A 56680-nucleotide genomic window follows, 5' to 3' on the forward strand; every position below is an offset into this window, starting at 1 on the left:
CGCAGCAGGGTCAGCAGCAGATCCCCCAGCAGCAGGGCTTTCCCCAGCAGCAGCCGATGCAGCAGCAGCCGCCGCAGGCCCTCCGCAACCCGGGCATGCCGATGCGCCCGCAGCCGCCCGCCCAGGCGCAGCCGCCCGCGCGGCCGGCCGGGCCCGGCCCGGACGGGATCGACTGGGAGGCCGAGGCCGCCGCGCTGGACGGCCCCCGGGCCGAGCCGGAGCCGGAGGCCTGGCACGAGGACGAGCAGGACGAGGAGTACGGCGAGCACACCGAGGCCGACGAGTACGCCGACCACGAGGCCGAAGCCGAGCAGGAGTCGTTCTTCGGCGCGGGGGAGCAGGACACCTCGCGTGAGGCCGAGCGCAAGCGCAAGGAGAAGGGCAAGGCCTCGGGCCGCCGCAACAGCGGCGCCTGCCTGGTCGTCGCCCTGGCGCTGGTGGGCGGCGTGGCCGGTGCGGGGTGGTGGGGCTACGGCTTCTACCAGTCGCACTTCGGTCCGCCCCCGGACTACAAGGGCTCCGGCACCGGGTCGGTCTCGGTCGAGATCAAGGCGGGTTCGGGCGAGCAGATGGGCGCCACGCTCCAGGCCTCGGACGTGGTCAAGAGCGTCAAGGCCTTCGTGGCCGCGTTCACCAACAACTCCAAGGCCGGCTCCATCCAGCCCGGCTCCTACACGCTGCACCACCAGATGTCGGCCGAGGCCGCCGTCCAGGAGCTGGTCGACTCCAACGGCGGCAACGCCCTGGTGATCCCCGAGGGCAAGAAGGCCGTCGACATCTACACGATGATCGACAACAAGCTGAAGCTCCAGAAGGGTGCCACGGCGGCCGCCGCCGCGTCCCAGATCAGCACCCTCGGCCTCCCCGACTACGCCCAGGGCAACCTGGAGGGCTTCCTCTTCCCCGCGCGCTACTCGGTCACCGACGGCATGAAGCCCGAGGCGATGCTCAAGCAGATGGTCGCGATGGCCGTGCAGCACTACCAGCAGCTGAACCTGGACGACGGCGCGAAGAAGATCGGGCTGACCAACGGCTACCAGGTCATCATCGAGGCCAGCATCCTCCAGGCCGAGGGCAACAACGACACCGACTTCGGCAAGATCGCCCGGGTCCTCTCCAACCGCCTCAACACCCAGGCGACCCAGGGCAAGCTGCAGCTGGACACCACGCTCCAGTACAAGCTCGGCCGCACCAACTTCACCAAGGCGGAGAAGGACGGCGACAAGAGCCCGTACAACACGTACTACAGCAAGGGCCTGCCGCCGACCCCGATCTCCAACCCGGGTGACGCGGCGATCCAGGCCGTGCTGAACCCGACGCCGGGTGACTGGGTCTACTTCGTGGCGGTCTCGCCGACGGACACCCGCTTCGAGAAGACCTTCGACGACTTCAAGACCGACGTGAAGGCCTACTGCACCGCGCACAACCAGGGCTTCGACCCGTCCGGTATGTGCAAGTAGTCACCCTGGAGGGGAGCACCGTGACATCGCAGCACCGGGCCGCCGTTCTCGGCTCGCCGATCGCGCACTCGCTCTCCCCGGCCCTGCACCGGGCCGGGTACGCGGCGCTCGGCCTGGCGGACGAGTGGCGGTACGACCGCTTCGAGGTGGACGAGGCGGCGTTGCCCGCCTTCGTCGAGGGGATCGACCCGGCCGAGTGGGCCGGGCTGTCGCTGACCATGCCGCTGAAGCGGGCGATCCTGCCGCTGCTGGACGAGGTCAGCGCGACGGCGCTCTCGGTGGACGCGGTCAACACGGTGGTGATCGGGCCGGACGGGAGCCGCCGGGGCGACAACACCGACGTCCCGGGACTGGTCAACGCGCTGCGCGAGCGCGGCATCGAGCGGGTGGAGACCGCCGCGGTCCTGGGCGCGGGGGCCACCGCCTCCTCCGCGCTGGCGGCGCTGGCCCAGATCTGCACCGGCGAGGTGACGGCGTATGTCCGGAGTCCCGAACGGGCGGCCGAGATGCGGGTGCTCGGCGAGCGGCTGGGGCTCACGCTCCGCACGGCGGACTGGGAGCGGGCCGCGGACGCGCTGGCGGCCCCGCTGACCATCTCCACCACCCCGGCGGGCGCCACCGACGGCTTCGCGGCGGCCGTACCGGGTGAGCCGGGTGCGCTGTTCGACGTGCTGTACCACCCGTGGCCGACCAAGCTCGTCGCCGCCTGCGCCGAGCGCGGAGCGACCGTGCTGGGCGGGTTGGACCTGCTGGTCCATCAGGCGGTGCTCCAGTTCGAGCAGTTCACCGGGGTGGCCGCCGGGCCGCTGGCGGCCATGCGGGCGGCCGGCGAGGCCGCACTCGCCGGGGGCTGAGCGCTTCCGCCGACGGGACGGCGTGCGGCGCGCCCCGCGCCGCGTTCGCGCCGGGGTGCCGGGCAGGTGGGCTGCCCGCCACCGCGGATGCCGGGGGCCGGGTCACCGACGGCCCCGCGCTGTCAGCCGGCGGTGAGACTTACGAAGCGGGTGGGCTCCCCGGGGTCCGTGCTGTCCTCCGTGAGCGGGTGGTGGGGGTAGAGCGGTGAGCGGCCCTGGTAGGCGAGGATGTCGGGGTTCTGGACCTCGCCGTCGCGCACCTCGATGGCCCGGCGGACGGTCTCGTCGGTGTCCCAGGCCCGCGGGTCGGCGATGATCGGCAGGTAGTGCAGGCTGGGGCGGCTCTGCTCCCAGGTGGCGGAGTCCCAGAGCAGCGCCGGGCTGTGGTCGACCGCGTAGTAGCGGACGTGGTCGCCGACCGTGACGAGGGGCTCGTCGAACGAGGTGGGGCGGGCCCAGCTGAAGCCCATGGCCACGTCGCAGGAGATGTCGACGACGAGGGTGCCGGAGGGGAAGCGGGGCAGGTCCTCCTCCGTGAGGTAGACCTGCGGGGCGTTGATGTCCTGCATCACGCAGTTGACGACGATGTCGTGCTCGGCGAGGAAGTCGACCAGCGGGACGGTGCGGCCCTCGACGGTCACCGTGCTCGCGGCCGGATCGGCTTGGTCGTAGTGGAGTTGGGCCATCCGCGCGGTGTCGCTGGGCGGGGTGACGGCGGAGCTCGGGCGCTGGGTGAGGATGCTGAGGCTGCCGACGCCGTGGGCCTGGAGGGCGAGCGCGGCGCCCTGCCCGGTGGAGCCGAAGCCGAGCACGACCGCCTTCTCCAGCGGCCTGCCCCACACCCCGGTCCGTCCGACGGACTGCAGTGCGTGCTGGACGGAGCAGTAGCCGGCGAGTTCGCAGACGCCGTGGAACACGAAGCGGTCGAAGTCGCCGCCCTCGGGCCGGTCGCGCATGGCCTCCATGGAAATGACGGTCAGTTTGTGGTCGATCGCCAGCTGCGTCGTCTCCATGTTCTGGGCGAAGTGCGGTGCTGCCCAAAGGATTTGACCGTCCCTCAGTTCAGCCAGATCGCGGGGAGTGGCCTTGAACATGATGACGAGGTCGCAGTCGGCGATGATGTCGCGGCGGGGGAGTATGCCGGCGACCAGGGGGGCGAGCTGGTCGTCGGAGTAGCCGAACCACTGGCCGTAGCCGGTCTCCAGGAACATGCGGCCGCGGATGTCGGCGTCGAGGAGGGGGAGATGGGCCGGATGGAGGGGGGCGCGCCTCTCGTTCTTCTTATGCGTGGAGGCGAGCACACCGATGCTGAGGTTATTCATCTGCAGGGCCCCTTCGTATGATTGACTAACCATCAAATCCTACGAGTTATGTTGGTGGGGGCACCGGTGAATGACACAACTTCCGAGATCGTGCGCGATCTGACCTCGCGGGGATACGCGCTGGCGCAGGGTCCTCTCACCCCGGAGGAAGCTGCTGACCTGGTCGGACGTCTGGGAACAATCGTCCCGCAGACCACCGGGGCGTTGGCGTACGACGTCATGGCCCACCCGGGTTTCGAGAAGGTGCGCGACACCCGCAGTGCCCACACGCTGCGGCCGCACACCGAGGCGCCCGGGCAGAACCCGCCGCCGCGCTACCTGGCCCTGCACTGCCGTGTCCAGGCCACCTGCGGTGGCGGCCTGACCATGCTCGCCGACGCGCGGGACTTCGTCGCGGGCCTGAGCAGCAGCGACGAGCGGCTGGTGCGCGAGGCCGAGCTGTACTGGCCGTCCTACGTGGAGGATTCCGACGTCGAAGGGCTCTGGAAGCCCCTGGTCGAGCAGACGGAACACGGCACGGTCAACCGCCTGAGTTGCACGCTCCTGCGCACCGGCGGCTATTCCGAGGGCCTCGACGAACTGGCGGGCCCGCAGAACCCGCCGCTCGGCGCCGAGGGTGTCGCGCTCGCCCAGCAGGCCCTGGACTTCTTCCGGGATAACCAGGTATCGGTGCTCATTCCCGAGGGCGCGCTACTGATCTGGGACAACCACCGAATGTTCCACGCGCGTTCATCTTTCACCGACACCCGGCGGCGCCTCACCCGGTACTGGATCGCAGACTGACCTTCGCGCTCGCAGTGACCGGTGGACGCCGGTCCGCCACGCCGGCGCAATCAGGAAAGGCAAGACACTGCACGCCTATCGCCGAGTTCTGGGCATCCCCGGATTGCGGTCGATGCTACTGCTGGGGTCGTTGATCAAGATCCCGTTGGTGGCCGTCCCACTCGTGCTCACCCTGCATCTGACGACCACCCGGCACCTCGGTTACGCACAGGCCGGGTTGGTCATCGCCCTGTGGACCGCCGGCGCCGCCGTGGGCTCCCCCTTCCAGGGGCGCCGGATCGACCGGCACGGGCTGCGGCCGGTGCTGATCGTCGCCGCCGTCGGCCAGGCCCTGTTCTGGGGGTTCGCGGCAGGGCTGCCGTACCCCGCCCTGCTGGTGGCCGCCCCGCTGTCGGGCCTGGTCCTCGTCCAGGGGTCGACGATCTCCCGTCTGGCCATCACCGGCCTGGTGCCCGAAGAGAGCCGGCACACCGCCTTCGCCGTGGACTCCCTGCTGACCACCGTCTCGTACCTGACCGGCCCGTCACTGGCCGTCCTGCTGGCGACGCAGACGTCAACCGCTCTCGCCGTCCGGGGACTCGGGCTGCTGCTGGTCGTCAACTTCCTCGTCGTGACCGTCCGGAACCCCCGCGTACGGCCCCGTGCCGAGGACCGGCCGTCGGACGCCCCGCTGCCCTCGCTGCGCCAGTGGCTCAACCGGGGGCTGATCGCGACCTGCGCCTGTGCGCTGGCCGCCGGGATGTTCGCCTCCGGTACGGAGCTCGGGATCGTCGGAGCGCTCCGGCAGCACGGCCAGACGGCGTGGATCGGACCCGTCCTGGTGGGTGTCGCCCTGGGCTCGATGGCCGGCGGTCTCGTCTACGGGAGCCTGTCGCGCCGTCCCCCGGCCGCGCTGACCGTCGCCGCGCTCGGCGCCGTGACGATCCCCGTCGGCCTCGCGGGCGGTGTGCCCTGGCTGGCCCTGGCGATGCTGCCCGCCGCCCTGCTGAACGCCCCGGCCTTCGCGTCCACCGCGACCGCCGCCAGCACCTTCGCCGTGAGCGGGGCCCGGGCCTCGGCGCTGAGTCTGTACTCCACCGCGACGGCCGCCGGCGCCGCGCTCGGCGGGCCGGTCGTCGGCACGGCCCTCGACCACGGGGGCACGTCCTGGGGCTTCGCCGCGGTCGGCCTCTTCATCCTGCTCGTCTCCCTGTCGGCCGTGCCCGCGATGCGCCCGCGCGCGGTGGCCGTACCCGCCCTGTCCGACACCTCCGCCCATCTTGCGAAAGAGAGCCTGTGATGTCCGCCGTGCCACACGTCGTCCTCGTCGATCCCTACATACCGGCCGTGCAGCTCGCCGAACACTTCCGGCAGGCCGGGGCGGCGCTGATCAGGGTGCAGAGCACCAGGGAGGTGCCGCAGGTCTACCAGGCGTCGTACGTCCAGGAGGGCTACGCGGACACCATCGTCCACGAGGACCTCGCCACCACCGTCGAGCGCCTCGCCGCGTACGCCCCGGTGGCCGTCGTGGCCGGTGGCGAGCTCGGTGTCCCGCTCGCCGACGCGCTCAGCTCGGCACTCGGACTCGCCGGCAACGGCGTGGAGTTGAGCGAGGCCCGGCGCGACAAGTACGTGATGATCGAGACGATCAAGCAGGCCGGTGTGCCCGGGGCCCGCCAGCTCCGGGTCACCGACGAGGACGAACTGGCGGCGTGGCACCGCTCCCTGGGCGGCCGCGTCGTGGTGAAGCCGCTCCGGAGCTCGGGCAACGACCACGTCTTCTTCTGCGACACGCCCGAGGAGTCCGTCGCCGCCTATCTGAAGACGGCGGGGACGGTCAACGTGTTCTCCGAGCGCAACGCCGGGGTGGTGGCGCAGGAGTACCTCTACGGCACCGAGTACATGGTCAACACGGTGAGCCGGGACGGCCACCACCGGATCTGCGAGATCTGGCGGACCACGCGGCTCGCCGTCAACGGCGTGTCGGACCTCGTGGACGGCATCTACCTGATGGCCCGGCGCGGCGAGGTCCAGGACCAACTGGCCGAGTACACCGAGCGGGTGCTCGACGCGCTCGGCATCCAGCACGGCCCGGCGCACCTCGAAGTGAAGCTGACCAACGACGGACCGAGGCTCGTCGAGGTCGGTGCACGCCTGTCCGGCGGCAGGCTGCCCGTGCACGCGAAGCTCGCCATCGGCGAGACCCAGCTCGACTGGACGGTACGGGCCTACCTCGACCCCGAAGGCTTCCACCGGCTGGCCGACGAGGACTACCGGCGGGCGCGGCACGTCGGCCACATCGCCCTGGTCTCGCCGGTCGAAGGGGTGCTGCGGGGGTACCGCGACCTGGACGCGATCCGGGGGCTGGACAGCTTCCACGACCTCCAGACCTACCTCCGGCCAGGCGACCGGATCACCCGCACGGTCGACGACATGTCGTACACCGGGTCCGTGCTCCTGGTGCACGAGACGGAGGAGGCGGTCCTGCGCGACGCCAACACCATGCGGTTCCTGGACGGCGCCGGCTTCTACGACCTCGACCCGGAGAGCGCCGGGGCCTGACCGGCGGGGCCGACCCGACCCCCGCGACCTGGACGGGACGCGGGGCGGGTTCGGTCCTGGCAGGATGGCGGCATGGAACGTGTGCTCGGAGTCGGCGGATATTTCATGCGGGCCACCGACCCAGTGGCCCTGGGAGCCTGGTACCGCGACTGCCTGGGCCTGGACGCCGACGAGAACGGCCTGTGGCGTCCGGAGGCCGGGGTGACGGTGTTCGCGGCCTTCGAGTCCGAGACCGACTACTTCGGCTCCCGCGCGCAGCAGACGATGCTCAACTTCCGTGTCCGCGACCTGGACGCGATGCTCGCGCAGCTACGCGCCAAGGGCGCGGACGTGGCCGGGGAGACCCAGGACATGGCGGGCGTCGGCCGGTTCGGCTGGGTCACGGATCCCGAGGGCAACCGGGTCGAGCTGTGGCAGCCCAGCTGACGGAGTCTCCACGCGGGCGGTCACGGGCCGGTGGCCGGCGGCCCGTGTCGTCGTCCCGGTCCACCCTGCGACCGGGACAACCAACTCATCGGGAGTAAGACATGGGCCTCATCCACATCGAGCTGTTCGCGACCCTCGACCTCGTCGGGCAGTCGCCCGGCGGCCCCGGCGAGGACCCGGCGGGGTTCCCGTTCGGCGGCTGGCAGGCGCCCCTGCTGGACGAGGTCACGGGGGCGCAGGTCGGCGCCGCGTACGAGGGCACGGACGCCCTCCTGCTCGGCCGGCGGACGTACGACATCTTCGCCGCCTACTGGCCGCACCAGGAGGGCAACGACTTCGCCGCGCTCTTCAACAGGGTCCCGAAGTACGTGGCCTCCCGGGGCAGGCCCGACCTCTCGTGGGCCGGGTCCACGCAGCTCGGCCCGGACCTGGCCCACGCGGTGCGCGAGATCCGTGACCGGCACGAGCACGTGAAGGTCGTCGGGAGCCTGAACCTGGTGCAGACCCTGCTGCGCGAGAAGCTCTTCGACCGCCTCGACCTCTGGGTGCACCCGATCGTGCTCGGCGTCGGGAAGAAGGTGTTCGACGGCGGCGCGGTGCCCACCAACCTCACCCTCCTCGAACCGCCGGTGGCCGGTCCCAAGGGCACCGTGTACCTGCGCTACGGGTTCGCCGACGGCACGCCCGGGACGGGCGACATGAGCGCACCCGACCACGGTGCCGGGCGCGAGGACTGAAGCCGGCCACACCCGCCGGCCTGTCCGTCCGACCACGGTCCGAGCCACGGGCGGAGCTACCAGCCGCACGCCACCGGCCCGATCGGCCGCAGCCCCACCTGCCCGGCGAGCCATTCGGCCCGCGCCACGTCACCTTCCCGGAAGTGGATGAAGACGGTGTGGTCCGGGGCCGGGACCTCGCGGTAGACGTCCCGACAGTTGACGGCGATCTGGACACCTGCGTCCTTGTTACGGCTCTCCAGGCCGAGTTCCGGTACGGCCGGCCAGCTGAAGAAGTCCCAGTCGATCGAACCGGGCCCGGAGCCGGCCACGCCGAAGAACACCTCCTCGATCGACCCGACCGGTCGGCCGCCGAGGTGCAGCCCCACAGGGAGCAGCGCCGCCACCCGTGGGTCCGCCGCCGCGATCAAGTGCCGGATCTCGTCGTCGGACTCGGGCCGGTACGGGTTGTCAGGACCGACCCTGGCGTCCGGGAAGGCGGCGGCCATGCGCTGCGCCTCTGCCGCGGTGAGCGCCTGCGCCTGGGCGCTGACCTGGAACTCGTCCATGGGGACGGCAAGGCTCAGCAGCCGCTGGACCGCCTGGTAGGCGTTCAGCAGATCAGGGGTCCGCAGAACCGGCAGGACGTTCGAAGTGCTCATGCCGGGGGAGTCTGGCAGATGCCGCGTCGCCCACTCACGCGAGTTTCCACCACCCCTCCGCGTCCCCGGCCCGTGGCAGTGACGTCACATGATCCGCCGGATGCCTCAGGCGGCGAGGGCGCCGTTGACCAGCAGGGCGGCTGATCCCTGGACGGCGTACCAGGCCAGGGCTTCGCTGATGCGCCGGACGTGGTGGTCGTCGCAGACCGTCGAGAGGTGTTCCGGGGCGGTCCAGTCGAAGCCGAGCAGGCCCGGACCGGGGCGGGCCGTCGCTGCCCGGGCGGTTGTCAGTCGCAGGGCGAAGACGAAGGTGTAGCCCTCGTGGCCGCCGGTGGACCGGTTGGCGGGGGAGTAGTCCACGGCGGCGAGGTCCGCGCCGGTGAACGGCAGGGTGACCCCGAGCTGCGCGCGGACCAGGCGGCGGACGGTGCGGTGTGCGGGTTCGTCCGGTGCGGCGTGACCGCCGGGCAGTCGGTGGCGCGGGTGGTCGGCTCGGTCGAGCAGGAGCACCCGTTCGTCGTCCGGGTGGATCAGTACGGCCTGGCCCGCGACCCTCCGGCGCGGCGGGCTCTCGAAGTGCGTTTGCTCCTTGGTCACTTGACGGACTCCGGTCGACGGGTTCGGTGAGTGGGTCGTCCCTGCCGCCGTGTGTTCCGGATGCGCCGCAGGGCGGCACGACGCATGAACGGTTCGGAGGCGGAGATGCAGACCATGATCAGCGGGCAGGAGGTGAACATGAACACTGCGGCCCGGGTGGAGAAACTCGCGCCGTCATCGAGCGGCAGCGTGGCCAGCAGGCCCGCACCCACACTGACGGCGAGGGTGACCGCCGTGGCGATCAACAGGTCGACCGAGTAACCGGGTTGGGGCTTCACCGCTCCACCTCGCTGATCTGCGGGTCGAGCCCGGCGCCACTCGTTGCCGCCAGCAGGGTCCGGCACCGAGCGCACGAACAGCCTTCGTACGCCTGTGGGACAACCCTGGTCAGCCGCCGGGAGGCCTTCGGGTCGTAGTCGTCCAGTGGCGACCAATCTGGCGGCAGGCCAACGGCGTTGGAGGTCCGACGCGTCGCCCCGGGCGGGGGAAGGTCCTGCTTGGCAGGTGTGTTCCGAGCGCTCATCGCGCCCCCTTTCGTCGCTTTCTGCTACCTAGCATCGGCGCACAGGCATACTCTCGCCAGGGCAGGCATCTTGACGAAGCGGACGATCCGTTGACAGTTCTGGCCGACTGCCTGTCAGGAAGGAGCGCCGCGATGGCCGGTCGAAAGAATGAGCTGGACCCGAGTGATTCACCCGGCAGTCTGTTCGGTGGCATGCTCCGCATGTTCCGGGAGTCGAGGAACCTGTCCCAGCAGCAACTGGCGGCCGAAGTGCCGTGTGACGACAGCTTCATCAGCCGGGTGGAGAGCGGTACTCGCGCCCCGAAGGACGGGTTCGCCGAGCGCTGCGACGAGATCCTGAAGACCGGTGGTGCGCTCGCGTTCCTCATGCCCTTCGTCCAGAAGCAGTTGGAAGCTACCTTCAGAGAGGGGTTCCTGGAGTACGTTGAGGAAGAGGCCAAAGCTGTCGAGCTGAGGACCTTCGAAGTCGCGTATATCCCGGGATTGCTTCAGACAGAGGCCTTCGCCCGCGCGCTGCTGACGGAAGGTGGCGTCCGCCGTGCCGGGGCACTACGTGCTGCTGACGTCCACGAAACCGTCGAGCTATGGCTGGCGCGACGGCTCGACCGCCAGCGGATCTTGACGTCGGAGACACCGCCGTTCCTCTTCGTGGTGATCGACGAGAGTGTGCTGCTACGGCCGGTCGGTGGAAAGGAGGTGATGCGCGCGCAGTGCGACCACCTGTTGGCGATGACCGAACTCCCCAACGTCGCACTTCAGATCGCCCCACTGTCGCTCGGGGACCGTCTGCCGATGGCCGCGCCGCTGACCTTGCTGACACTCCCTGGCGGCAGTGTCACTGTGTACTCGGAGTCCGTGCTGTGTGGGTTGCTGGTCCGGGACAAGGTAGTTATCGAGAATGCGCAGCACAAGTACACTCTGCTCCAGATCGAAGCCCTCTCGCAGGATGCGTCGGTAGACCTGATCCGCCAGGTCAGACAGGAACTGTACTCATGAGTGATCTCACTGTCGCCTGTTGGCGAAAGTCTTCCTACAGTGACGATGAAGGCAACACCTGCATCGAGGTGGCCGACGGCCAGTTCGCCGGCGTGACCCCCGTCCGCGACTCGAAGGACCCCGAGGGCCCCGCCCTGGTCTTCGCCGCCGACGCGTTCGCTTCGTTCGTCGCCGCCGTCAAGGCAGGCGACTTCGGCACCGTCTGACCGAACGTCAGTGAGACCCCGCCACCCCCAGGGAAGGGGTGGCGGGGTCTCGCCGTACCGGCGGCCGGAGGGCTCAGCGTCGCCTGGTGCGCAGCCGGAGGAGCAGGCCCAGCGCCAGCGCCAGCGCGGAGGCGAGCAGGGCGGGGAGCGGGTCGGCGCCGGTGGCGGGGAGGGGGCGGACGGGGACGGGTGGGCGTGGGGGGACGACGGCCGGGGTGTAGTCGTTGACGACGGTGAGCTGCGTTGGGTCCGTCGGGTTCAGCGGCAGGGCGTGGGCGGCGTCGCCGTGCTCGATGGTCACCGAGGTGGCTCCGGCGTGGTCGGGTTCGGTGACGTAGCAGCGGGCGGTGGCGGGGAGCGCGGCGCCGAGGTCGGTCACCTCCAGCACCTGGCCCGCCGTCAGGACGTAGGGGCGGTGGTCGACCAGGGACAGCGGCGGGGTGCCGGGCAGGTCGCAGGTGAGTTCCAGCCGGAAGTCGTGGGCGGGGGTGCCCGTGCCGGTGACGGTCTTGGCGAGCCGGAGCCAGCCCGCGCGGTAGTCGTTGACGGCCGTGATGGTGATCGCCGGGGTGTCGAGGGTGACCACGGCGGCCTGTCCGGCGTCCGGGTGGTCGATCACGGTGGAGGAGGCGCCGCGCGGATCCGGCTCGGCGGCCCAGCAGCGGGTGCCGATCGGCAGCGGTACCGGCACCTGGAGGGTCTGGCCGCCCGTCACCTGGTACGTCCGATCCAGCACGGTGACCAGCCGGGGGTTGCCCTCGCTGTCGGCGCCCTCGCGGCGGCAGATCACGTGCAGCCCGAAGGACGCGGCGCGCAGGGCGGGCAGTTCGGCGCCGGGACCGGTGAGCTGCTTGTGCAGGGCCAGTGACCCGACCGAGAAGGTGTTGTCGAGCGAGGCCGTCGCGACGTTGTTCTCGCCCTCGGTGATCACCACTCTGCCGACCGGCGGCGGGGTGCCGTCCGCGCCGCCGTTGTCGGTCTCGGTGACGGTGCAGACCGCGCCCACCGGCAGGTCGGTGAGGACCCCTTCCAGCTTCGGCGCCCGCAGTTCGAGCGCGCGGGCGACCACCCCCGGCCGGCCGTCGAAGTCGCAGAGCACCCCGAAGCGGAACGGCCGGTCGGCGTGCTCGGCGCCGGGGCCGGTCAGCTGCTTGGTGATCCGCAGCGAGCCGGTGGCGAACTCGTTGGTGACGATCGCGGTGGCCGTCCCGCCCGGCGTCGGCGGGCCGGGGACCGGCAGGTCGTTGCCCGGGACGGTGTAGTCGACGACGACCCGGCTGGTGCTGGTCGCCTCGATGGTGACCTTGCTCGCGCCGCCGGTGCCCGGCTCGGTGACGTCGCAGAGCGAGCCCTCCGGCAGATCGGTGAGCGACTGCGCCCCGTCCCCGGCGAAGACCAGGTCCTGCGGGTAATCGGGCAGCCGGGTGCCCCGGAACGTGCAGTCCACCCGGATGGTGAACGGCCCGGTGCCGACCTCATGGGCGGCCATGCCGGTGACCCGCTTGACGATCAGCAGGTCGCGGCGCGGGAAGTGGTTGGTGACGGTGCCGGTCTGCGCGGTCGTGGCGTCCGGCGCCGGGTCGACGGTCAGCACGATGGCGTTGTCCTCGCCCAGGTGGTCGCTCCGGGCGCCCGCCGGGTCGGTCTCCCAGATCCGGCAGACCGCCCCGGCCGGGACGCCCGCCAGCTCCAGTGGCCGCGCCGCGCCGAACTCGCCGGAGCCGGTGCGGACGGTCGTGGTGCTGCCGTCCGCCGCCGTCAGGGCGCAGGAGTACGCGGCGGTGAACGGTCCGACCGGCACCCCGGCGGGCGGGTCCTGCACGTCCTTGAGGATCCGCAGGTTCCCGAAGACCAGGCCCACGCCCGCCTTGGGCGGCTCGGTGACGGGCAGCACCACCTGCTTGCCGCCGGTGGTGACGGTCTCGCTGTGGGCGAAGGAGTTCCAGGCGACGGACGGGTAGCCGGGCCGGGTCAGGTCGGGCGGGGCGTCCAGCGTCATGCCGATCGAGACGGTGGTGCCCGGGGCGAAGCCGGCCGGGAAGTCCACCCGGGCCTCCAGCGCGGTGGCCTTGGGCGTGGCGGCGGCGTCCCAGGAGGCCGGGTTGCAGGCCCGGGCGGGGGTCGGGACCTGCCGGCCACAGGGGTTGGTGACGGTGCTGTAGGTGAGGGCGGCGGTGCCGGTGCCGGTGTAGACCGCCGCGCCGACCAGCCGGGGGACGGTGTCCCACTCGGTGCCGCGCTGGTCGCCGCCGAGCAGCACGCCGGTGTCGCGCGGCGCGGGCAGCACGTCCAGCAGGCGCAGGCTGCTCGCGGGTTCGGTGCCGGTGTTCTCGATCCGCAGGTGGTACGAGAACCGCTGGCCGGGCCGGACGAGGGCGATGCAGGGGTACCGGGTGTACGTGACGCCGGCCACCGCCAGGGTCGGGCAGCGCGGGTCGCCGATCGGCACCGCCGTACCGGTGTTGACCTCGCGGAAGCCGAGCCCGGGGTCGCCGGCGACCCACTTCGCGGCGTCGAAGGCGACGCCGGAGCGGGTGGTGACCTCCGCGCTGGAGGTGCAGAAGGTGCCCGGCCCGTACCGGGGGTCGTCCGTGACCTGGCCGAGCCGGGGCGAGGACGGGTCGCAGACCAGCCCGCCCTGGGTCTCGGAGCCCGCGCCGAAGACGTTGGGGATCCTCGTCCCTGCCGCCACGCCGCCGACCAGCTTCACCTGGTAGGTGATCGCCACCTGGGCGGTCGGGAACATCGTCCAGCCGGGGAAGCGCCAGACCAGCTTGGTGATCCGGCCGGTGGCGTCCCGGACGGGCTCGAACCGGACGTCGGCGGGCTTGGTGGCACCGGCGGGCAGCTGGTAGTCGATCCGGTACGGCATCCCGGCGCCGCCGTTGTAGGTGTCGTCGAAGCGGAGCCCGTTCGGCACCTCGTCGACCACGACCAGGTCGGTGAGCCGGTCGCTGCCGGTGTCGGTGATGTTCAGGGTGAACGGCGCCGGGGTGCCCGGGCCGAGCACGGTCTGCGCGGGGGACTTCTCCACCTTCAGCCGGGTGGTGCCCTGGGTGACCGTCAGGGTGGCGGTGCTCGGCGGGATCGGGAAGGTGCCGCCGGGGGTCTGGAGCCTGCTCTCGCCTGCGCCCGACGCGGTGTCCGGGATGGTGGCGGGGATCGGCGTGGCCGGGGCGGAGCGCAGCCCGGTCCGTGGCCTGACGGTGAGGCAGACGCTGGAGTTCGGGCAGCTGCCGCCGCCGGGCGGGCCCGTCGCGGGGACGAGGTCGTAGCCGCCGGAGGAGGAGCTGAAGGTGACCCGGACGCCCTGGACGTCGGCGGCGGCGATCCCGGCGGGCAGGCCCGGGGTGGTGCTCGCGCTCACCGTGCCGTCGACGAAGACCGGCGGGGTGGCCGTGCAGCCGGTGGTGCAGACGTCCACCCGGACCCGGTCCGCGCCGCGCGGGAAGGTCACGCCGTCGAGCCGGACGAGGTCGACGGCGTCGAAGAACGCCGGGTCGGTGTCGGTGACCACCAGCCGGCTGAGGCTCAGGTTGCCGGTGTTGAGCGCCGTCAGCCGGACGGCGACCGGCTGCGGGGCCAGGCCCGTCACCGGGCGGGTGACCGAGGTGGGGGAGAGGGTCTTCTGCAGCGAGGCGCCGGAGCGGGCCGGTCCGACGGTGACGTCCTGCGAGCAGGTCGGGGTGGCGGTCTGCTTGCCGCCGATGCTGGTGGAGAAGCAGTTCTTGAGCTTGCCGGAGGTGACGCCCGCGCGTAGCTGCACGGTGATGTCGGCGCGCATGGTGGCGCCGACCGGCAGCCCGTCGGGGGCCAGCAGCCGGACGCCCTTCGCGCGGGCGAGCAGCGCGTTGTCGCCGTTCACGTAGGTGACCCAGCCGCCGGTGGAGGGGTCGTAGAGCTGGAGGGCGAGCGGCAGGGTCTGCGGGCTGGCGCCGAAGCTCACGGCGGTGATCCGCAGCGAGTCGAAGGCGTTGCCGGCGGCCTTGGGGTCGGGCGGGTCGCTGATCAGCACGTTCGGCAGCAGCACGTTGCCGTCGTTGACCAGCCCGAGGGTGTAGGTGACGGGCTGGCCGGGCGGGATCTCGCTCTGCGAGGCGGACTTCACGCCCCGGCCGTCCTCCTTGCGCTCCTCCACCCGTACGGTCGCGCAGGCCGTCCCGGCGGTCGAGCCCGCGCCGTTGACGGGGCTGCCGGTCGAGCCGTCGGCGCAGTCGGTGACGCCGTCGCGAAGGTCGCCCGCGTCGACCTTGGCGTTCAGCGTGCCGTGCACCCCGAGCCGGCCGGTGGCGCCCTGCGCGATGGTGCCGACGCCGCCGCTCTCGCCCCGGAAGGTGACCGAGATCCGCTTGGGCGGGCTCCCGGCCGGGCAGCCGGCCGGGAGCGTGCGGGAGACCGGCGGCGGGGTGAGCGTGACGGGCGCGGGGGTGGAGCCGTCCCGGCAGGTGACGGTCAGGGTGGCGTTGGTCGCGCCGGGCGGGAAGTCGACCTTGAGGGTGGAGACGTCCAGCTTCTCGAACTCGCTGCTCGCGGAGTCGGACGGCTCGGTGATCGTCATGGTGGAGACCGGGAAGGGCGAGGTGTTGCGGGCGGTGACGACGGCCGAGACGGGTGACTTCTCGCCGAGCACCACCCGGCCGTTCTGGCCGAAGGTGCCGTCGGCGTCCGGGAAGTACTGCTTGCCCAGGTCCACGGTGGCGATGTTGGGGAGGATGTCGTGGTCCGCGCAGGCATCCACGCCGACGATCGTGTACTTGCCCGAGACGACCCCGGGGAGGGCGCAGTTGCGGACGGTCCGGCGCTGCGCCGGGCTGAGCTCCGCGCCGGTCGAGCGGACGGTGTCGCGCAGCTTCAGCTTGAACTGGACGGATCCGCCGGTGTTGTCGAACGGCAGCGCCCCGCCCGCCGCGTCGGTGAACTCGAAACGGACGCCGGTGACCTGCCCGGCGCTCACCCCGTCCGGCAGCGTGAGCGCGGGCCCGGCGGTCGCGGTGCCCGCGATCAGCTCGCTGTCCTTGCACGGCGAGCCGATCGGTTTGGTGCACACCAGCACGGTCACCCGGTCGGCACCGGCCGGGAAGCGGGTGACCGGGCCGACGTCCGCCAGGTCGAAGTGGTCGAAGGTGTCCCGGCTGCTGTCCTCGACCTGGACCTCGGGGATGACGGCCGTCCCGTTGGAGGTGTTGCGCACGCCGAGGGTGACGGTGGAGACCCCGTCGGACAGCGCGACGTCGGAGCCCGGGGCCCAGCTCTTGGTGGCGGCGGCGTCCACGTCCTTGGGGATCCGGACGGTCTGGGTGACGGAGGCGATCACCTGGCTGGCGTTGTCGGCCGCCGCGGTCGCGGTGTTGGTGACGGAGTCGCCGTCCTTGAGCGGCCCGGTGGGCGGCACCCGCATCGCGATCGACACGTCGGCGGTGGTGCCCGCGGCCAGGCCCACCGACCCGGCCGGGTTGGGCGGGGAGGCCAGCGGCTGCTTGAACTGGATCCGCAGCCGCCGGGTCGCCGCGTCGTAGGTCACGGTCTGGGTCGCGGAGGACTTCGGCAGGTCGGTGACGTCGAACTCGGGCGGCAGTACGTCCTCGGCCACCGCGTTCAGGCAGGAGACGCTCAGCGAGGAGCAGGAGAGCGTCAGCCGGTAGGCGAACGCCGAGCCGGGCAGCAGCGGGTCGGGCGCGCCCTCCACCGTCTTGCCGAGCGTCAGCACCGGGCCCCCGGCGCGGGGCGCCGCCGGGCCGGCGGCGAGCGCGGGGCCCGCCGCCGGCACGAGCAGGGCGAGTGCCAGGGCGAGGACCCGGACGATACCGGTGGATCTGTGCATGAGCGCGGCCGTTCCACGAGAGACCGGTGAGATGACAGAGACGGACGCTAGGCATATCAGACGGATAACGGGCCTTAGTACGGTCCGACAGGCCGATGGTTCCGTCGGATGCCGCAGAAGACTGCGCCGTTCGGATGGGGCGCGGCCGTGAACAAGGGGTGTCCGCTACCCGGACCAGGCGACCGGCGGGCCCCCGGGCATGAAAAGATCGTGGCAGTGCGCGGTGCCCCGGGCTCGGGGCCCGCCGCACGAACGCCTGGTACGAAAGCCTGGTACGAACGCCTGGCCGGCCGCACCCGCGCGCCGGGCCGCTGACGAAGGAGCTCCGTTGGGTACGTTGCGCTGGCTGACGGCGGGGGAGTCGCACGGCCCCGCACTGGTCGCGACGCTGGAGGGTCTGCCGGCCGGCGTGCCGGTGACCACCGCGATGGTCGCCGACGCGCTCGCCCGGCGGCGGCTCGGCTACGGCCGCGGCGCCCGGATGAAGTTCGAGCAGGACGAGGTCACCTTCCTGGGTGGCGTCCGGCACGGCCTCACCATGGGCAGCCCGGTCGCCGTGATGGTGGGCAACACCGAGTGGCCCAAGTGGGAGCAGGTCATGTCGGCCGACCCGGTCGACCCGGAGGTCCTGGCGAACCTGGCCCGCAACGAGGCGCTCACCCGCCCCCGCCCCGGCCACGCCGACCTCGCGGGCATGCAGAAGTACTCGATCGACGAGGCCCGCCCGATCCTGGAGCGCGCCAGCGCCCGCGAGACGGCCGCCCGGGTCGCGCTCGGCGCCGTCGCCCGCTCGTACCTGAAGGAGACCTGCGGCATCGAGCTGGTCTCGCACGTGGTCGAGCTGGCCGCCGCCAAGGCCCCCGCCGGCGTGCTGCCGCTGCCCTCCGACGAGGCCCGCCTCGACGAGGACCCGGTGCGCTGCCTGGACGCCGACGCCTCCAAGCGGATGGTTGCCGAGATCGACCAGGCCCACAAGGACGGCGACACCCTCGGCGGCGTGGTCGAGGTGCTGGCCTACAACCTGCCGCCCGGCCTCGGCAGCCACGTGCACTGGGACCGCCGCCTGGACGCCCGGCTCGCCGCCGCGCTGATGGGCATCCAGGCGATCAAGGGCGTCGAGGTCGGCGACGGCTTCGACCTGGCCCGGATCCCCGGCTCCCAGGCGCACGACGAGATCGTCCCGACCGCGGACGGCGTCAAGCGCACCTCCGGCCGCTCCGGCGGCACCGAGGGCGGCCTGTCCACCGGCGAGCTGCTGCGGGTGCGCGCCGCGATGAAGCCGATCGCGACCGTCCCGCGCGCGCTGCGGACCATCGACACCCGCACCGGCGAGGCCGCCCAGGCGCACCACCAGCGCTCGGACGTCTGCGCCGTGCCGGCCGCCGGGATCGTCGCCGAGGCGATGGTCGCGCTGGTGCTGGCCGACGCGGTGAGCGAGAAGTTCGGTGGCGACAACGTCTCCGAGACCCGCCGCAACGTGCAGGGCTACCTCGACAACCTGATCGTCCGCTGATGAGCGAGGGCAGCGCCCGTCCGGGCGCCCCGACGGGCGGGGGCACCGCCCCCGTCCTGGTGCTGGTCGGCCCGCCCGGGTCCGGCAAGAGCACCGTCGGGCGGCTGCTCGCCGACCGCCTCGGGGTCGCCTTCCGCGACACCGACGCCGACATCGAGCGCCTGGCCGGCAAGCCGATCCCCGAGATCTTCATCGACGAGGGCGAGCCGCACTTCCGCGAGCTGGAGGTGCGGGCCGTCCGCGAGGCCGCCGGGACCCACGACGGCGTGCTCGCCCTCGGGGGCGGTGCGGTGCTGGCCGAGGCCACCCGTACGCTGCTGGCGGGCCTGCGGGTGGTGTACCTGGAGGTCGCGCTCGGCGACGCCGTCAAGCGCGTCGGCCTGGACGCGCCGCGCCCGCTGCTCGCGGTCAACCCGCGCGCCGCCTGGCGGGAGCTGATGGAGGCCCGCCGCCCCCTCTACCTGGAGGTGGCCACAGTCGTGATCGACACCGAGGGCCGGACGCCGGAGCAGGTCGCCGACGCCGCACTCGAAGCACTGGAGAAGAACGCATGAGCGACACCGTCACCATCCACGTCGGTGGCAGCGCCGGAGCCGACCCGTACGACGTGCTGATCGGCCGCCAGCTGCTCGGCGAGCTGGGCGGGCTGATCGGCACCCAGGCCCGCCGGGTCGCGATCATCCACCCGGAGGCCCTGGAGGCCACCGGCGAGGCGATCCGCGAGGACCTGGCCGCCGAGGGCTACGAGGCGATCCTGCTCCAGGTGCCGAACGCCGAGGAGGCCAAGAGCGCCGAGGTCGCCGCGTACTGCTGGTCGGTGCTCGGGCAGACCGGCTTCACCCGCACCGACGTGATCGTGGGCCTGGGCGGCGGCGCGACCACCGACTTGGCCGGCTTCGTCGCGGCCACCTGGCTGCGCGGGGTGCGCTGGGTCTCGATGCCCACCACGCTGCTCGGCATGGTGGACGCGGCGGTCGGCGGCAAGACCGGCATCAACATCGCCGAGGGCAAGAACATGGTCGGCGCGTTCCACCCGCCGGTCGGCGTGCTCGCGGACCTGGCGACGCTGGACACCGTCCCCAAGCACGACTACGTCTCCGGCCTCGCCGAGGTCGTCAAGTGCGGCTTCATCGCCGACCCGGTGATCCTCGACCTGATCGAGGCCGACCCGGAGGGCGCCAGGACGCCGGCCGGGCAGCACACCGTCGAGCTGATCCGCCGGGCCATCCAGGTCAAGGCCGACGTGGTCTCCGGCGACCTCAAGGAGTCCGGCCGCCGCGAGATCCTCAACTACGGCCACACCCTCGCCCACGCCATCGAGCGCAACGAGCGCTACAAGTGGCGGCACGGCGCGGCGGTCTCGGTCGGCATGGTCTTCGCCGCCGAACTCGGCCGCCTGGCAGGCCGGTTGGACGACGAGACGGCCGACCGGCACCGCACCGTGCTGGCCTCGGTCGGCCTGCCGCTGAGCTACCGTGCCGACGCCTGGCCGAAGCTGCTGGACGCCATGAAGATCGACAAGAAGTCGCGCGGCGACCTGCTGCGCTTCATCGTGCTGGACGGCCTCGGCAAGACCTCCGTGCTGGAGGGCCCGGACCCGTCGCTGCTGGTCGGCGCGTACGCCGAGGTCTCGTCATGACCCGCGTCCTGGTGCTGAACGGACCGAACCTCGGCCGCCTCGGCAGCCGGGAGCCGGACGTCTACGGCGCGACCTCGTACGCCGGGCTGGTCGAGCGCTGCACCGCGCTCGGCAAGGAGTTCGGCTTCGAGGTCGAAGTCCGCGAGACCAACTCCGAGCAGCAGATGGTCGAATGGCTGCACCAGGCGGCCGACGACCGGACACCCGTGGTGCTCAACCCGGCCGCCTTCACGCACTACTCGTACGCGATGCGCGACGCCGCCGCCCAGCGGACCGCCCCGCTGATCGAGGTGCACATCTCCAACCCGTACGCCCGCGAGGAGTTCCGGCACACCTCGGTGATCGCGGCCGTCGCCTCGGGCACCATCGCGGGCTTCGGCATCGGCAGCTACGAGCTGGCGCTGCGCGCCGTCGCGGAGCAGCTCACGACCCGCTGACAGCTGATCAAGCCTGATCAGAGGCCCGGTGGCGGACTGTCCCCGCCACCGGGCCGACGTGTAGTGTCCCGGGCGGGGCTCGTCCGGAGCCGTCGGGAGGTGCAGTGTCGCAGTACGCAGGGGGCGGGCAGATGCCGCCGCGACCGATCGGGCCGCCTCCCGGACCCGTCGCCCGGACCGGCGGACACCAGTCGTACCCGCCGCCGCCCGCCACCGCGCCGCCCGGCCCGCCGGTGCTGACCGGGCACTTCCCGCTGCCGAACGGCGCGCCGGTGCAGATCCCCGCCCACCCGGCCGCCGCCGGCCCGCTCGCCGTCCTGCTGATCGGCCCGGCGGGCGCGGGCAAGACCACCGTCGCCCGGCACTGGGCCGAGCGCCGCCCGACGGCGACCGCCCACATCAGCCTGGACGACGTCCGCGAGTGGGTGCAGGCGGGCTTCGCCAACCCGCAGTCGGGCTGGAACAATGCCTCCGAGGCCCAGTACCGGCTGGCCCGCCGCACCTGCGGCTTCGCCTGCCGCAACTACCTCGCCAACGGGATCTCCTGCATCATCGACGACGCGGTCTTCCCCGACCGCCCGGCCGTCGGCCTCGGCGGCTGGAAGCGGCACATCGGCCCCGGCATGATCCCCGTCGTCCTGCTGCCCGGCCTCGACTCCGTGCTGGCCCGCAACGCCCGCCGGGACGGGAACCGGCGGCTCGCCGACGAGGAGGTCGCCCGCATCCACGGCCGGATGGCCGGCTGGTACAACTCCGGCCTGCCGATCATCGACAACTCCCAGCTGGACGTCACGGCGACCGCCGCCGCACTCGACCAGGTCATCACCGCCCGCCTGGCCGGCCTCCCGGCCTGAGGCCCGCCCGCCTGGCCGGCCTCGCGCTCCTGGCCGGCCTCGCGCCCCTCGGCGGGCGGAACCGCGCGAGCCCGGTGCCGCGCGGCAGCCGAAGCCGCGCCGGTGGTGTCGCAGCGATGCCGGGGCGGGCACGGGTGATGGTCGTGCCCGCCCCGGCGTGGGAACGGCCGCGCGCGGTCCGCGGACCGCGTGGTCAGCCGGTGGCGGGCACCGAGATCCTGTCGATGTCGGGGGCCCAACCGCCGTACTCGTTGCCGAAGCTGACGGTGTTGTAACCCGCGTTCAGCGTCAGCTGCACGGTCGCCGTCTGGGTCGAGTTCCAGTCGCCGTTCCCGGAGAACGAGACCTTCTGCAGGTTCCCGCCGTTGGTCCAGACCGAGGCGTCGCGAGCGCCGCCCCCGTTCACGTACTGGACGGTGACCGGGTAGGTGCCGGCGTTCCGGGCGTAGACACCGTTGAGGTAGAGCTTGTTCGTCCCCCCGATCCAGCTCACCTTCTGGCCGCCCGAACAGGCCGGGCAGGCCGCGAAGACCGCACCGGAGTTGCCGGTCCAGCGGCCCGCCACGATCGAGTGGGCGGGGTCCTCGGCTTCGTAACTCCGGGCGCCTGCGGTGGGGTTGACGAACGTGGTGTACCAGGAGGCCGGGGCGCCGGGCGTGGTGACCCGGTAGACGGCGGTGCCGTGGGCCGGGACCTGGGTGGTGAGGGCGGCGCCGGTCTGCACGACGTTGCCGGTGTACTGGTCGGTCCAGGTGCCCGTGCCGGGGAGGCCCACGGCGGCCAGCGAGGCGCTCAGGGTCTGCGCGCTGTCGGACCCGTTGTAGAGCGCGAGCGCGACGTCCCCGTTGGCGAGCGGCTTCGCGAGGACGAGCGACCCCGAGGAGTTGACCAGCCGGCTCCCGCCCACGACCCTCGCCTGGAGGCCCAGGGTGTCCTGGTCGATCGCGATGAGCCGCGGGTTCTTCAGCAGCGCCAGCGAGGTCGCGTTGATGCTGCCCGGGTTGGCACTCGCGATCAGGGGCGAGGCCATCATCGCCCACATGGCGAAGTGGGTCTGCTCCTCGGTCGTGCTGAGCCCGCCGTTGCCGACCTCCAGCATGTCCGCGTCGTTGAACGAGCCCGGCCCGGCCCGCCAGGCCAGCGTGGCGTTCTCGGTGATGATGTTGGCGATCCCGTTGGGCCAGCTCTGGCCCCACCACTGGTCCCCGATGTCCTCGGTGCTGCGCACCTGGTCGGAGACGTCGCCCCAGTCCCGCGTGACGCCCGCGCCGGTGTTGCTGCCGCTGTTGGGGTTGATGCTGAAGACGATCGGCCGGCCGGTGGCTTGCAGCGCGGTGCGCATCCTGGCGAAGTCGGCGGTCTGGGCGGACAGCGAGGAGGCGCTCTCGCAGTAGTCGTACTTGAGGTAGTCGACGCCCCAGGACGCGAAGGTGCCGGCGTCGTTGACCTCGTGCCCGGCGCTGCCGGCGTACCCCGCGCAGGTCTTGGCGCCCGGCGACTCGTAGATGCCGAACCCCAGGCCCCGCGCGTGCAGGTAGTCGCCGAGGGCCTTCATGTCGGGGTAGTGGGAGTTGCCGGTCAGGTTGCCGTTGGCGTCCCGGGTCATCCAGCAGTCGTCGACGTTGACGTACCGGTATCCGGCGTCCCGCATGCCGTTCGCGACCAGGCTGTCCGCGACCGACTCGATCAGGGACTGGGTCGCGCCGCACCCGTAGGTGTTCCAGGCGTTCCACCCCATGGGCGGAACCTGGAGCAGCTGTGCCGGGGTGGCGGCGGCCGCGGCCGGGACCGCGCCGACCCCTGCCACCAGAACCCCCGCCGCCGCCACGGCCGCCCGCCGCAGCCGCGAGGCCCGATTCGTCCTTGTCGCCATCCGCTTCCCCTATCCCTGACGCCGGCCCACCGCACCTCCCGGACCGCCGGCGGCTCTGTCCCGCCGCCCGGCCGTGACTCAGCGGCAGCAGCTCGACGGCGAGGAGGAAGTGAGGTACCAGCAACTACCAGAAGTGAACATTACTAGCCAGAATTCGACGATATCGAACACGGCGAGTGACATCGAACGGCTCCGCTCACCCCTGTGTCAAGGCTTTGGTCGAAAACGGCCGCCCCGAGATCTCGTCGCCGCCCCCGGGGACGCCCCGGAGGGTTCCCCGAGGTGGAGGGGTCCGATGGGGCGGCCGGCCTGTCGGTGGCGGCTGCGATGATGGACGTCTCGCATCGAACTCCCGGGGGAGCTGCCGCACGTGCCCGAAGGCCACATCATCCACCGCCTCGCCACCGAGAACCGCAAGGCATTCGGCGGCCGGGCCGCCCGCGTCTCCAGCCCGCAGGGCCGCTTCGCGGAGGGCGCGAAGCTCATCGACGGCCAACTGCTCGCCGGGGCCGAGGCGCACGGCAAGCACCTCTTCCTCGGCTTCGAGGGGGAGTCCTGGCTGCACATCCACCTCGGCCTCTACGGCGGCTTCACCTTCGGCGCCGGGCCGGCCCCCACACCGGTCGGCCTGGTCCGGCTGCGCCTGGAGAACGACGACGCGTACGCCGACCTCCGCGGCCCGACCACCTGCGAGCTGCTCACCCCGGCCGAGAAGGCCGCCGTGCACGCCCGCCTGGGCCCCGACCCGCTGCGCCCGGATGCCGACCCGGACGCCGCCTGGCAGCGGATCTCCCGCAGCGGCAGCACGGTGGCCGCGCTGCTGATGGACCAGAAGGTGCTGGCGGGGGTCGGCAACGTCTACCGCGCCGAGGTGCTGTTCCGGCTCGGCATCGCCCCGCACCGCCCGGGCCGTGGCCTGGCCCGGGCGGAGTGGGACGCGATCTGGGCCGACCTGGCGGCCCTGATGCGGGACGGCACGGTCGCGGGCCGGATCGACACCGTCCGCCCCGAGCACACCCCCGAGGCGATGGGCCGGCCACCCCGGGTGGACGACCACGGCGGCGAGGTCTACGTCTACCGCCGGGCCGCCCTGCCCTGCCTGGTCTGCGGCACCGGCGTCCGGACCGAGACGCACGCCGCCCGCAACCTGTTCTGGTGCCCGCGCTGCCAGCAGCGCTGACAGACCGTCAGTCCCCGCTCGTTACAGGGTGATCAGTACAGCGTGCGCAGCGCCGCCGGGCTGAAGGGCTTGAGCTCGTCCGCGCGGCCGCCGAGCGTCTTGGCGGCCCACTCGGGGTCGCCCAGCAGGGCGCGGCCGACCGCGATCAGGTCGAACTCGTCCCGCTCCAGCCGGTCGAGCAGGGCGTCGATGTCGGTGACGCCGCCGCCCTCGCCCTGGAACGCCTTGGTGAACTCGTTGTCGAGGCCGACCGAGCCGACGCTGATCGTGGGCTTGCCGGACAGCTTCTTGACCCAGCCCGCGAGGTTGAGGTCCGAGCCGTCGAACTCCGGCAGCCAGTAGCGGCGGGTGGAGGCGTGGAAGGCGTCGACGCCCGCCTCGGTGAGCGGGGCGAGGACGGCTTCGAGCTCCTGCGGCGAGGTGCCGAGCTTGGCGTCGTAGCCGCCGATCTTCCACTGGGACATCCGGAAGATGATCGGGAAGTCCGGTGAGACCACCGCGCGGGCGGCCGCCACGATCTCGGCGGCGAACCGGCTCCGGGAGGGGATGTCGCCGCCGTAGGCGTCGGTGCGGCGGTTGGTGCGCTCCCAGAGGAACTGGTCGACAAGGTAGCCGTGCGCGCCGTGGATCTCGATGCCGTCGAAGCCCTGCGCCTCGGCCGCCGCGGCCCCGGCGGCGAAGGCCGCGACCACGTCGTCCAGGTCCTGCTGGGTCATCGCGTGGCCGTGCTCCGTCTCGTCCAGCGGGATCCCGGAGGGACCGACCCGGGGAGCCTCGGGCACCGGCGGGGCGCCCGCGGTGCGGGCCATCCCGACGTGCCACAGCTGCGGCACGATCTTCCCGCCCACCCCGTGCACCGCGTCCACCACACCGGCCCAGCCCGCCAGCGCGTCCGCGCCGTGGAACCGGGGGACGCCGCCCTTGGTGCCCGCCGAGGCGTGGTCGACGTACGTCCCCTCGGTGATGATCAGGCCCACCCCGGCCGCCGCGCGGCGGGCGTAGTACTGCGCCACGTCCTCGCCGGGCACGCCCCCGGGGGAGAACTCGCGGGTCATCGGCGCCATCGCGATCCGGTTCCGCAGCTCCAGGCTCCCGAGGGAGAACGGGCGGGCGAGCACATCCATGGCACGTGCGGTCGAGCTGCTGGACATCGGTACATCCACTTCCGGTCGGCAGGTGACTGGGCCGTCCGGGCGACGGCCATCTGTGGCCAACCCGGTACCCGCCGCTCCGATTCCCGGGCGGCCGGCGGCTGGGCTCCCTGGCTTCCGTCCGGCGAGGGTGCCAGAGTGGCCCGCATGTCACCCGCCAAGCCCCGCCTGCTGTACGTCACCGACCTCGCCTACCAGGCCCGTGGCCGGCGGTACTGCGACGAGGACATCCGCCTCTCCGCCCTGCTGTCGGCGGACTTCGCCCCGGCCCTGTGCCACCCGCTGGACGCGGTGGCCCTGATGGACGGCTTCGACGCGGTGGTGGTCCGCAACAGCGGCCCGGTCCTGCACTACCAGGACCGGTACGACGCCTTCCGGGCGGAGGCGCTGCGCCGCGGCACCCGCGTCTACAACCCGCTGACCGGCCGGGCCGACATGGCGGGCAAGCGGTACCTGGTGGAGCTGACGGCCGCCGGTCACCCGGTGATCCCCACGGCCGACGGGCGGGCGGGCCTCGGCCGGCTGCCCGAGGCCGCCTCGTACGTGGTCAAGCCCGAGCAGGGCGCCGACTCGATCGGCCTGGAGATCCTCTCCCCGCAGGAGCTGGCCGTCCGGCCGCTGGAGGGCCTGCTGGTGCAGCCGCGCGTCGACTTCCGGTACGAGGTCTCGTTCTACTTCGTCGACCGGACGTTCCAGTACGCGCTGTACGCACCCGACCCGGAGCGGCGCTGGGAGCTGGAGTGCTACGACCCGACCCCGGCGGACCTGGAGTTCGCCCGGGGGTTCATCGACTGGAACACCCTCGCGCACGGCATCCAGCGGGTCGACGCCTGCCGGACGGCGGCGGGCGGCCTGCTGCTGGTCGAACTGGAGGACCTCAACCCGTACCTCTCCCTCGACCTGCTGGACGAGCCGACCCGCTCCGCCTTCGTCGCGGCCTTCACGGCCTCGCTGCACGGCTTCCTGGCGTCCTGAGCGGCCGGCGTCCCGAGCGGTCAGTCCCGGTGCCCCAGCACCCCGTGGGCCAGCACCTCGGCGATCGCGACGTCCACCAGGCGGTAGCGGACCACCCGGCCGTCACGGTCGCCGGCCACCAGCCCGGCCGCGCGGAGCAGGCGCAGCGCCTGGGAGACGGCGGGGTCGCGCATCCCGGTGGCCACCGCCAGGTCCGAGACCGCGAGCGGGCCGGTCTCGTGCAGGGCGAGCAGCAGGGCCAGCCGGCCCGGGTCGGCGAGCAGGGCGAAGCGTTCGGCCCAGCTGCGGATGTGCTCCGGGTCACCGATGGCGGCGATGGCCTCGCAGACCCGGTGTCCGTCGATGGTCCGGTGGTCCGCCCGGTCGGCGGGGACGAGATGCATGCCTTGCATTCTGGCAGCTGCCGACGGGCGCCGGACCCCCCGCGCACACCCCGGCCCCACCGACGGACGGCTCGACGGGCGGCTTGCCGGGGCCGTCCGTAGGCTCGGGGCATGGCTGATGCGTACGCGGTCCGGCGTGAGCGCCTGAGGGAACACTGCAGTGCCTCGGGGGCCGATGCGGCGCTGGTCACCCGGCCCGCGAACGTCCGCTACCTGACCGGCTGCGCGCCCTGCGGGGCGACGCTGCTGCTGACCCGTGAGCGCGCCGTCCTGGCGCTGCCGGACGACCTGCCGCCGGACGACACCGGCGAGCACCTGCTCGGCGGCGACCTCACCCAGCTGTTCGTCCCGGGCGAGGCGGACACCGCGCCCGCCGCCGCCGAGGCCGCCGCCCGGCTGCGGGTGCGCGACCTGGCGGTCGAGGAGCACGACCTGACCGTCGCCCGCCACCGGGCGGTCGCCGAGGTGGCGGCGGGGGCGCGGCTGCGGGACCTGGGGGAGACGGTCGAGCGGCTGCGGGTGGTCAAGGACGAGCACGAGATCGCCGACCTGCGGATCGCCGCCGAGATCGCCGACCAGGCACTGAGCGAGCTGCTGGAGTCCATCCTGGTGGGGCGGACCGAACGGCACCTGGCGATGGAGCTGGAGCGGCGCATGATCGACCACGGCGCCGACCGCGCCGCCTTCCCGGTCTCGGTCGGCACCGGCACCCACTCCGGCCAGGCGGCCCACCAGCCGACCGACCGGCGGGTCGAGGAGGGCGATTTCCTGACCGTCGTGCTCGGGGCCCGCTACCGGGGTTACGCGGTCTCCACCGCCCGTACCTTCGTGATCGGAGCGGCCCCGGCGCCCTGGCAGGTCGACCTGCACCGGCTGGTCTTCCGGGCCCAGCGGGCCGCCCGGGAGACGCTCGGGCCCGGTGTCGCGCAGCAGGCGCCGGACCAGGCGGCCCGGGCGATCCTCCAGGCGGCGGGGCACTCCGAGGGCTCTCCGCACCCCTTCGGGCACGGCATCGGGCTGGAGATCCGGGAGGCGCCGCGTCTCGGGCCCTCGGACATGGGTAAACTGGACAATCGCGTGCCGGTCACCGTCGGCCCAGGGGTACACATCCCGGGCAAGGGCGGGGTCCGGATCGAGGACACGCTCGTGGTACGTCCTCTCGAAGAGGGCGGGCCCGAGCTGCTCACCATCACGACCAAGGAGCTCCTCGCCCTGTAGCCCCGCTGACGCGGGGTCAGGCCGCACCCCTTGGTTCCTTGACAGCTATATCAGGAGTAAGTGCGCCCGTGGCTTCCACGAACGATCTCAAGAACGGCATGGTCCTCAAGCTCGACGGTGGCAAGCTGTGGTCCGTCGTAGAGTTCCAGCACGTCAAGCCCGGCAAGGGCCCGGCCTTCGTGCGTACGAAGCTCAAGGAGGTCCTGACCGGTAAGGTCGTCGACAAGACCTTCAACGCCGGGACCAAGGTCGAGACCGCCTCCGTCGACAAGCGTGGGATGCAGTTCTCCTACAAGGACGGCGAGCAGTTCGTGTTCATGGACACGGACACCTACGACCAGATCATGGTCGACCCGAAGGTCGTCGGCGACGCCGCCAACTACCTGCTGGAGGGCTTCGAGGCCCTGGTCGCCATGTACGAGGGCTCGGCCATCTACATCGAGCTCCCGGCCTCCGTCGAGCTGGTCATCGAGCACACCGAGCCGGGCGTCCAGGGTGACCGCTCCACCGGTGGCTCCAAGCCGGCCCGCCTGGAGACCGGTGCGGAGATCGCCGTCCCGCTCTTCATCGTCACCGGTGAGAAGATCAAGGTCGACACCCGCGACGGCAGCTACCTCGGGCGGGTCAAGTAAAAGTGTCGGCCGCACGTAGCAAGGCCCGTACGCGAGCCTTCCAGATCCTCTTCGAGGCCGACCAGCGCGGTATCGACCCCCAGCGCGTGCTCGCTGACTGGGTGGGCCGCGCGCGCGACCCGAAGCCGGACGAGGGCACGCCGCAGGTCGGCGAGTACACCATGCAGCTGATCGAGGGGTACGTCCAGTACGCCCGTCGCATCGACGAGCTGATCTCCACGTACGCCGTGGGCTGGACGCTCGACCGGATGCCGGTGGTGGACCGCAACGTCCTGCGCCTCGGCGCCTACGAGCTGATCTGGGAGGACGGCGTCCCGGACGCGGTCGTCCTGGACGAGGCCGTCGAGATCGCCAAGGAGTACTCCACGGACGACTCGCCGGCCTTCGTCAACGGTCTGCTCGCGCGGTTCCTGGAGCTCAAGCCCTCCATCCTCCGCCGGGCCGAGTAGCACCTCGCCCTCCCCGCTCCACGTTCCTCGCGAAGGCCGCCGGGCCTCCTGGTCCGGCGGCCTCCGCGTGTTCCGGGCCCTTCCCCGCGCTTCGTGGCGGCGCGGCTCTGGCGTATGTTGGCTACTGATCGGTAACCTCGGAGTGAAGGGCCCCACACCCATGACCACCGCGATCCGCAGTGAGTTCGACCGGGGCATCGCCCTGGCCCCCGCCCCGGCGGAACCGGGCCGCTACCACGGTGCGCTGGACCCCGGCTGGCAGATCGGCGGCGGCATCAACGGCGGCCTGCTGCTGGCCGTCGCGGGCCACGCGCTCTCGCTCCGGCACGGCGCGGACGGCGGGCACCCGGACCCGGTCTCGATCACCGGCCACTACCTCTCGGCCGCCCGCCCCGGGCCGGTCGAGGTCCGCACCGAGCCGGTCCGGCGCGGGCGCAGCCTGTCCACCGGTACCGCCTCGATGCTCCAGGACGGCGAGGAGCGGCTGCGGGTGCTGGCCACCTACGGCGAGCTCGGCACCGGCCCGGGCGGCGTGCACACCTCCGCCCGGCCGCCGCAGCTGCCGCCGCCCGAGCAGTGCGTCGGCCTGGCGGACGCCCCGAAGTCGATGATCGACCAGGCCGCGCTGCTCGAACGCCTCGACCTGCGGCTCGACCCGGCCACCGTCGGCTGGGCCCTCGGCAAGCCCTCCGGGGCCGGGCGCATCCAGGGGTGGTTCAAGCTCGCCGACGGGCGCGAGCCCGACCCGCTGCTGCTCCTGCTGGCCGCCGACGCCCTCCCGCCGGCCGCCTTCGACCTCGGCATGCCCGGCTGGGCGCCCACCGTCGAGCTGACCGTCCACCTCCGGGCCCGGCCCGCCCCCGGCTGGCTGCGCGTCAGCCACGCCACCCGCAACCTCGCCGACGGCTACTTCGAGGAGGACGCCGAGATCTGGGACTCCGCCGACCGCCTGGTGGCGCAGTCCCGCCAGCTGGCCCGGGCCCCCCGGGTCCGGTAGCCCTTCCGGGAGCACGGGTTCCCCCTGGGGCGCCGGGGCCGTGCGGCCGGCGCACGGCGTACACGGACGGTTGCGCGTGCGGTTCTGCGCGCCCTTGAGGTGGCTGTGCGTCGCCTGCGGTGCTTCCGTACGCTCCCGGTATCACGGTCGGTTACAGGGCTGTGACATCCGGTGCGTGTGCGGCTCGCGGCGGCGGGGAGGAAGAGGGGCAGCGGCAGCGCCGCCGCTCTCGTACCGCCAGCCCCAGGAGTCCCGATGCCCCGGATCGGCCGCAATCCCCGCGTCGCCCGCTGTGCCGCCGTCACCCCGGGGCGGGGGCAGGACCGGCGGGACGGCCAGGTGTTCCTGACGGGCATCCTGACCGGCCCGGAGGACTTCGAGCGGGCCCGGCCGTGGCGGCTGACCGACGCGGCCGACTTCGACAGCTACCTGCTGGACACGGCCGTCCTGCTCGCCGACGCCCGGCGGGCCTTCGGAGTCGTCCAGGCCCGGATGTTCCACCCCGGGGACTTCACCGACTTCTGCCTGCTGCACCGGCTCGACCCCGCCGACCCCGCCGCGCGGGACCGCTACCTGGTGAACCCGCCGCTCCAGACCCAGCTGGTCCCGTACCAGGGCGAGGAGCTCTCGGGCGACTTCATCCCGCGCCTGGTCCGGGCCCGGGAGAGCGGCCTGACGATGCGCCATGCCGACCTGCTGCTGGACGGCGGGCTGTCCGCGCCGGAGGAGGGGCTCGATCCCGGGGTCCGCCGGGCGTACCAGCAGGGGGCCGACCTGTTCCGGCGGATACTGCTCGGTGCCGGGTGCGGCGTGTTCCGGTTCCGCTGCACGGTGGACGCGCCGGGCGGGCTGCTGGAGGCGGAGGCGCGGATCCTGCACTGGGAGGACGGCGTGCTCCGGCTCAACGACGAGGAACTCGACCTGGTCTGTGCGGTCCTCTGCGCGGGGCTGGCCCTGGAGCTGCCCGGTGCGGCGCTGCTCGCCGGGTCACAGGGGTCGGCGGACGCCTGCGGCGAGTACCGGCAGGTGGCCTGGGCCTGGCAGAGCACGGGCCACGGCTACCAGCCCGCGACCGTCAGCCTGGACGGCACCGAGGCACGGCCGGGGTTCAGCCTCGACGGGGTCTGCTGAGCGGCTCCGCCGGCGGCCGGGCACCCGGCCGGCCGACGACAGGGGCGCGTGGGAGGTACTCCCACGCGCCCCTACTAGCTCACCGGTTGCCCGGAGAGTGACGTTTCTGCAAGCGCCCAGCGGTCAGCCGGCGTCCTCGTCGCGGACGGCGCGCCGCGCGTCCGGGTTCAGGACGCCCCAGCTGATCAGCTGCTCGGTGAGGATCGACGGCGACTGGTCGTAGATCACGGCGAGGGTGCGCAGGTCGTCCTGGCGGATCGAGAGCACCTTGCCGTTGTAGTCGCCGCGCTGGCTCTGGATGGTCGCCGCGTAGCGCTGCAGCGGGCCGGCCTTCTCGGACGGCACCTGGGTCAGTCTCTCCAGGTCGAGGACCAGGCGCGGCGGCGGCTCGGCCGCGCCGCCCGGGGTGCCGCCGGGCAGCAGCTCCTGGACCGGCACGCCGTAGAACTCCGCCAGCTCGGCCAGGCGCTGCACCGTGACCGCGCGGTCGCCGCGCTCGTAGGAGCCGACCACGACAGCCTTCCAGCGGCCCTGGGACTTCTCCTCGACGCCGTGCAGGGAGAGCCCCTGCTGAGTGCGGATCGCTCGGAGCTTGCCCCCGAGTTGCTTCGCGTAGTCGCTGGACATTGGTCTCCCCGGACGAGATTGCTTCGCGTTGAGTACGGTACGAGTGACGGAGGTGCCGGACCGCCGATCCGCCGTTGCTACCGGCCGGTTCGTCGGGCGTCTCGTAACTCACTGTGAGGTTACGTAGAGTGAGGTATTCGAGTCAAGCCGAATGGGGCAGTCGTGCGAATAGCCCGCGTCCGGCACGTTAACCGTTGCTGGTCAGCCGGGTTGACCTGAGGTGTCGGCAAGCGGAACCGGGGTGCGCCGGTGCCGCTGATCGCGCTGTTAGGATGGCTGCGGCTTCCGGCGAGACCGGTACGGCCACCCCCAAAGACATCCTTTAAGGCCCGTCCAGTGAGGCGGGGAAGGAGGTCGGCTTCGGCATGACCACACGTAGCACAAGTCCCGAAGGCCTGCGTCCGCCGCACCAGGTGCTGGACGCCACCGACGTCGCCCGGGTCATCACCCGGATCGCCCACGAGATCGTGGAGCGCGGCAAGGGTGCGGAGGACGTCGTCCTGCTCGGCATCCACACCCGCGGCGTCCACCTCGCCCGCCGCCTGCACGACAAGCTCGCGCAGATCACCGGCCGCGACATCCCGCTCGGCACCCTGGACATCACGATGTACCGGGACGACCTGCGGCTGAAGCCCGCCCGCGCCATGGAGCACACCGAGATCCCGCCCGGCGGCGTCGAGGGCAAGCTGGTCGTCCTGGTCGACGACGTGCTCTTCTCCGGCCGCACCATCCGCGCCGCGCTCGACGCGCTGAGCGACATCGGCCGTCCGCGCGCCGTCCAGCTCGCCGTGCTGGTGGACCGGGGGCACCGCGAACTGCCGATCCGCGCCGACTACGTGGGCAAGAACCTGCCCACCTCGCTGCGCGAGGCCGTCCAGGTCCAGCTCTCCGACGTGGACGGGCGGGACGCCGTCCTGGTCGGCGACCGCGACTACGCGGCCCGCTCCTCGCAGGCCCTCGCCGCCGACCAGCAGGCCGCTCCGCAGGCCGGACCGCAGGCCGGTCGTGGGAGCGACCAGCGCGCCGACCAGGACTCGGGGGAGTAACCGGGTGAAGCTCGACACCGAAGACGACACCCGCACCGACCACCCGGAGACCTCCCTGTGACCAGCTACCTGATCCGCAACGCCCAGATCCTCGGCGGCGCCCCGCAGGACATCCTGATCGCCGACGGTCTCGTCCGGGAGATCGGCACCGGCCTGACCGCCGAGGCCGACGTCGACATCGACGCGCACGGCCTGATCGTGCTGCCCGGCCTGGTCGACCTGCACACCCACCTGCGCGAGCCCGGCAAGGAGGACGCCGAGACCGTCCTGACCGGCACCCGGGCCGCCGCCATGGGCGGCTTCACCGCCGTCCACGCGATGGCCAACACCACCCCGGTGGCCGACCACGCCGCCGTGGTCGAGCAGGTCTGGCAGCTCGGCAAGGACTCCGGCTACTGCGACGTGCACCCCGTCGGCGCCGTCACCGTCGGCCTGGAGGGCAAGCAGCTCGCCGAGCTGGCCGGGATGCACGACTCCGCCGCCGGCGTCCGGGTCTTCTCCGACGACGGCAAGTGCGTCGACGACGCGGCGCTGATGCGCCGCGCGCTGGAGTACGTCAAGACCGTCGACGGCGTCGTCGCCCAGCACGCCCAGGAGCCCCGGCTCACCGAGGGCGCCCAGATGAACGAGGGCGCGGTCTCCGCCGAACTCGGCATGGAGGGCTGGCCGGCCGTCGCCGAGGAGGCGATCATCGCCCGCGACGTGCTGCTCGCCTCGCACATCGGCGCCCGGCTGCACGTCTGCCACCTCTCCACCGTCGGCTCGGTCCGGATCGTCCGCTGGGCGAAGTCGCAGGGCTGGGACGTCACCGCCGAGGTGACGCCGCACCACCTGCTGCTGACCGACGAGATGGTCCGCTCCGGCGACCCGGTCTTCAAGGTCAACCCGCCGCTGCGCACCGAGAACGACGTACTGGCGCTGCGCGAGGCGCTCGCCGACGGCACCATCGACGCCGTCGCCACCGACCACGCGCCGCACCCCGACGCGGACAAGGACTGCGCCTGGGCCGTCGCCGCGATGGGCATGGTCGGCCTGGAGACCGCGCTGTCGGTCGTCCAGCAGACCATGGTCGACACCGGCCTGATGAACTGGGAGGGCGTCGCGGACCGGATGTCGCACCGCCCGGCCCGGATCGGCCGGCTCACCGGCCAGGGCCGTCCGGTGGCGGTCGGCGAGCCTGCGAACCTCGTGCTCTTCGATCCCGGTTACCGTGGGACGGTGAACGCCGAGACCTTCGCGACCCGTAGCCGCAACACCCCCTTCCGGGGCCTCGAACTGCCGGGCCGGGTCCGCGCGACCTTCCTGCGCGGCGTGCCGACCGTGCTGGCCGGCGAGCTGGTCGAGCCGGGTGAGCTCGCATGAGCGGCCACCTCGCGGCGGGCCCCGCCGGCTTCGGCCCCGCGCACCTCGACCTCGCGAACCTCGACCTCGCGAAGGAACAGGCCAAGGTCACCGACTGGCCCGGGTACATCGGCTGGGCCGTCGGCCTGCTGATCCTGATCGGCCTGGTCTACTGGCTGATGCGGCAGGGCTGGAACTGGCGCCGCACCCTGCAGTCCGACCTCCCCGCGCTGCCCGCCGTCCCGGCCGACCCCGGTACGGCGCTGCTGGAGACCACCGGCCGTTACCACGGCTCCACCACCGCCGGGAACTGGCTGGACCGGGTCGTCGCGCACGGCCTGGGCACCCGCAGCCTGGCCGAGCTGACCCTCACCGAGCAGGGCCTGCTGGTCCGCCGCCCGGGTGACACCGACTTCTGGATCCCCGCCGCCGACCTGACCGGCGCCCGGCAGGACTCCGGCATCGCGGGCAAGGTCGTCCCGGCCGGCCTGCTGGTCGTCACCTGGACGCTCCAGGGCACCGAGCTGGACTCCGGCTTCCGGGCCGACCACCCCGACGAACACGCCGCCTGGGTCGAGGCGGTCACACGACTCGCAACACGTACGACGAAGACGAAGACGGAAGAGGCCGCCCAATGACCGCACCTGCCCCCACCACACAGCGCCTCAGGCGGGAGCGTGTGCCTGCCGTGCTCGTCCTGGAGGACGGCCGGACGTTCCGCGGCCAGGCGTACGGCGCCGTCGGCGAGACCTTCGGCGAGGCGGTCTTCAACACCGGCATGTCCGGCTACCAGGAGACCCTGACCGACCCCTCGTACCACCGCCAGGTGGTCGTGATGACCTTCCCGCAGATCGGCAACACCGGCGTCAACGACGAGGACCCGGAGTCGAAGCAGATCTGGGTCGCCGGGTACGTCGTCCGGGACCCCTCCCGGGTCTCCTCCAACTGGCGCTCGCAGCGCTCGCTGGAGGACGAGCTGACGGCCCAGGGCATCGTCGGCATCAGCGGCATCGACACCCGCGCGCTCACCCGCCACCTGCGCGAGCGCGGTGCGATGCGGGTCGGCATCTTCTCCGGCGAGGCGCTCGCCGACCAGGCGGCGCTGCTCGCCCGGGTGCAGCAGGCCCCCGAGATGAAGGGCGCGGACCTCTGCGCCGAGGTCGCCACCACCGAGAAGTACGTCGTCCCGGCCATCGGTGAGAAGCGCTTCACCGTCGCCGCCGTCGACCTCGGCATCAAGGGCATGACCCCGCACCGGATGGCCGAGCGCGGCATCGAGGTGCACGTGCTGCCCGCCAACTCCACCGTCGAGGACATCTACGCGGTCGCCCCCGACGGCGTGTTCTTCTCCAACGGCCCGGGTGACCCGGCCACCGCCGACCACCAGGTCGCGGTGATGCAGGGCGTGCTGGAGCGCAGGACGCCGCTGTTCGGCATCTGCTTCGGCAACCAGATCCTCGGCCGCGCGCTGGGCTTCGGCACCTACAAGCTCAAGTACGGCCACCGGGGCATCAACCAGCCCGTCCAGGACCGCACCACCGGCAAGGTGGAGGTCACCGCGCACAACCACGGCTTCGCCGTGAACGCGCCGCTGGACAAGGTCAGCGACACCCCGTACGGGCGCGCCGAGGTCTCCCACGTCTGCCTCAACGACGACGTGGTCGAGGGCCTCCAGTGCCTGGACACGCCCGCCTTCAGCGTGCAGTACCACCCGGAAGCGGCAGCAGGCCCGCACGACGCGGCCTACCTGTTCAATCGCTTTGTCGACTTGATGGCCGGCGCCCCGGCCCGCACCACCGCAGGGAGCTGACCGTGCCGAAGCGCACCGACATCAAGTCCGTCCTGGTCATCGGGTCCGGCCCGATCGTGATCGGCCAGGCGGCGGAGTTCGACTACTCGGGGACCCAGGCCTGCCGCGTGCTGCGCGCCGAGGGCCTGCGGGTGATCCTGGTCAACTCCAACCCGGCCACGATCATGACCGACCCGGAGATCGCCGACGCCACCTACGTCGAGCCGATCACCCCGGAGTTCGTCGAGAAGATCATCGCCAAGGAGCGCCCCGACGTGCTCCTGCCGACCCTCGGCGGGCAGACCGCGCTCAACACCGCGATCTCGCTGCACGAGAACGGCACCCTCGCCAAGTACGACGTCGAGCTGATCGGCGCCAACGTCGAGGCGATCCACAAGGGCGAGGACCGCCAGCTCTTCAAGGGCGTGGTCGAGGCGGTCAAGGCCAAGATCGGCCACGGCGAGTCCGCCCGCTCGGTGATCTGCCACACCATGGACGAGATCATGGCGGGCGTCGAGACCCTCGGCGGCTACCCCGTCGTCGTCCGCCCCTCCTTCACCATGGGCGGCGCCGGCTCCGGCTTCGCCCACGACGAGGAGGACCTGCGCCGCATCGCCGGACAGGGCCTGGCGCTCTCCCCGACCACCGAGGTGCTCCTGGAGGAGTCCATCCTCGGCTGGAAGGAGTACGAGCTGGAGCTGATGCGCGACCGCAACGACAACGTCGTGGTCGTCTGCTCGATCGAGAACTTCGACCCGATGGGCGTCCACACCGGCGACTCCATCACCGTCGCGCCCTCGCTGACCCTGACGGACCGTGAGTACCAGACGCTCCGTGACATCGGCATCGCGATCATCCGCGAGGTCGGCGTCGACACCGGCGGCTGCAACATCCAGTTCGCGATCAACCCGGTCGACGGCCGGATCATCGTGATCGAGATGAACCCGCGCGTCTCCCGCTCCTCGGCGCTGGCCTCGAAGGCCACCGGCTTCCCGATCGCCAAGATCGCCGCCAAGCTGGCCGTCGGCTACACGCTGGACGAGATCCCCAACGACATCACCGAGAAGACCCCGGCCTCCTTCGAGCCCTCGCTCGACTACGTGGTCGTCAAGGTCCCGCGCTTCGCGTTCGAGAAGTTCCCGAGCGCCGACGCCACGCTGACCACGACCATGAAGTCGGTCGGCGAGGCGATGGCGATGGGCCGCAACTTCCCCGAGGCGCTGAACAAGGCGCTGCGCTCGCTGGAGAAGAAGGGTTCGCAGTTCAGCTGGGTCGGCGAGCCCGGCGACAAGGACGAGCTGCTGACGAAGGCCCAGGTCCCCACCGACGGCCGGATCAACACCGTCATGCAGGCCATCCGGGCCGGCGCCACCCAGGAGGAGGTGTTCGAGTCCACGAAGATCGACCCGTGGTTCGTCGACCAGCTCTTCCTGATCGACGAGATCGCCGCCGAGCTGGCCGAGGCCGACAAGCTCGACCCCGAGCTGCTGCGCCACGCCAAGCGGCACGGCTTCTCCGACCAGCAGATCGGCGAGATCCGGGGCCTCAAGCCGGACGTCGTCCGCGAGGTCCGGCACGCGCTCGGCATCCGCCCGGTCTTCAAGACGGTCGACACCTGCGCCGCCGAGTTCGCCGCCAAGACCCCGTACTTCTACTCGTCCTACGACGAGGAGACCGAGGTCGCGCCGCGCACCAAGCCCGCCGTGATCATCCTCGGCTCGGGCCCGAACCGCATCGGCCAGGGCATCGAGTTCGACTACTCCTGCGTGCACGCCTCCTTCGCGCTCGCCGAGGCCGGGTACGAGACCGTCATGGTCAACTGCAACCCGGAGACCGTCTCCACCGACTACGACACCTCCGACCGGCTCTACTTCGAGCCGCTCACCCTGGAGGACGTGCTGGAGATCGTGCACGCCGAGCAGCAGGCCGGCCCGCTCGCGGGCGTCCTGGTCCAGCTCGGCGGCCAGACCCCGCTGGGCCTCGCCCAGGCGCTCAAGGACAACGGTGTGACGATCGTCGGCACCCAGCCCGAGGCGATCGACCTCGCCGAGGAGCGCGGCGCCTTCGGCCGGGTGCTGCGCGACGCGGGCCTGCCGGCCCCCAAGCACGGCACGGCGTTCTCCTTCGAGGAGGCCAAGGCGATCGCGGACGAGATCGGCTACCCCGTGCTGGCCCGCCCGAGCTACGTGCTCGGCGGCCGCGGCATGGAGATCGTCTACGACGAGCCCTCGCTCGCCTCCTACCTGGAGCGGCACGCCGGTCTGATCTCCGAGCACCCGGTGCTGATCGACCGCTTCCTGGACGACGCGGTCGAGATCGACGTCGACGCGCTCTTCGACGGCACCGAGCTCTACCTCGGCGGCGTCATGGAGCACATCGAGGAGGCCGGCATCCACTCCGGCGACTCCGCCTGCGCGCTGCCCCCGATCACCCTCGGCGGCTACGACATCAAGCGGCTGCGGACCTCCACCGAGGCCATCGCACGCGGCGTCGGTGTGCTCGGCCTGATCAACATCCAGTTCGCGCTGTCCGGCGACATCCTCTACGTCCTGGAGGCCAACCCGCGCGCCTCGCGGACCGTGCCGTTCACCTCCAAGGCGACGGCCGTCCCGCTGGCCAAGGCCGCCGCCCGGATCTCGCTCGGCGCCACCATCGCCGAACTGCGCGCCGAGGGCCTGCTCCCGGCCGAGGGCGACGGCGGCACGCTGCCCGCCGACTGCCCGATCTCCGTCAAGGAGGCCGTGATGCCGTGGAGCCGCTTCCGCGACATCTACGGGCGCGGCGTCGACACCGTGCTCGGCCCGGAGATGCGCTCGACCGGCGAGGTCATGGGCATCGACAAGGTGTTCGGCACGGCGTACGCCAAGGCGCAGTCCGGCGCGTACGGCGCGCTGCCGACCAAGGGCAAGGTCTTCGTCTCCGTCGCCAACCGCGACAAGCGCAACCTGGTCTTCCCGGCCCGCGCGCTGGTCGAGCTGGGCTTCGAGGTGCTCGCCACCTCCGGCACCGCCGAGGTGCTGCAGCGCGGCGGCATCCCGTCCACCGTGGTGCGCAAGCACAGCGAGGGCGAGGGCCCGAACGGCGAGCGGACGATCGTCCAGCTGATCCACGACGGCGACGTCGACCTGATCATCAACACCCCGTACGGCACCGGCGGCCGCCTCGACGGCTACGAGATCCGCACCGCCGCCGTCTCGCGCGGCGTCCCGTGCCTGACCACCGTCCAGGCGATGGGTGCGGCCGTCCAGGGCATCGACGCGCTGCTGCGCGGCGAGGTCGGGGTGATGTCGCTCCAGGAGCACGCGGCGCTCATCAACGCAGGCCGCAAGTAGCACCACTCTGGTGGGGGGCACCTTCTGGTGCCCCCCACTGCCATGCCCGCCCGACCGCCCCCTCTTGAGCGAAGGCCCAGCCCTTGTACAAGCTCCTGTTCAACCTCGTCTTCAAGAAGATGGACCCGGAGAAGGCCCACCACCTCGGCTTCTTCTGGATCCGGCTGGCCGCCTCCGTGCCGGGCCTGAAGCAGCTCGTCCGGCTGGTGCTGGCCCCGCAGGACCGCGCGCTGCGCACCACCGCGCTCGGGCTGGACCTGCCCGGCCCGTTCGGGCTCGGGGCCGGGTTCGACAAGAACGGCGTCGGGATCGACGGGCTGTCGATGCTCGGGTTCGACTTCGTGGAGATCGGCACCATCACCGGCGAGCCGCAGCCGGGCAACCCCACCCCGCGGCTGTTCCGGCTGGTCGAGGACCGCGCGCTGATCAACCGGATGGGCTTCAACAACCAGGGCTCCGAGCGGGTCGCCGCCCGGCTCGCCACCCGCGTCCGCACCTCCTCCACCCCGGTGGTCGGCGTCAACATCGGCAAGACCAAGCTGGTCGACGAGGCCGACGCCACCGCCGACTACGTCAAGAGCACCGAGCGGCTCGCCGCCCACGCGGACTACCTGGTCGTCAACGTCAGCTCCCCGAACACCCCCGGGCTGCGCAACCTGCAGGCCGTCTCCACGCTGGGCCCGCTGCTCTGGGACGTCCGGCAGGCCGCCGACAAGGCGACCTCGCACCACGTGCCGCTGCTGGTCAAGATCGCCCCCGACCTGGCCGACGAGGACATCGACGAGATCGCCGACATGGCCCTGCACCTCGGCCTGGACGGCATCATCGCCACCAACACCACGATCGGCCGCGAAGGGCTGAAGGAGTCCGCCGCGCGGATCGAGGAGATCGGCATGGGCGGGCTCTCCGGCGCACCGCTCAAGGAGCGCTCGCTGGAGGTCCTGCAGCGGCTGCGGGCCCGCACCGAGGGCCGGCTGACGCTGATCGCCGTGGGCGGCATCGAGACGGCCGACGACGCCTGGGAGCGGATCCTGGCCGGGGCCGACCTGGTGCAGGGGTACAGCGCGTTCATCTACGAGGGGCCGTTCTGGATGCGGCGCATGCACAAGGGCCTGTCGGCCCGACTGCGGGCGAGCGGCTTCCGCAGCATCGCCGAGGCGGTCGGCACCGCGAAGGCCTAGGGGCACTGTAGGCAGAGGAGCAACCAGAGCAGGGGCGCGGGACTGTACAGCTCAGGGGAACCACATCAGGGGCGCGGGGAACTGCGCGCGCAACCGTGCACGGACGTTGTGCCCTGGTCGCGCAGTTCCCCGCGCCCCTGGGGGTAACCGGTCCTGAACGGTGAACCCGCGCCCCTGGGGGGTACCCGGTCCTGGAGGGAGAGCCGGCGGGAGTCGTGCGGGTGTGCGGGTCAGGCCGCCGTGTGCGTACGAAATGACAGTGCCCGGGCCGGTTTGGGACAGTTCAGACATCAATCGCTGCCGAAAGGTGAACGAGATGGCCCATCCGGTCCGGTCCGATGCAGAGGTGCTCTCCGTCGCCTCCGAGGGTGTGTACCACCGGCTGGTGCTGAGCGCACGCGACGCCGCGCCACGGGTCCGGCCGGGGCACTTCGCGACGCTCGCGGTGGGCGGGCCGCAGTCGGCGATGCTGCTGCGGCGGGCCTTCTCGATCCACCGGGCGGACGTCGAGGCAGGGACGGTCGAGCTGGTGGTCGCCGAGCGTGGGGAGGGGACCAGGGAGCTGGCCCGGGCCAGACCCGGTGACCGGCTCGACCTGATCGCTCCGCTCGGGACGCCGTTCCCGCTGCCCGACGGGCCGGTGAGCGCCCTGCTGGTGGCCGCCGACTACGGCAGCGCGCCGCTGCTGGCGCTCGGCGAGGAGATCAAGCGGCGCGGCGGCCAGGTCGGGTTCATCCTCGGCGCCGCCACCGCCGACCGGCTCTACGGGGTCGAACAGGCCCGCGCGCTCACCCAGGACGTCCTGGTGGTCACCGAGGACGGTTCGGCGGGCCTCCAGGGGCTGGTCACCGACCCGCTGGCGCAGGCCGTCAAGGCGATCGACGCGACGGTGGTGCACGCCTGCGGGCCGATGCCGATGCTGCGCGAGGTCTCCGCCATCGCGCTCGGCCTCGGCGTCCGCTGCCACACCGCCGTGGAGGCGGCGATGGCGTGCGGGGTCGGCATCTGCATGACCTGCGTCCTGCCGGTGGTCGGCGAGGACGGGGTGAGCAGGTTCGTCCGGTCCTGCACCGACGGGCCGGTCTTCGACGGGGCCCGGGTCCGTTGGGACGACATCGGGACGGTACCGCCCGATCTGGAAGGCGCCGCCGCGATGGGAGGGCAGGGCTGATGGATCCGCAGGAGGTCGACCTCGGCGTCCCGTTCGGCCCGCTGACGCTGCCGAACCCGCTCACCACCGCCTCCGGCTGCGCCGGGTACGGGCGGGAACTGGCCAAGTTCGTCCCGCTGGACGAGCTGGGCTCGGTCACCACCAAGACGATCATGCGGTCCGCCCGCTCCGGCCGGGCCACGCCCCGGATGGCCGAGACGCCGTCCGGGATGCTCAACGCGATCGGGATGCAGGGCGCCGGCATCGCCGCCTTCGTCCGGCACGAGCTGCCCTGGCTCGCCGAGCGCGGCGCCCGGGTGCTGGTCTCGGTGGCGGGGGAGCGGCTGGAGGAGTACGCCGAGGTCGCCGCGCAGCTGAACGGGCAGCCCGGCGTGATCGGCATCGAGCTCAACATCTCCTGCCCCAACATCGCCGACCGGGGCCAGGTCTTCGCCAGCAACCCGGCCACCTCCTACGACGTGGTCCGCGCCGTCCGGGAGGTCGCCGAGGCCGCGCTGCCGGTGTACGCCAAGCTCTCCCCGGACGTGACCTCGATCACCGAGATCGCCGCCGCCTGCGTCTCGGCCGGGGCCGACGGCCTCTCGATGATCAACACCTCGCTCGGGATGGCCATCGACCTGGACACCCTGCGCCCCGCGCTGGCGGGCGGCGCCGGGGGCCTCTCCGGGCCCGCGCTGCGGCCGCTCGCCGTGCGCTGCGTGTACCAGGTGTACGCGGCGATGGCGGCCGGCCGGATCCCCGAGGTGCCGATCCTCGGGATGGGCGGCATCCGCACCGGCCGGGACGCGCTGGAGTTCACGCTGGCCGGTGCCGGCGGCCTTGCCGTCGGCACCGCCCTGTTCAACGACCCGGCCGCCCCGCTGCGCATCCTCGACGAGCTGCGCGGCGAGCTGGCGGCCCGGGGTTTCGCCAAGTTCACCGACGCGGTGGGATTCGCCCACCGTTCCGCTCCTGCTGAAAGGCCGTCATGACCCTCGCTCCCTTCGGTGCCCGCCTGCGCCAGGCCCTCGACACCCGCGGTCAGCTGTGCGTCGGCATCGACCCGCACGCCTCCCTGCTGGCCGCCTGGGGCCTCGGCGACGACATCGCCGGGCTGGAGAAGTTCAGCCGCACGGTGGTCGAGGCGCTGGCGGGGGAGGTCGCGGTGCTCAAGCCGCAGGCCGCCTTCTTCGAGCGCTTCGGCAGCCGGGGCATCGCCGTCCTGGAGCGGACCGTCGCCGAGGCCCGCGAGGCGGGCGCGCTGGTGCTGATGGACGCCAAGCGCGGTGACATCGGCTCCACCATGGCCGCCTACGCCGAGACGTTCCTCCTCCCGGGCAGCCCGCTGTTCTCGGACGCCGTCACGGTCAGCCCGTACCTGGGCTTCGGCTCGCTGCGGCCCGCCCTCGACCTGGCCCGGGCCAACGGCTGCGGCGTGTTCGCGCTGGCGCTGACCTCCAACCCGGAGGGCGCCGAGGTGCAGCGCGCGGTGGCGGCCAACGGCGAGAGCGTCGCCCAGGGCGTGCTGCGCAGCCTGGCCGCCGAGAACGCCGGCGCCGAGCCGCTCGGCTCCTTCGGCGCGGTGGTCGGCGCCACCCTGGCCGAGGCCGGGGTGGACCTGTCCATCAACGGCCCGCTGCTCGCCCCCGGCGTCGGCGCGCAGGGCGCGACGGCGGCGGACCTGCCCCGGGTCTTCGGCGACGCCGTGCGCGACGTGGTGCCCAGCGTGAGCCGCGACATCCTCAAGCACGGGCCCTCGGTGGCGGCACTTCGCGCGGCTTCGGCGCGCTTCGTGGACGAGATCGGCGCCGTACTGGGAAAGTGAGCGGCGTCACACTTCGCGGATCATCCTCCGCCGCAGCGGGTTGATATGCCCTGAAAAGTCCTGGTCGGCCTTGGCTGACCAGGACTTTTCGTGTTCTTTTCCTGACGCGGCGGCTCAAGTTGGGTAGTGTCCGGCGGTAGGTCATCGAAGGGCGGCGCAGATCGCCGCTCTCGCAGGTCAGAGCCGTTTGGTTCCCCTGTTTTCGGTGTCCTAGGCAGTACCCAGTCATAGCTCATCCCTTCCTTCCACACCCTGAGGTGAACGGCGTGGCTCTTCCGCCCCTTACCCCTGAACAGCGCACCGCGGCGCTCGCCAAGGCTGCCGATGCTCGCCGGAAGCGCGCCGACATCAAGGACAAGCTGAAGCACTCCGGTGCCTCACTCCATGACGTCATCAAGGCGGGCAAGTCCGATGACGAGGTCATCGGCAAGATGAAGGTGTCCGCTCTGCTGGAGAGCCTTCCGGGCGTCGGCAAGGTGCGCGCCAAGCAGATCATGGAGCGTCTGGGCATCAGCGAGAGCCGCCGGGTTCGCGGCCTCGGTACCAACCAGATCGCCTCGCTGGAGCGGGAGTTCGGGAGCACTGCTTCCTGAATCGATGCCGACCCGGCCCCCGTGGTCCCCGGATCGTCCGCGATCCGGGATAATCGGTGCATGAGTGAACGTCCGCGGCTGACCGTGCTCTCCGGCCCTTCGGGGGTCGGCAAGAGCACGGTCGTCGCTCATATGAGGCAGCAGCACCCCGAGGCATGGCTCTCCGTGTCCGCCACCACCCGCCGTCCGCGGCCGGGCGAGCAGCACGGGGTCCACTACTACTTCGTCGACAACGACGAGTTCGACAAGCTGATCGCCAACGGCGAGCTGCTGGAGTGGGCCGTGTTCGCCGGCAACCGGTACGGCACGCCGCGTGCGGCCGTGCTGGAGAAGCTGGAGAGCGGCGTCCCGGTGCTGCTGGAGATCGACCTGCAGGGCGCCCGCCAGGTCCGCGAGTCGATGGCCGAGGCCCTGCTGGTCTTCCTGGCCCCGCCGAGCTGGGAGGAGCTGGTCCGCCGGCTCACCGGCCGGGGGACGGAGTCGCAGAGCGTGATCGAGCGGCGGCTGGAGGCGGCGAAGGTCGAGCTGGCGGCCGAGGCCGAGTTCGACATGACCCTTGTCAACAGGTCCGTCGAGCAGGTAGTGGCGGAGCTGCTAGCCTTGCTGGGTGTAGTCTGACCGGATCACTGTTGTTCTGCCTCGCGGTTTCTGCTTCGCGCAGTTCATCGCGTTGATCTGATCAGCATCCTTTTTTGCCACCTTTTCGGAAGGTTTTCGCGTGTCCTCTTCCATGACCGCGCCCGAGGGCATCATCAACCCGCCGATCGATGAGCTGCTTGAGGCCACCGACTCGAAGTACAGCCTGGTGATCTACGCCGCCAAGCGCGCGCGTCAGATCAACGCGTACTACTCGCAGCTCGGTGAGGGTCTCCTGGAGTACGTCGGCCCGCTGGTCGACACCCACGTGCACGAGAAGCCGCTGTCGATCGCGCTCCGCGAGATCAACGCCGGCATGCTCACCGCGGAGCCCACCGAGGCCGCCTGAGTCTGTTCCCGGAGGGGCCCGTCGGAATTCGTTCCGGCGGGCCCCTCCGTTGTGCCCGGGGCCATAGTGCGACGGGCGTCTGATGCGCCGTAGGGTTGCGGACAACCGACCCGAGGAGAAGGACCCAGCATGAGTACGGACCGGCCCGACGCCCCACGTGTCGTCCTCGGCGTCAGCGGCGGGATCGCCGCGTACAAGGCGTGCGAGCTGCTGCGCCGGCTCACCGAGTCCGGCCACCAGGTGACGGTGGTGCCCACCGAAGCCGCGCTGCACTTCGTCGGCGAGGCCACCTGGGCCGCGCTCTCCGGCCGCCCGGCGGCGACCGAGACCTGGGAGCGGGTGCACGAGGTCCCGCACGTGCGGATCGGCCAGCAGGCCGACCTGGTCGTGGTCGCCCCCGCCACCGCCGACCTGATGGCCAAGGCCGCCCACGGCATGGCCGACGACCTGCTCACCAACACCCTGCTCACCGCGCGCTGTCCGGTGGTCTTCGCCCCCGCGATGCACACCGAGATGTGGGAGAACCGGGCCACCCAGGAGAACGTGGCGACGCTGCGCCGCCGCGGTGCGATCGTGCTGGAGCCCGCCGTCGGACGGCTCACCGGCGTGGACACCGGCAAGGGGCGGCTGCCCGAGCCGTCCGCGATCTTCGAGGCCTGCCGCCGGGTACTGGCCAGGGGCGCGCTGGGCGCCGACCTGGCCGGCCGGCACGTGGTGATCTCGGCCGGCGGCACCCGCGAGCCGCTCGACCCGGTGCGCTTCCTCGGCAACCACTCCTCGGGCAAGCAGGGCTACGCGCTCGCGACCACCGCCGCCGCCAGGGGGGCCAGGGTCACCCTGCTCTCCGCCAACGCGGCCCTGCCGGACCCGGCGGGCGTGGACGTGGTGCACGTCTCCACCGCGCTGGAGCTGCGCGAGGCGGTGCTGAAGGCGGTGCCGGAGGCCGACGCGGTGGTGATGGCCGCCGCCGTCGCGGACTTCCGCCCCGCCGAGTACGTCTCCGGCAAGATCAAGAAGGTGGACGGGGTCGACCCGTCGCCCGTCGCGCTGGTCCGCAACCCCGACATCCTCGCCGAGATCTCCGCCCACCGGGCCCGGCCCGGCCAGCTGGTGGTCGGCTTCGCCGCCGAGACGGACGACGTGCTCGCCAACGGCCGCGCGAAGCTGGCCCGCAAGGGCTGCGACCTGCTGGTCGTCAACGAAGTGGGCGGCGGTAAGGCGTTCGGGCGGGACACCAATGCCGCGGTGCTGCTGAGCACCGACGGAACGGAGGTCGAAATTCCGGACGGGCCCAAGGAATCACTGGCCGACACGGTCTGGGACGCGGTGGCCGCCCGGCTCGCCTGAACCTCCCCGACCAGGGTGTTCCGTCTCACGAGTTGATGAAGAAGTGCCGCAGGAAGGTAGCCGACCGTTACACTCCAGGCAACAAGTCTTTCCGGACGTCCCGGGACCCCCGGGGCGTTCAGTCAGCAGCCGCTGCAACCATCAGGGAGCGCTGTGTCTCGCCGCCTGTTTACTTCGGAGTCCGTGACCGAGGGTCACCCCGACAAGATCGCTGACCAGATCAGCGACACCATCCTGGACGCCCTCCTGACGGAGGACCCCACCTCGCGGGTCGCCGTGGAGACGCTGATCACCACCGGCCAGGTGCACATCGCCGGTGAGGTCACCACGAAGGCGTACGCGCCGATCGCGCAGCTGGTCCGGGACAAGATCCTCGAAATCGGCTACGACAGCTCCAAGAAGGGCTTCGACGGCGCCTCCTGCGGCGTGTCGGTGTCCATCGGCGCGCAGTCGCCCGACATCGCGCAGGGCGTCGACACCGCCTACGAGGCTCGCGTCGAGGGCGACGAGGACGACCTGGACAAGCAGGGCGCCGGCGACCAGGGCCTGATGTTCGGCTACGCCAGCGACGAGACCCCCGAGCTGATGCCGCTGCCGATCACGCTGGCGCACCGGCTCGCCAAGCGCCTGTCCGAGGTCCGCAAGAACGGGACCATCCCGTACCTGCGCCCCGACGGCAAGACCCAGGTCACCATCGAGTACGACGGCGACAAGGCCGTCCGCCTCGACACCGTGGTGGTCTCCTCGCAGCACGCCAGCGACATCGACCTGGACTCGCTGCTGACCCCGGACATCCGCGAGTTCGTCGTGGAGCCGGAGCTCAAGCGCCTCGCCGAGGACGGCATCAAGCTGGTCACCGAGGGCTACCGCCTGCTGGTCAACCCGACCGGGCGTTTCGAGATCGGCGGCCCGATGGGCGACGCCGGCCTCACCGGCCGCAAGATCATCATCGACACCTACGGCGGCATGGCCCGCCACGGCGGCGGCGCCTTCTCCGGCAAGGACCCGTCCAAGGTCGACCGCTCGGCCGCCTACGCGATGCGCTGGGTCGCCAAGAACATCGTCGCGGCGGGCCTCGCCAACCGCGCCGAGGTCCAGGTCGCCTACGCGATCGGCAAGGCCGAGCCCGTCGGCCTCTTCGTCGAGACCTTCGGCACCGAGACCGTCCCGGTCCTGGACATCCAGAAGGCCGTCTCCGAGGTCTTCGACCTGCGCCCCGCCGCGATCATCCGCGACCTCGACCTGCTGCGCCCGATCTACGCCAAGACCGCGGCGTACGGGCACTTCGGGCGCGACGACGCCGACTTCACCTGGGAGCGCACCGACCGCGCCGAGCAGCTGAAGAAGGCCGCGGGGGCCTGACCCCGGCTTGGGGCGGCGCTCATCCCTCCGGGGGTGGGCGCCGTTCCCTTTTTCCGGTCGGCCAGTTGCACTACCTAGGGGAGCGGGGACTGCGCGAGGGCGGTAGGCAACGGTCTGCAGTCTTCCGACTTCGCGCAGTTCCCCGCGCCCCTGGTTGTGGCTGGTCGGGTGCGTGGGTTGTCGGTGGGATCTGGTACGACTAGGGGCGATGAGCAGCGCAGACGACACCGGGGAGCAGCTGGCCTTCATCCGGGAGACGGTCCGTAAGGCCAGACCCCGGACGTGGCGCGGCGCGCTGCCCGCCGAGCACCTGCCGGTGGCCCGGGTGGTGGTCGACAAGGGCCTGCTCCACCTCGACCAGTTCTTCGACTACGCCGTGCCCGCGACCATGGCGGAGGAGGCGCTGCCCGGTGTCCGGGTGCGGGTCCGGTTCGGCGCGCGGGTGGTGGCGTCCGGCCGGCGCGAGGGCGGCGAGCTGCACGACGGGTTCATCGTCGAGCGCCGGGCCGACAGCGACTACAAGGGCCCGCTCGCCCCGCTCGCCCAGGTGCTCTCCCCGGAGCAGGTGCTGACCCCCGCCCTGCTGCGGCTCTGCCGCACCGTCGCCGACCGGTACGCGGGCTCGCTCGCCGACGTGCTGCAACTCGCGGTGCCGCCCCGGCACGCCGCGGCCGAGGCCGAGCCCTCGCCGCCGCCGCTGCCCTCGCCCGCCGCCCCCGAGCCGGGCAGCTGGAGCCGCTACCCGCAGGGTCCCGACTACCTGGCGGCGCTCACCGCCGGCCACGCGCCCCGCGCGGTCTGGACGGCGCTGCCCGGGCCCACCTGGCCGGAGGAGATCGCCCGGGCCGTCGCCGCCACCCTGGCGGGCGGGCGCGGCGCGCTGGTGGTGCTCCCCGACGGTAAGGCCGCCGCCCGGGTGGACGCCGCGCTCACCGCGCTGCTCGGGCCCGGCCGGCACACCGCGCTGACGGCCGACCTCGGGCCCAGGGAGCGCTACCGGCACTGGCTCTCGGTCAGCCGGGGCTCGGTGCGGGCCGTGATCGGTACCCGGGCGGCGATGTTCGCGCCCGTCCGCGACCTGGGCCTGGTGGTGGTCTGGTCGGACGGCGACGGCAACCACAGCGATCCGCGCGCCCCGCACCCGCACGTGCGGGAGGTCGCGCTGCTGCGCGCCGCCGAGGAGGGCGCGGGCGTGCTGCTGGGCGGGCTGTCCGTCACCGTCGAGGCGGCGCAGCTGCTGCGGACGGGGTGGGCCCGGCCGCTGGCCGCCGAGCGGGAGACCGTCCGGGCCACCGCCCCGAGGGTCCGTACCGTGACCGATCTGGACCAGGCGCGGGACGCCGCCGCCCAGAGCGCCCGGCTGCCCGGCCCCGCCTGGGAGGCCGCCCGGGAGGCGCTGACCAGGGGCCCGGTGCTCGTCCAGGTGCCCCGGCGCGGGTACGTGCCGAGGCTGGCCTGTGCCCGCTGCCGGGAGCCCGCCCGCTGCCGGCACTGCGTCGGGCCGCTGGAGGCGCGTTCCTCGGGCGGGGTGCTGGAGTGCGCCTGGTGCGGGCAGTCCGAGGCGCAGTGGCACTGCGGCGAGTGCGGGTCGTTCCGGCTGCGGGCCCAGGTGGTCGGTGCCCGGCGGACGGCGGAGGAGCTGGGCAAGGCCTTCCCCCGGGTGCCGGTGTGGACCTCGGGGCGGGACTCCGTGCTGCCCGCGGTGTCCGGCGAACCGGCGTTGGTGATCTCCACACCCGGCGCCGAGCCGGTCGCCGAGGGCGGCTACGCGGCGGCGCTGCTGCTGGACGGCTGGGCGCTGCTCGGGCGTCCCGACCTGCGGGCCGGCGAGGAGGCGCTGCGGCTCTGGATGGCGGCCGCCGGGCTGGTCCGCCCGGCGGGGGAGGGCGGCACGGTGGTGGTGGTCGCCGAGCCGACGGCCCGCCCGGTCCAGGCGCTGGTCCGCTGGGACCCGGCCGGGCACGCCGCGCTCGAACTCCAGGAGCGGGCCCAGCTGCACTTCCCGCCGGTCTCCCGGATGGCCTCCGTCACCGGCGCCCCGCACGCCGTGGCGGACCTGGTCTCGCTGATCCGCCTCCCCGAGGGGACGGACGTCCTGGGTCCCGTCCCGGCACCCGGCGGGCGGGGCGAGGAACTGGAGCGTGCGCTGCTGCGGGTCGCCCCCGGCCAGGGCGCGGCGCTCGCCGCCGCGCTCAAGGCCGCGCAGATCGCCCGGGTCGCGCTGCGGACACCCGACCCGGTGAAGGTCCGGATCGACCCGCCGGACATCGGATAGGCAACCGGCCGGTCTTAGTTCACGCTGCCCCTTGGCAAGCCTCAGCCGCGCAGCGGGACGCCGGGGCGGTCGAGGCCGCCCTGGCGGGCGGTGGGGACGGTGCGGACGAGGGGTGGGGCGGGGGGTGTCGTCGGGGGCAGTTCCTCGCTGCGGTCCGGGCGGGCCGGGCCGGGCAGGGCGGGGGTCGGCAGGCCGGCCGCCAGGAGTTCGGAGCTGGGCCGGCGCATCCCGTAACGGCGGTGCACCGCCTGCTTGGTGACCCCGAGGGCCGAGCCGACCGAGTCCCAGGAGAAGCCGAGCGCGCGGTCGAACTCGACCGCCGCGCCGACCAGCGTCTCCACGCTCTCGCGCAGCTCCTGCGCCAGCCGTACCGTCGGGGCGGGCGCCCGCCCGTACACCACGAAGCCCGCCGAGGTGCTGGGCCGCCGGGGCCGGTAGACGTTGCCCAGTTGGGCGGTGAGGGTGCGCAGGGCGTCGACCTGTCGCCGCACCCGTTCGATGTCCCGTACCAGCAGGTGCAGGCTGGCGCGCGCCCGGGCGTCGTGGTTGATCTGCTCGGCCATGGCCGGTGTTCCACCTCTCCGTACGGTGTATCCGGACCGGACGCCCCTGGCGTCCGGGTCAATCTCACTTGACCAACGCCGGACCAGGGGCCGGGGTCACGCGCCGGAGCGATACGGGATATGCCAGAAGCCCGTCCGAACGGGCGGTTCGTATTGCATAGACTGCCCGGTGAGTTCATTTCACCGGCCGTTGTGCCCACCCCGACAGGAGCCCGCCGCCATGCCGATCCAGCCGATCCGGATCTTCGGCGACCCGGTGCTCCGGGCCTCCGCGCGGCCGGTGACCACGTTCGACAAGGAACTGCGCACGCTGGTCAAGGACCTGACCGACACCATGCTCGACGCCCCCGGCGCGGGCCTGGCGGCGCCCCAACTGGGCATCTCCCTGCGGGTGTTCACGTATTTCGTGGACGGCGTGGTCGGCCACCTGGTCAACCCCGACCTCAGCCTGACCGACGAGCAGCAGGACGGCCCCGAGGGCTGCCTCTCGCTGCCGGGCCTGCGCTTCGACACCAAGCGCGCGTTCGGCGTGGTCGCCAAGGGCTTCAACATGTACGGCGACCCGGTGACGATCGAGGGCACCGAGCTGCTGTCCCGCTGCATCCAGCACGAGACCGACCACCTGGACGGCATCATCTTCATCGACCGCCTCGACCGCGAGCAGCGCAAGGCCGCGCTCAAGGCGATCCGCGAGGCGGAGTGGGGCGACGGTCCGGTGCCCGCCGTCAAGGTCTCGCCGCACAGCACCTTCGGCTCCGCCCGCTGACCGCTGACCACTGACCACCTGGCCAGCTGACTGCTCCCGCCCGCCCGGTACCTGCCGGTCGCCCCCGCCCCTCGATCCTCAGGAAGGCATCCCTGTATGCGCCTCGTCTTCGCCGGCACCCCCGAGGTCGCCGTTCCCGCCCTGGACGCCCTGCTCGCCTCCGACCGGCACGAGGTCGTCGCGGTGGTCACCCGCCCCGACGCCCCCGCCGGGCGCGGGCGCAAGCTGGTCGCCAGCCCCGTCGCCCAGCGCGCCGAGGAGGCCGGGATCGAGGTCCTCAAGCCCGCCAAGCCGAGCGACCCGGACTTCCTGGCCCGGCTGGCCGAGCTCGCCCCGGACTGCTGCCCGGTGGTCGCGTACGGCGCGCTGCTGCGCCCCGGCGCGCTGGAGATCCCCCGGCACGGCTGGGTCAACCTGCACTTCTCGCTGCTGCCCGCGTGGCGCGGCGCGGCGCCCGTCCAGCACGCGGTGCTGGCGGGCGACGAGGTCACCGGTGCGTCCACCTTCCTGATCGAGCAGGGGCTCGACTCCGGGCCGGTGTTCGGCATCCTGACCGAGGAGATCCGCCCCACCGACACCAGCGGCGAGCTGCTCACCCGCCTCTCCGAGGCCGGCGCCCGCCTGCTCACCGCGACCATGGACGGCATCGAGGACGGCGCCCTGCACGCCGTCCCGCAGCCCGCCGACGGCGTCACCCTGGCCCCCAAGATCAACGTCGAGGACGCCCGGATCGAGTGGTCGCACCCCGCCCTGCGGATCGACCGCCTGGTGCGCGGCTGCGCGCCCGCGCCCGGCGCCTGGACCACCTTCCGGGGCGAGCGGCTCAAGCTCTCCGGTCCGGTCCGGCTGGTCACCGACAGCTCCGAGCTGGCCCCCGGCGCGCTCGCCGTCGGCAAGAACAGCGTCCGGGTCGGCACCGGCAGCCACGAGATCGAGCTCGGCGAGGTCCAGCCGCAGGGCAAGAAGCCGATGCGCGCGGCAGACTGGGCCCGAGGCGTCCGGATCGAGTCCGGCGAGCAGCTCGGACTCTGACCACGGCCCGCCGGGCCTTTCGCACGTAGGCTGACCAGGTACCTCCGGTCCACCGGCCGCACCGGTCGACCCGTTCCCCCGTAAACCCCGCCAGCACCTTGAGGCTCCCGTGACCACCCCCGCCCCCGGCGCCAAGCGCCCCGCCCGCCCGCACCGCCGCCCGAAGAAGGACCCGGCGCGCATCGTCGCGTTCAAGGCCCTGCGGGCCGTGGACGAGCGCGACGCGTACGCCAACCTGATCCTGCCGTCCCTGCTCCGCGAGGCCGAGCAGAAGGGCATGGACCGCCGGGACGCGGCCCTCGCCACCGAGCTGGTCTACGGCACGCTGCGCCTGCAGGGCACCTACGACGCGGTCATCGCCGCCTGCATCGACCGGCCGCTGCGCGAGGTCGACCCGCCGGTGCTGGACGTGCTCTCGCTCGGTGCCCACCAGCTGCTCACCACCCGGATCCCCTCGCACGCCGCCGTCTCGGCGACCGTCGAGCTGGCCCGGGTGGTGCTCGGCGACGGACGGGCCAAGTTCGTCAACGCCGTGCTGCGCAAGATCAGCGCCCAGGACCTGGACGCCTGGATCCGGCAGGTCGCCCCGCCGTACGAGCAGGACGCCGAGGACCATCTCGCCGTCGTCCACTCGCACCCGCGCTGGGTGGTCTCCGCGCTCTGGGACTCGCTCGGCCGCTGGCAGCCGGACGCCGCCGGACGGGCCGGGATCGAGGAGCTGCTGCGCGCCGACAACGACCGCCCGGCCGTCACCCTGGTCGCCCGCCCGGGCCGGGCCGACGCCGCCGAACTGCTCGACGCGCTGCCCGAGTCGCAGCCGGGCCGCTGGTCCCCGTACGCCGTCCGGCTCGCCGAGGGCGGCGACCCGGGCGGGGTCGAGGCCGTCAAGGAGAACCGGGTCGGCGTCCAGGACGAGGGCAGCCAGCTGGTCGCGATGGCCCTCGCGGCCGCGCCGCTGGACGGCCCCGACCGGCTCTGGCTGGACGGCTGCGCCGGGCCCGGCGGCAAGGCCGCGCTGCTCGGGGCGATCGCCGCCGAGCGCGGCGCCGCGCTGGTGGCGAGCGAGAAGCTGCCGCACCGCGCCCGCCTGGTCGCCCGCGCGCTGGACGGCAACCCCGGCCCGTACACCGTGATCACCGCCGACGGGACCAAGCCCGCCTGGCGGCCCGGCTCCTTCGACCGGACCCTGGTCGACGTGCCCTGCTCCGGCCTCGGCGCGCTGCGCCGCCGCCCGGAGGCCCGCTGGCGCCGCCGCCCCGACGACATCGCCGGCTTCGGCCCGCTCCAGCGCGAGCTGCTGCGCACGGCCGTCCAGGCCACCCGGATCGGCGGCGTGGTCGGCTACGCCACCTGCTCCCCGCACCTGGCCGAGACCCGCGCCGTGGTCGACGACGTGCTGCGCGGCGAGCCCGGCCTGGAGTGGATCGACGCCCGCCCGCTGCTGCCGGGCGTGCCCGCGCTCGGCGACGGGCCGGACGTGCAGCTCTGGCCGCACCTGCACGGCACGGACGCGATGTACCTGGCGCTGCTGCGGCGTACCGCCTGACGGGCGGCCCGACCGGCGGGCGCGGGGGACCGTGGAGCGGTGGGGTGTGGTGCCTCCCGCCGCTCCACGTGTCTTGAAGAGGCCCGGTCCTGACGGTGTGTCAGTCCGCCCTTCGGGCTGACGCTGCGTCAGCGGGCCGTGCGGGCCAGCAGTTCGCCGAAGTGGTCGAGGTCGGTGACGAACCAGGTGTGGGTTCCCCGGTTGGACTCGCGGACGAGGTCGCGCAGGGCGCCGCTGGCGTCGGTGTGCCGGGAGATGTCGCCCAGGACGGCCAGCCCCACCCGGTAGTTGACGAACTTCTGCAGGATGTCTCCGGCCACCCGGGTGTGCAGCTGGAAGAACGCGTCCTCGAACCGCTCGGCCGGGACGACGGCCCACTCGGCGCCCTGGTACGACGCGTTGCCGATCAGGTCCAGCGCGTCCTGCTCGCCGCGCAGCGGCTCGCCCTCGGCCGCACAGAGCAGGACGGGGGTGGTGCCGAGGTGCTGGAGGGTGTCAGACACGGGGTGCGGGTCCTTCCGGGGTGAGAACGGCACTGATGAGCCGGTGCAGGGTGCGGTCGAACACGGCGTCCGGGGCCGGTGGTTCGGCGGCCGGGCCGCCCGCCATCGCCTGCGCCAGCTGAGGGTACTCCCCGCTGACCACCACGCGCTGGAGATAGACCACCAGGTCCGCCTGCCACCTGCCGCCCGCCGCGGTGGTGTGCTCCCACTCCGCGTACTGGCAGAGGAAGCCGTTGAGCAGGGCCATCGCCTCCATCTTGGCCGCGCCGGACAGGTCCGTCCCGGCCAGGCAGGCGAGGAAGTACTCGGTGTAGCGCAGGCCGTTGGGCCCGAGCGAGGGCCGTCCGATCACCAGGCGCGGCACCCAGGTGTGCCGCCGCAGGGCCGCCAACTGCTGCCGCAGCAGCAGGTGGAGGTCGTCCCGGGGGTCGCCCGACGGCTCCGCCGGGAGGTCGTACTCGCCGACCACGGCGTCGAGCATCAGGTCGAGCAACTGCTCCTTCTTCGGCACGTAGTTGTACAGCGACATCGTCCCGGCGCCGAGTGCCGCCGCGACCCGCCGCATGGAGGCCGCGTCGAGCCCCTCGGCGTCGGCGATCGCCACGGCGGCGGCGGCGATGGAGTCGCGACTGTGGGCCGGGCGCGGGCCGCGTCCGGTGCGTTCGGGGCGCAGCCAGATCAGCTCGGGGGCCTCGGGCCCGGTCGTGCGGTCGTCCGTCACTTGAAGATCACCTCGCGCACCATCTTACCTGCGTACGCCGTACGTAGTACGCTGCCGCCAAGGCACTTCAACGTACGGTGTACCTAGAAGGGATCCGCCATGACGGACCACCTCGCCATCGAGGCCAAGGACCTGCGCAAACACTTCGGGAAGACCGAGGCCCTGCGCGGCCTCGACCTCGCCGTCCCGGCCGGAACGGTCTGTGGCCTGCTCGGCCCGAACGGCGCGGGCAAGACCACCGCCGTCCGGGTGCTCGCCACGCTGGCCGCCCCCGACCGGGGCTCCGCCAAGGTCGCCGGGTTCGACGTGGTGCGCGAGCCGGACCAGGTACGGCGCAGCATCGGCCTGGCCGGGCAGCACGCCGCCGTGGACGAGGGCATCACCGGCCGCGACAACCTCCGGCTGTTCGGCCGGCTGCACCACCTCGGCGCCCGCCGGGCCCGGCAGCGGGCCGACGAACTGCTGGAGCGCTTCGACCTCACCGAGGCGGCCGACCGCCTGGTCCGCACCTACTCGGGCGGCATGCGCCGCCGGCTCGACCTGATGGCCAGCCTGGTCACCCGGCCGCCGGTGCTCTTCCTGGACGAGCCGACCACCGGCCTGGACCCGCGCAGCCGGCAGGAGATCTGGTCCTCCGTCAGGGAGTTGGCCGCCTCCGGTACCACCGTGCTGCTCACCACGCAGTACCTGGACGAGGCCGACCGGCTCGCCGACGCCGTCGCGGTGGTGAACCACGGGGTGGTGATCGCGCACGGCCCGCCCGAGCGGCTCAAGGCGGCCGTCGGCACCGTGATCGAGGTGACGCTCGCCGAGGCCGGGCAGCTCGCCCCGGCCGCGGCCCTGCTCGCCCGGCTCACGGGCGGCGAGCCGGTCACCGGCCCGGACGGTCGGACGGTCACCGTGCCGGCCCGGGGCGGGCCGCCGGTCGAGCTGCTCCGGCTGGTGCGCGAACTCGACGCGGCGGGCGTCACCGCCAGCGACGTCGCGCTGCGCCTGCCCTCGCTGGACGACGTCTTCCTCGCCCTGACCGCCGACACCACCCTCGGGAGGGCCGCCTGATGGCCACCACTCTGCCCGCCGCCGCCCCCGTCACCCCGGTCACTCCCGCCAGGCCGGCCGCGCCGGCGCGGGTTGTCTCCGACACCGTCGCCTCGGCCCTGCGCGTCCTGCTCGCCTACCGCCGCTCGCCCGGCCTGCTGGTCGCCTCGTTCGCGGTGCCGGTGGTGATGGTGGTGGTGTTCGGCTACGTCTTCGGCAGCGCGATGCAGGTGCCCGGCGGCGGTAACTACCGCGAGTTCCTGATCCCGGGCCTGTTCGTGACCGTCGCCGTCAACGGGCTGACGCCCACCATGATCGG

53 protein-coding genes (1 of these 53 only partly in view) are annotated in these 56680 nt (G+C 72.6%); 41 read left to right on the forward strand and 12 right to left on the reverse strand.

Going from position 1 to position 56680, the window contains the following annotated elements; translation table 11 throughout:
- A partial coding sequence (gene mltG / locus ABD330_RS13290; RefSeq protein ID WP_344464361.1) for an endolytic transglycosylase MltG occupies positions 1-1460 on the forward strand: 1460 nt, incomplete at its 5' end.
- Between the two features lie 20 nt (positions 1461-1480).
- A complete protein-coding gene (locus tag ABD330_RS13295) occupies positions 1481-2314 on the forward strand; it encodes a shikimate dehydrogenase (protein WP_344464363.1) in 834 nt (277 codons plus the stop codon).
- A 122-nt stretch (positions 2315-2436) separates the two neighbouring features.
- Here ABD330_RS13295 and ABD330_RS13300 read toward each other — a convergent pair whose 3' ends face one another.
- Positions 2437-3636: a Rossmann-fold NAD(P)-binding domain-containing protein gene (locus ABD330_RS13300; RefSeq protein ID WP_344464365.1), complete on the reverse strand. Its 1200-nt coding sequence runs from the start codon at positions 3634-3636 to the stop codon at positions 2437-2439.
- Between the two features lie 66 nt (positions 3637-3702).
- Here ABD330_RS13300 and ABD330_RS13305 point away from each other — a divergent pair, with 66 nt between their 5' ends.
- The 5 genes from ABD330_RS13305 to ABD330_RS13325 all read left to right on the forward strand — a co-directional run bounded on the left by ABD330_RS13305 (position 3703) and on the right by ABD330_RS13325 (position 8123).
- Positions 3703-4419, forward strand: coding sequence for a TauD/TfdA family dioxygenase (locus tag ABD330_RS13305; RefSeq protein ID WP_344464367.1), 717 nt, complete (start codon positions 3703-3705; stop codon positions 4417-4419).
- Positions 4420-4567: 148 nt separating this feature from the next.
- The gene (locus tag ABD330_RS13310; protein ID WP_344464369.1) at positions 4568-5698 is read left to right on the forward strand and encodes an MFS transporter; all 1131 of its coding nucleotides are present in this window, start codon (positions 4568-4570) and stop codon (positions 5696-5698) included.
- Positions 5698-6960 carry an ATP-grasp domain-containing protein gene (locus ABD330_RS13315; protein ID WP_344464371.1) on the forward strand — a complete coding sequence of 421 codons (1263 nt, stop codon included), beginning with the start codon at positions 5698-5700 and terminating at the stop codon, positions 6958-6960. The genes ABD330_RS13310 and ABD330_RS13315 overlap by 1 nt, the downstream gene beginning before the upstream one ends.
- 72 nt (positions 6961-7032) lie before the next feature.
- Complete coding sequence (locus tag ABD330_RS13320) at positions 7033-7386, forward strand: VOC family protein (RefSeq protein WP_344464373.1); 354 nt, start codon at positions 7033-7035, stop codon at positions 7384-7386.
- A 101-nt stretch (positions 7387-7487) separates the two neighbouring features.
- Entirely contained in the window at positions 7488-8123 is a 636-nt protein-coding gene (locus ABD330_RS13325) for a dihydrofolate reductase family protein (RefSeq protein ID WP_344464375.1), read from the forward strand.
- 56 nt (positions 8124-8179) lie between these two features.
- Here the strand turns inward: ABD330_RS13325 and ABD330_RS13330 are convergent, their stop codons facing one another.
- The 3 genes from ABD330_RS13330 to ABD330_RS13340 all read right to left on the reverse strand — a co-directional run bounded on the left by ABD330_RS13330 (position 8180) and on the right by ABD330_RS13340 (position 9639).
- Positions 8180-8764 (reverse strand): hypothetical protein, encoded by a 585-nt coding sequence (locus tag ABD330_RS13330; protein WP_344464377.1) that lies wholly within the window; start codon positions 8762-8764, stop codon positions 8180-8182.
- A gap of 105 nt (positions 8765-8869) precedes the next feature.
- The gene (locus ABD330_RS13335; protein ID WP_344464379.1) at positions 8870-9361 is read right to left on the reverse strand and encodes an NUDIX domain-containing protein; all 492 of its coding nucleotides are present in this window, start codon (positions 9359-9361) and stop codon (positions 8870-8872) included.
- A complete protein-coding gene (locus ABD330_RS13340) occupies positions 9358-9639 on the reverse strand; it encodes a hypothetical protein (protein WP_344464381.1) in 282 nt (93 codons plus the stop codon). The genes ABD330_RS13335 and ABD330_RS13340 overlap by 4 nt, the downstream gene beginning before the upstream one ends.
- 377 nt (positions 9640-10016) lie before the next feature.
- Between ABD330_RS13340 and ABD330_RS13345 the strand changes: the two genes are divergently transcribed.
- Entirely contained in the window at positions 10017-10880 is an 864-nt protein-coding gene (locus tag ABD330_RS13345) for a helix-turn-helix domain-containing protein (RefSeq protein WP_344464383.1), read from the forward strand.
- Positions 10877-11086, forward strand: coding sequence for a DUF397 domain-containing protein (locus ABD330_RS13350; RefSeq protein ID WP_344464385.1), 210 nt, complete (start codon positions 10877-10879; stop codon positions 11084-11086). Before ABD330_RS13345 ends, ABD330_RS13350 begins: the two co-directional genes overlap by 4 nt.
- 73 nt (positions 11087-11159) lie before the next feature.
- On the opposite strand, the gene ABD330_RS13355 is transcribed toward ABD330_RS13350, so the two are convergent.
- Complete coding sequence (locus tag ABD330_RS13355; RefSeq protein WP_344464387.1) at positions 11160-16907, reverse strand: DUF5979 domain-containing protein; 5748 nt, start codon at positions 16905-16907, stop codon at positions 11160-11162.
- 328 nt (positions 16908-17235) lie between these two features.
- On the opposite strand from ABD330_RS13355, the gene aroC reads away from it, so the two are divergent.
- The 5 genes from aroC (at position 17236) to ABD330_RS13380 (ending at position 21350) form a co-directional block, all read left to right on the forward strand.
- Complete coding sequence (gene aroC, locus ABD330_RS13360; RefSeq protein WP_344464389.1) at positions 17236-18420, forward strand: chorismate synthase; 1185 nt, start codon at positions 17236-17238, stop codon at positions 18418-18420.
- Positions 18420-18974, forward strand: coding sequence for a shikimate kinase (locus ABD330_RS13365; RefSeq protein ID WP_344464392.1), 555 nt, complete (start codon positions 18420-18422; stop codon positions 18972-18974). Before aroC ends, ABD330_RS13365 begins: the two co-directional genes overlap by 1 nt.
- Positions 18971-20059 carry a 3-dehydroquinate synthase gene (gene aroB / locus ABD330_RS13370; protein ID WP_344464394.1) on the forward strand — a complete coding sequence of 363 codons (1089 nt, stop codon included), beginning with the start codon at positions 18971-18973 and terminating at the stop codon, positions 20057-20059. Before ABD330_RS13365 ends, aroB begins: the two co-directional genes overlap by 4 nt.
- On the forward strand, positions 20056-20496 hold the full coding sequence (aroQ, locus tag ABD330_RS13375; RefSeq protein ID WP_344464396.1) for a type II 3-dehydroquinate dehydratase: 441 nt from the start codon (positions 20056-20058) through the stop codon (positions 20494-20496). The genes aroB and aroQ overlap by 4 nt, the downstream gene beginning before the upstream one ends.
- 131 nt (positions 20497-20627) lie before the next feature.
- The gene (locus ABD330_RS13380; protein WP_344464398.1) at positions 20628-21350 is read left to right on the forward strand and encodes an AAA family ATPase; all 723 of its coding nucleotides are present in this window, start codon (positions 20628-20630) and stop codon (positions 21348-21350) included.
- A gap of 193 nt (positions 21351-21543) precedes the next feature.
- Here the strand turns inward: ABD330_RS13380 and ABD330_RS13385 are convergent, their stop codons facing one another.
- The gene (locus ABD330_RS13385; protein ID WP_344464400.1) at positions 21544-23223 is read right to left on the reverse strand and encodes an alpha-galactosidase D; all 1680 of its coding nucleotides are present in this window, start codon (positions 23221-23223) and stop codon (positions 21544-21546) included.
- Positions 23224-23593: 370 nt separating this feature from the next.
- Between ABD330_RS13385 and ABD330_RS13390 the strand changes: the two genes are divergently transcribed.
- Complete coding sequence (locus ABD330_RS13390) at positions 23594-24403, forward strand: Fpg/Nei family DNA glycosylase (RefSeq protein ID WP_344464402.1); 810 nt, start codon at positions 23594-23596, stop codon at positions 24401-24403.
- A 32-nt stretch (positions 24404-24435) separates the two neighbouring features.
- Here the strand turns inward: ABD330_RS13390 and ABD330_RS13395 are convergent, their stop codons facing one another.
- Positions 24436-25554, reverse strand: coding sequence for an NADH:flavin oxidoreductase (locus ABD330_RS13395; protein WP_344464404.1), 1119 nt, complete (start codon positions 25552-25554; stop codon positions 24436-24438).
- A 147-nt stretch (positions 25555-25701) separates the two neighbouring features.
- Here ABD330_RS13395 and ABD330_RS13400 point away from each other — a divergent pair, with 147 nt between their 5' ends.
- Complete coding sequence (locus ABD330_RS13400; protein WP_344464406.1) at positions 25702-26529, forward strand: ATP-grasp domain-containing protein; 828 nt, start codon at positions 25702-25704, stop codon at positions 26527-26529.
- A 20-nt stretch (positions 26530-26549) separates the two neighbouring features.
- Here ABD330_RS13400 and ABD330_RS13405 read toward each other — a convergent pair whose 3' ends face one another.
- The gene (locus ABD330_RS13405; RefSeq protein ID WP_344464408.1) at positions 26550-26912 is read right to left on the reverse strand and encodes an ArsR/SmtB family transcription factor; all 363 of its coding nucleotides are present in this window, start codon (positions 26910-26912) and stop codon (positions 26550-26552) included.
- 111 nt (positions 26913-27023) lie between these two features.
- Between ABD330_RS13405 and ABD330_RS13410 the strand changes: the two genes are divergently transcribed.
- The 5 genes from ABD330_RS13410 to ABD330_RS13430 all read left to right on the forward strand — a co-directional run bounded on the left by ABD330_RS13410 (position 27024) and on the right by ABD330_RS13430 (position 31339).
- Entirely contained in the window at positions 27024-28130 is a 1107-nt protein-coding gene (locus tag ABD330_RS13410) for a M24 family metallopeptidase (protein WP_344464410.1), read from the forward strand.
- Positions 28131-28198: 68 nt separating this feature from the next.
- Entirely contained in the window at positions 28199-28762 is a 564-nt protein-coding gene (gene efp / locus ABD330_RS13415) for an elongation factor P (RefSeq protein WP_344464412.1), read from the forward strand.
- Between the two features lie 2 nt (positions 28763-28764).
- Entirely contained in the window at positions 28765-29211 is a 447-nt protein-coding gene (gene nusB / locus ABD330_RS13420) for a transcription antitermination factor NusB (RefSeq protein ID WP_344464414.1), read from the forward strand.
- Positions 29212-29371: 160 nt separating this feature from the next.
- Positions 29372-30208, forward strand: coding sequence for a thioesterase family protein (locus ABD330_RS13425; RefSeq protein ID WP_344464416.1), 837 nt, complete (start codon positions 29372-29374; stop codon positions 30206-30208).
- A gap of 255 nt (positions 30209-30463) precedes the next feature.
- Complete coding sequence (locus ABD330_RS13430; RefSeq protein ID WP_344464418.1) at positions 30464-31339, forward strand: hypothetical protein; 876 nt, start codon at positions 30464-30466, stop codon at positions 31337-31339.
- Between the two features lie 123 nt (positions 31340-31462).
- On the opposite strand, the gene bldD is transcribed toward ABD330_RS13430, so the two are convergent.
- On the reverse strand, positions 31463-31966 hold the full coding sequence (bldD, locus tag ABD330_RS13435) for a transcriptional regulator BldD (RefSeq protein WP_035795779.1): 504 nt from the start codon (positions 31964-31966) through the stop codon (positions 31463-31465).
- Positions 31967-32331: 365 nt separating this feature from the next.
- On the opposite strand from bldD, the gene pyrR reads away from it, so the two are divergent.
- From pyrR to ABD330_RS13510, 15 genes are all read left to right on the forward strand, one after another.
- Positions 32332-33012, forward strand: coding sequence for a bifunctional pyr operon transcriptional regulator/uracil phosphoribosyltransferase PyrR (gene pyrR / locus ABD330_RS13440; protein ID WP_344464421.1), 681 nt, complete (start codon positions 32332-32334; stop codon positions 33010-33012).
- Between the two features lie 57 nt (positions 33013-33069).
- Positions 33070-34374, forward strand: coding sequence for a dihydroorotase (locus ABD330_RS13445; RefSeq protein ID WP_344464423.1), 1305 nt, complete (start codon positions 33070-33072; stop codon positions 34372-34374).
- A complete protein-coding gene (locus ABD330_RS13450) occupies positions 34371-34991 on the forward strand; it encodes a PH-like domain-containing protein (RefSeq protein ID WP_344464425.1) in 621 nt (206 codons plus the stop codon). Before ABD330_RS13445 ends, ABD330_RS13450 begins: the two co-directional genes overlap by 4 nt.
- Positions 34988-36163: a glutamine-hydrolyzing carbamoyl-phosphate synthase small subunit gene (gene carA / locus ABD330_RS13455; RefSeq protein ID WP_344464427.1), complete on the forward strand. Its 1176-nt coding sequence runs from the start codon at positions 34988-34990 to the stop codon at positions 36161-36163. Before ABD330_RS13450 ends, carA begins: the two co-directional genes overlap by 4 nt.
- A gap of 2 nt (positions 36164-36165) precedes the next feature.
- Complete coding sequence (gene carB, locus ABD330_RS13460; protein ID WP_344464429.1) at positions 36166-39474, forward strand: carbamoyl-phosphate synthase large subunit; 3309 nt, start codon at positions 36166-36168, stop codon at positions 39472-39474.
- 83 nt (positions 39475-39557) lie between these two features.
- A complete protein-coding gene (locus tag ABD330_RS13465) occupies positions 39558-40655 on the forward strand; it encodes a quinone-dependent dihydroorotate dehydrogenase (RefSeq protein WP_344464431.1) in 1098 nt (365 codons plus the stop codon).
- Between the two features lie 316 nt (positions 40656-40971).
- Positions 40972-41826, forward strand: a complete 855-nt coding sequence (locus ABD330_RS13470; protein ID WP_344464433.1) for a dihydroorotate dehydrogenase electron transfer subunit — start codon at positions 40972-40974, stop codon at positions 41824-41826.
- Complete coding sequence (locus ABD330_RS13475) at positions 41826-42797, forward strand: dihydroorotate dehydrogenase (protein WP_344464434.1); 972 nt, start codon at positions 41826-41828, stop codon at positions 42795-42797. Before ABD330_RS13470 ends, ABD330_RS13475 begins: the two co-directional genes overlap by 1 nt.
- A complete protein-coding gene (pyrF, locus tag ABD330_RS13480) occupies positions 42794-43630 on the forward strand; it encodes an orotidine-5'-phosphate decarboxylase (RefSeq protein ID WP_344464436.1) in 837 nt (278 codons plus the stop codon). The genes ABD330_RS13475 and pyrF overlap by 4 nt, the downstream gene beginning before the upstream one ends.
- Before the next feature lie 266 nt (positions 43631-43896).
- The gene (gene mihF, locus ABD330_RS13485; protein WP_280715572.1) at positions 43897-44223 is read left to right on the forward strand and encodes an integration host factor, actinobacterial type; all 327 of its coding nucleotides are present in this window, start codon (positions 43897-43899) and stop codon (positions 44221-44223) included.
- A 60-nt stretch (positions 44224-44283) separates the two neighbouring features.
- Positions 44284-44841, forward strand: a complete 558-nt coding sequence (gene gmk / locus ABD330_RS13490) for a guanylate kinase (RefSeq protein WP_344464439.1) — start codon at positions 44284-44286, stop codon at positions 44839-44841.
- Between the two features lie 100 nt (positions 44842-44941).
- Complete coding sequence (rpoZ, locus tag ABD330_RS13495) at positions 44942-45208, forward strand: DNA-directed RNA polymerase subunit omega (RefSeq protein WP_280715574.1); 267 nt, start codon at positions 44942-44944, stop codon at positions 45206-45208.
- 129 nt (positions 45209-45337) lie between these two features.
- Positions 45338-46555 (forward strand): bifunctional phosphopantothenoylcysteine decarboxylase/phosphopantothenate--cysteine ligase CoaBC, encoded by a 1218-nt coding sequence (gene coaBC / locus ABD330_RS13500; RefSeq protein WP_344464442.1) that lies wholly within the window; start codon positions 45338-45340, stop codon positions 46553-46555.
- Positions 46556-46708: 153 nt separating this feature from the next.
- A complete protein-coding gene (gene metK / locus ABD330_RS13505; protein WP_344464444.1) occupies positions 46709-47917 on the forward strand; it encodes a methionine adenosyltransferase in 1209 nt (402 codons plus the stop codon).
- Between the two features lie 208 nt (positions 47918-48125).
- Positions 48126-50192: a primosomal protein N' gene (locus ABD330_RS13510; protein WP_344464446.1), complete on the forward strand. Its 2067-nt coding sequence runs from the start codon at positions 48126-48128 to the stop codon at positions 50190-50192.
- Positions 50193-50233: 41 nt separating this feature from the next.
- On the opposite strand, the gene ABD330_RS13515 is transcribed toward ABD330_RS13510, so the two are convergent.
- A complete protein-coding gene (locus ABD330_RS13515) occupies positions 50234-50755 on the reverse strand; it encodes a hypothetical protein (RefSeq protein ID WP_344464448.1) in 522 nt (173 codons plus the stop codon).
- A 220-nt stretch (positions 50756-50975) separates the two neighbouring features.
- On the opposite strand from ABD330_RS13515, the gene def reads away from it, so the two are divergent.
- The 3 genes from def (at position 50976) to ABD330_RS13530 (ending at position 54099) form a co-directional block, all read left to right on the forward strand.
- On the forward strand, positions 50976-51521 hold the full coding sequence (gene def / locus ABD330_RS13520; RefSeq protein ID WP_344464450.1) for a peptide deformylase: 546 nt from the start codon (positions 50976-50978) through the stop codon (positions 51519-51521).
- Between the two features lie 96 nt (positions 51522-51617).
- Positions 51618-52553 (forward strand): methionyl-tRNA formyltransferase, encoded by a 936-nt coding sequence (fmt, locus tag ABD330_RS13525; protein ID WP_344464452.1) that lies wholly within the window; start codon positions 51618-51620, stop codon positions 52551-52553.
- A 109-nt stretch (positions 52554-52662) separates the two neighbouring features.
- A complete protein-coding gene (locus ABD330_RS13530; RefSeq protein ID WP_344464454.1) occupies positions 52663-54099 on the forward strand; it encodes an RsmB/NOP family class I SAM-dependent RNA methyltransferase in 1437 nt (478 codons plus the stop codon).
- A 128-nt stretch (positions 54100-54227) separates the two neighbouring features.
- On the opposite strand, the gene ABD330_RS13535 is transcribed toward ABD330_RS13530, so the two are convergent.
- Complete coding sequence (locus ABD330_RS13535) at positions 54228-54602, reverse strand: DUF4180 domain-containing protein (protein WP_344464456.1); 375 nt, start codon at positions 54600-54602, stop codon at positions 54228-54230.
- Entirely contained in the window at positions 54595-55323 is a 729-nt protein-coding gene (locus ABD330_RS13540) for a TetR/AcrR family transcriptional regulator (RefSeq protein ID WP_344464458.1), read from the reverse strand. The genes ABD330_RS13535 and ABD330_RS13540 overlap by 8 nt, the downstream gene beginning before the upstream one ends.
- 99 nt (positions 55324-55422) lie before the next feature.
- Here ABD330_RS13540 and ABD330_RS13545 point away from each other — a divergent pair, with 99 nt between their 5' ends.
- Both ABD330_RS13545 and ABD330_RS13550 read left to right on the forward strand, forming a co-directional pair.
- Positions 55423-56382: an ATP-binding cassette domain-containing protein gene (locus tag ABD330_RS13545; RefSeq protein ID WP_344464460.1), complete on the forward strand. Its 960-nt coding sequence runs from the start codon at positions 55423-55425 to the stop codon at positions 56380-56382.
- Positions 56382-56680, forward strand: partial view of an ABC transporter permease gene (locus ABD330_RS13550; RefSeq protein ID WP_344464462.1) — the 5' end (the start) only. The gene runs 547 nt beyond the window's last position; only the first 299 of its 846 coding nucleotides appear in the window; it begins with the start codon at positions 56382-56384; its stop codon lies off the right edge, out of view. Before ABD330_RS13545 ends, ABD330_RS13550 begins: the two co-directional genes overlap by 1 nt.

Origin of the sequence: Kitasatospora kazusensis (assembly GCF_039529945.1) — a bacterium.
Taxonomy (GTDB): domain Bacteria; phylum Actinomycetota; class Actinomycetes; order Streptomycetales; family Streptomycetaceae; genus Kitasatospora; species Kitasatospora kazusensis.

Excerpts from the sequence above, each read along its gene's own strand:
- ABD330_RS13350 (WP_344464385.1), top strand. The coding sequence starts at position 10,877 with ATGAGTGATCTCACTGTCGCCTGTTGGCGAAAGTCTTCCTACAGTGAC.
- ABD330_RS13355 (WP_344464387.1), bottom strand. The coding sequence starts at position 16,907 with ATGCACAGATCCACCGGTATCGTCCGGGTCCTCGCCCTGGCACTCGCC.
- ABD330_RS13315 (WP_344464371.1), top strand. The coding sequence starts at position 5,698 with ATGTCCGCCGTGCCACACGTCGTCCTCGTCGATCCCTACATACCGGCC.
- ABD330_RS13365 (WP_344464392.1), top strand. The coding sequence starts at position 18,420 with ATGAGCGAGGGCAGCGCCCGTCCGGGCGCCCCGACGGGCGGGGGCACC.
- def (WP_344464450.1), top strand. The coding sequence starts at position 50,976 with ATGCCGATCCAGCCGATCCGGATCTTCGGCGACCCGGTGCTCCGGGCC.
- ABD330_RS13300 (WP_344464365.1), bottom strand. The coding sequence starts at position 3,636 with ATGAATAACCTCAGCATCGGTGTGCTCGCCTCCACGCATAAGAAGAAC.
- aroQ (WP_344464396.1), top strand. The coding sequence starts at position 20,056 with ATGACCCGCGTCCTGGTGCTGAACGGACCGAACCTCGGCCGCCTCGGC.
- ABD330_RS13400 (WP_344464406.1), top strand. The coding sequence starts at position 25,702 with ATGTCACCCGCCAAGCCCCGCCTGCTGTACGTCACCGACCTCGCCTAC.
- ABD330_RS13385 (WP_344464400.1), bottom strand. The coding sequence starts at position 23,223 with ATGGCGACAAGGACGAATCGGGCCTCGCGGCTGCGGCGGGCGGCCGTG.
- pyrF (WP_344464436.1), top strand. The coding sequence starts at position 42,794 with ATGACCCTCGCTCCCTTCGGTGCCCGCCTGCGCCAGGCCCTCGACACC.
- pyrR (WP_344464421.1), top strand. The coding sequence starts at position 32,332 with ATGACCACACGTAGCACAAGTCCCGAAGGCCTGCGTCCGCCGCACCAG.
- ABD330_RS13325 (WP_344464375.1), top strand. The coding sequence starts at position 7,488 with ATGGGCCTCATCCACATCGAGCTGTTCGCGACCCTCGACCTCGTCGGG.
- ABD330_RS13330 (WP_344464377.1), bottom strand. The coding sequence starts at position 8,764 with ATGAGCACTTCGAACGTCCTGCCGGTTCTGCGGACCCCTGATCTGCTG.
- ABD330_RS13320 (WP_344464373.1), top strand. The coding sequence starts at position 7,033 with ATGGAACGTGTGCTCGGAGTCGGCGGATATTTCATGCGGGCCACCGAC.
- ABD330_RS13430 (WP_344464418.1), top strand. The coding sequence starts at position 30,464 with ATGCCCCGGATCGGCCGCAATCCCCGCGTCGCCCGCTGTGCCGCCGTC.
- aroB (WP_344464394.1), top strand. The coding sequence starts at position 18,971 with ATGAGCGACACCGTCACCATCCACGTCGGTGGCAGCGCCGGAGCCGAC.
- gmk (WP_344464439.1), top strand. The coding sequence starts at position 44,284 with ATGAGTGAACGTCCGCGGCTGACCGTGCTCTCCGGCCCTTCGGGGGTC.
- coaBC (WP_344464442.1), top strand. The coding sequence starts at position 45,338 with ATGAGTACGGACCGGCCCGACGCCCCACGTGTCGTCCTCGGCGTCAGC.
- ABD330_RS13515 (WP_344464448.1), bottom strand. The coding sequence starts at position 50,755 with ATGGCCGAGCAGATCAACCACGACGCCCGGGCGCGCGCCAGCCTGCAC.
- ABD330_RS13545 (WP_344464460.1), top strand. The coding sequence starts at position 55,423 with ATGACGGACCACCTCGCCATCGAGGCCAAGGACCTGCGCAAACACTTC.
- ABD330_RS13425 (WP_344464416.1), top strand. The coding sequence starts at position 29,372 with ATGACCACCGCGATCCGCAGTGAGTTCGACCGGGGCATCGCCCTGGCC.
- ABD330_RS13380 (WP_344464398.1), top strand. The coding sequence starts at position 20,628 with ATGCCGCCGCGACCGATCGGGCCGCCTCCCGGACCCGTCGCCCGGACC.
- ABD330_RS13410 (WP_344464410.1), top strand. The coding sequence starts at position 27,024 with ATGGCTGATGCGTACGCGGTCCGGCGTGAGCGCCTGAGGGAACACTGC.
- ABD330_RS13475 (WP_344464434.1), top strand. The coding sequence starts at position 41,826 with ATGGATCCGCAGGAGGTCGACCTCGGCGTCCCGTTCGGCCCGCTGACG.
- ABD330_RS13345 (WP_344464383.1), top strand. The coding sequence starts at position 10,017 with ATGGCCGGTCGAAAGAATGAGCTGGACCCGAGTGATTCACCCGGCAGT.
- bldD (WP_035795779.1), bottom strand. The coding sequence starts at position 31,966 with ATGTCCAGCGACTACGCGAAGCAACTCGGGGGCAAGCTCCGAGCGATC.
- carA (WP_344464427.1), top strand. The coding sequence starts at position 34,988 with ATGACCGCACCTGCCCCCACCACACAGCGCCTCAGGCGGGAGCGTGTG.
- ABD330_RS13395 (WP_344464404.1), bottom strand. The coding sequence starts at position 25,554 with ATGTCCAGCAGCTCGACCGCACGTGCCATGGATGTGCTCGCCCGCCCG.
- ABD330_RS13470 (WP_344464433.1), top strand. The coding sequence starts at position 40,972 with ATGGCCCATCCGGTCCGGTCCGATGCAGAGGTGCTCTCCGTCGCCTCC.
- ABD330_RS13510 (WP_344464446.1), top strand. The coding sequence starts at position 48,126 with ATGAGCAGCGCAGACGACACCGGGGAGCAGCTGGCCTTCATCCGGGAG.
- ABD330_RS13450 (WP_344464425.1), top strand. The coding sequence starts at position 34,371 with ATGAGCGGCCACCTCGCGGCGGGCCCCGCCGGCTTCGGCCCCGCGCAC.
- ABD330_RS13405 (WP_344464408.1), bottom strand. The coding sequence starts at position 26,912 with ATGCATCTCGTCCCCGCCGACCGGGCGGACCACCGGACCATCGACGGA.
- fmt (WP_344464452.1), top strand. The coding sequence starts at position 51,618 with ATGCGCCTCGTCTTCGCCGGCACCCCCGAGGTCGCCGTTCCCGCCCTG.